The organism is Actinomadura sp. NTSP31 (assembly GCF_041951385.1).
In the GTDB taxonomy this organism is placed as follows: domain Bacteria; phylum Actinomycetota; class Actinomycetes; order Streptosporangiales; family Streptosporangiaceae; genus Spirillospora; species Spirillospora napierensis.
The window spans coordinates 53609-108515 of record NZ_JBGNUT010000036.1; the positions used below are offsets into that span (position 1 = coordinate 53609).

Annotated in this window: 60 protein-coding genes (2 of these 60 cut by a window edge); 37 read left to right on the forward strand and 23 right to left on the reverse strand. The window is 72.9% G+C overall.

Features of this window, described 5'->3' with window-relative positions:
* Together ACA514_RS41015 and ACA514_RS41020 are read right to left on the reverse strand one after the other, a co-directional pair.
* Positions 1-931, reverse strand: the 5' portion of a protein-coding gene (locus tag ACA514_RS41015; RefSeq protein WP_375046714.1) for an alpha/beta fold hydrolase. Its footprint begins 44 nt before the window's first position; only the first 931 of its 975 coding nucleotides appear in the window; the start codon lies at positions 929-931; its stop codon lies beyond the left edge, outside the window.
* Between the two features lie 109 nt (positions 932-1040).
* Positions 1041-1487 carry a hypothetical protein gene (locus ACA514_RS41020; protein ID WP_375046715.1) on the reverse strand — a complete coding sequence of 149 codons (447 nt, stop codon included), beginning with the start codon at positions 1485-1487 and terminating at the stop codon, positions 1041-1043.
* Positions 1488-1640: 153 nt separating this feature from the next.
* On the opposite strand from ACA514_RS41020, the gene ACA514_RS41025 reads away from it, so the two are divergent.
* Entirely contained in the window at positions 1641-2372 is a 732-nt protein-coding gene (locus tag ACA514_RS41025) for an HD domain-containing protein (protein ID WP_375046716.1), read from the forward strand.
* A 6-nt stretch (positions 2373-2378) separates the two neighbouring features.
* On the opposite strand, the gene ACA514_RS41030 is transcribed toward ACA514_RS41025, so the two are convergent.
* The 3 genes from ACA514_RS41030 to ACA514_RS41040 all read right to left on the reverse strand — a co-directional run bounded on the left by ACA514_RS41030 (position 2379) and on the right by ACA514_RS41040 (position 4926).
* Complete coding sequence (locus ACA514_RS41030; protein ID WP_375046717.1) at positions 2379-2699, reverse strand: nuclear transport factor 2 family protein; 321 nt, start codon at positions 2697-2699, stop codon at positions 2379-2381.
* Positions 2700-2815: 116 nt separating this feature from the next.
* Entirely contained in the window at positions 2816-4339 is a 1524-nt protein-coding gene (locus ACA514_RS41035) for a class I adenylate-forming enzyme family protein (protein ID WP_375046718.1), read from the reverse strand.
* 5 nt (positions 4340-4344) lie between these two features.
* The gene (locus ACA514_RS41040) at positions 4345-4926 is read right to left on the reverse strand and encodes a VOC family protein (RefSeq protein WP_375046719.1); all 582 of its coding nucleotides are present in this window, start codon (positions 4924-4926) and stop codon (positions 4345-4347) included.
* A gap of 144 nt (positions 4927-5070) precedes the next feature.
* On the opposite strand from ACA514_RS41040, the gene ACA514_RS41045 reads away from it, so the two are divergent.
* The 4 genes from ACA514_RS41045 to ACA514_RS41060 all read left to right on the forward strand — a co-directional run bounded on the left by ACA514_RS41045 (position 5071) and on the right by ACA514_RS41060 (position 9223).
* Complete coding sequence (locus ACA514_RS41045) at positions 5071-5691, forward strand: TetR/AcrR family transcriptional regulator (RefSeq protein WP_375046720.1); 621 nt, start codon at positions 5071-5073, stop codon at positions 5689-5691.
* 93 nt (positions 5692-5784) lie between these two features.
* Entirely contained in the window at positions 5785-7332 is a 1548-nt protein-coding gene (locus ACA514_RS41050; protein WP_375046721.1) for an AMP-binding protein, read from the forward strand.
* On the forward strand, positions 7329-8111 hold the full coding sequence (locus ACA514_RS41055) for an HpcH/HpaI aldolase/citrate lyase family protein (protein ID WP_375046722.1): 783 nt from the start codon (positions 7329-7331) through the stop codon (positions 8109-8111). The genes ACA514_RS41050 and ACA514_RS41055 overlap by 4 nt, the downstream gene beginning before the upstream one ends.
* Positions 8108-9223 (forward strand): alpha/beta hydrolase family protein, encoded by a 1116-nt coding sequence (locus ACA514_RS41060; protein WP_375046723.1) that lies wholly within the window; start codon positions 8108-8110, stop codon positions 9221-9223. The genes ACA514_RS41055 and ACA514_RS41060 overlap by 4 nt, the downstream gene beginning before the upstream one ends.
* A gap of 54 nt (positions 9224-9277) precedes the next feature.
* On the opposite strand, the gene ACA514_RS41065 is transcribed toward ACA514_RS41060, so the two are convergent.
* A complete protein-coding gene (locus ACA514_RS41065) occupies positions 9278-9673 on the reverse strand; it encodes a nuclear transport factor 2 family protein (protein WP_375046724.1) in 396 nt (131 codons plus the stop codon).
* A gap of 4 nt (positions 9674-9677) precedes the next feature.
* Positions 9678-10823, reverse strand: coding sequence for an MBL fold metallo-hydrolase (locus ACA514_RS41070; RefSeq protein ID WP_375046725.1), 1146 nt, complete (start codon positions 10821-10823; stop codon positions 9678-9680).
* Between the two features lie 148 nt (positions 10824-10971).
* On the opposite strand from ACA514_RS41070, the gene ACA514_RS41075 reads away from it, so the two are divergent.
* Entirely contained in the window at positions 10972-12447 is a 1476-nt protein-coding gene (locus ACA514_RS41075) for an aldehyde dehydrogenase (RefSeq protein ID WP_375046726.1), read from the forward strand.
* Between the two features lie 65 nt (positions 12448-12512).
* On the opposite strand, the gene ACA514_RS41080 is transcribed toward ACA514_RS41075, so the two are convergent.
* Positions 12513-13076 carry a MarR family winged helix-turn-helix transcriptional regulator gene (locus ACA514_RS41080; RefSeq protein WP_375046727.1) on the reverse strand — a complete coding sequence of 188 codons (564 nt, stop codon included), beginning with the start codon at positions 13074-13076 and terminating at the stop codon, positions 12513-12515.
* A gap of 155 nt (positions 13077-13231) precedes the next feature.
* Between ACA514_RS41080 and ACA514_RS41085 the strand changes: the two genes are divergently transcribed.
* The 4 genes from ACA514_RS41085 to ACA514_RS41100 are packed head-to-tail and all read left to right on the forward strand — an operon-like array spanning position 13232 to position 17108.
* Positions 13232-14317, forward strand: coding sequence for an ABC transporter substrate-binding protein (locus ACA514_RS41085; RefSeq protein ID WP_375046728.1), 1086 nt, complete (start codon positions 13232-13234; stop codon positions 14315-14317).
* A 3-nt stretch (positions 14318-14320) separates the two neighbouring features.
* Entirely contained in the window at positions 14321-15103 is a 783-nt protein-coding gene (locus ACA514_RS41090) for an ABC transporter ATP-binding protein (RefSeq protein WP_375046729.1), read from the forward strand.
* On the forward strand, positions 15100-15900 hold the full coding sequence (locus ACA514_RS41095) for an ABC transporter permease (RefSeq protein ID WP_375046730.1): 801 nt from the start codon (positions 15100-15102) through the stop codon (positions 15898-15900). The genes ACA514_RS41090 and ACA514_RS41095 overlap by 4 nt, the downstream gene beginning before the upstream one ends.
* Positions 15897-17108 carry an alcohol dehydrogenase catalytic domain-containing protein gene (locus ACA514_RS41100; protein WP_375046731.1) on the forward strand — a complete coding sequence of 404 codons (1212 nt, stop codon included), beginning with the start codon at positions 15897-15899 and terminating at the stop codon, positions 17106-17108. Before ACA514_RS41095 ends, ACA514_RS41100 begins: the two co-directional genes overlap by 4 nt.
* Before the next feature lie 132 nt (positions 17109-17240).
* On the opposite strand, the gene ACA514_RS41105 is transcribed toward ACA514_RS41100, so the two are convergent.
* From ACA514_RS41105 to ACA514_RS41115, 3 genes are read right to left on the reverse strand one after another with little or no spacing between them, the layout of a single operon-like run.
* A complete protein-coding gene (locus ACA514_RS41105) occupies positions 17241-17753 on the reverse strand; it encodes a cupin domain-containing protein (protein ID WP_375046732.1) in 513 nt (170 codons plus the stop codon).
* Positions 17750-18559 carry an alpha/beta fold hydrolase gene (locus ACA514_RS41110; RefSeq protein WP_375046733.1) on the reverse strand — a complete coding sequence of 270 codons (810 nt, stop codon included), beginning with the start codon at positions 18557-18559 and terminating at the stop codon, positions 17750-17752. The genes ACA514_RS41105 and ACA514_RS41110 overlap by 4 nt, the downstream gene beginning before the upstream one ends.
* Positions 18556-19380, reverse strand: coding sequence for an aspartate dehydrogenase domain-containing protein (locus tag ACA514_RS41115; protein ID WP_375046734.1), 825 nt, complete (start codon positions 19378-19380; stop codon positions 18556-18558). Before ACA514_RS41115 ends, ACA514_RS41110 begins: the two co-directional genes overlap by 4 nt.
* Before the next feature lie 188 nt (positions 19381-19568).
* Between ACA514_RS41115 and sigJ the strand changes: the two genes are divergently transcribed.
* Positions 19569-20522, forward strand: coding sequence for an RNA polymerase sigma factor SigJ (sigJ, locus tag ACA514_RS41120; RefSeq protein ID WP_375046735.1), 954 nt, complete (start codon positions 19569-19571; stop codon positions 20520-20522).
* Positions 20523-20664: 142 nt separating this feature from the next.
* Here sigJ and ACA514_RS41125 read toward each other — a convergent pair whose 3' ends face one another.
* A complete protein-coding gene (locus ACA514_RS41125) occupies positions 20665-21921 on the reverse strand; it encodes an oxygenase MpaB family protein (protein ID WP_375046736.1) in 1257 nt (418 codons plus the stop codon).
* 234 nt (positions 21922-22155) lie between these two features.
* On the reverse strand, positions 22156-22788 hold the full coding sequence (locus ACA514_RS41130) for a hypothetical protein (RefSeq protein WP_375046737.1): 633 nt from the start codon (positions 22786-22788) through the stop codon (positions 22156-22158).
* 665 nt (positions 22789-23453) lie between these two features.
* On the opposite strand from ACA514_RS41130, the gene ACA514_RS41135 reads away from it, so the two are divergent.
* The gene (locus ACA514_RS41135; RefSeq protein ID WP_375046738.1) at positions 23454-24449 is read left to right on the forward strand and encodes a helix-turn-helix transcriptional regulator; all 996 of its coding nucleotides are present in this window, start codon (positions 23454-23456) and stop codon (positions 24447-24449) included.
* Here the strand turns inward: ACA514_RS41135 and ACA514_RS41140 are convergent.
* A complete protein-coding gene (locus ACA514_RS41140) occupies positions 24406-25266 on the reverse strand; it encodes an alpha/beta hydrolase (protein WP_375046739.1) in 861 nt (286 codons plus the stop codon). The genes ACA514_RS41135 and ACA514_RS41140 overlap by 44 nt on opposite strands.
* A 138-nt stretch (positions 25267-25404) precedes the next feature.
* Between ACA514_RS41140 and ACA514_RS41145 the strand changes: the two genes are divergently transcribed.
* Positions 25405-25764, forward strand: coding sequence for a hypothetical protein (locus ACA514_RS41145; protein WP_375046740.1), 360 nt, complete (start codon positions 25405-25407; stop codon positions 25762-25764).
* A 7-nt stretch (positions 25765-25771) separates the two neighbouring features.
* Here ACA514_RS41145 and ACA514_RS41150 read toward each other — a convergent pair whose 3' ends face one another.
* Positions 25772-27031 carry a hypothetical protein gene (locus ACA514_RS41150; RefSeq protein ID WP_375046741.1) on the reverse strand — a complete coding sequence of 420 codons (1260 nt, stop codon included), beginning with the start codon at positions 27029-27031 and terminating at the stop codon, positions 25772-25774.
* A 62-nt stretch (positions 27032-27093) separates the two neighbouring features.
* Positions 27094-27945, reverse strand: coding sequence for an LLM class F420-dependent oxidoreductase (locus ACA514_RS41155; RefSeq protein ID WP_375046742.1), 852 nt, complete (start codon positions 27943-27945; stop codon positions 27094-27096).
* A 166-nt stretch (positions 27946-28111) separates the two neighbouring features.
* On the opposite strand from ACA514_RS41155, the gene ACA514_RS41160 reads away from it, so the two are divergent.
* From ACA514_RS41160 to ACA514_RS41245, 18 genes are all read left to right on the forward strand, one after another.
* On the forward strand, positions 28112-28711 hold the full coding sequence (locus ACA514_RS41160; protein ID WP_375046743.1) for a TetR/AcrR family transcriptional regulator: 600 nt from the start codon (positions 28112-28114) through the stop codon (positions 28709-28711).
* Complete coding sequence (locus ACA514_RS41165) at positions 28708-29964, forward strand: cytochrome P450 (RefSeq protein WP_375046744.1); 1257 nt, start codon at positions 28708-28710, stop codon at positions 29962-29964. Before ACA514_RS41160 ends, ACA514_RS41165 begins: the two co-directional genes overlap by 4 nt.
* A gap of 2 nt (positions 29965-29966) precedes the next feature.
* Positions 29967-30749, forward strand: coding sequence for an SDR family oxidoreductase (locus tag ACA514_RS41170; RefSeq protein ID WP_375046745.1), 783 nt, complete (start codon positions 29967-29969; stop codon positions 30747-30749).
* On the forward strand, positions 30746-32131 hold the full coding sequence (locus ACA514_RS41175) for a cytochrome P450 (RefSeq protein WP_375046747.1): 1386 nt from the start codon (positions 30746-30748) through the stop codon (positions 32129-32131). Before ACA514_RS41170 ends, ACA514_RS41175 begins: the two co-directional genes overlap by 4 nt.
* Positions 32132-32133: 2 nt before the next feature.
* Entirely contained in the window at positions 32134-32331 is a 198-nt protein-coding gene (locus ACA514_RS41180) for a ferredoxin (RefSeq protein WP_375046749.1), read from the forward strand.
* Between the two features lie 9 nt (positions 32332-32340).
* Complete coding sequence (locus tag ACA514_RS41185; protein WP_375046751.1) at positions 32341-32988, forward strand: hypothetical protein; 648 nt, start codon at positions 32341-32343, stop codon at positions 32986-32988.
* On the forward strand, positions 32985-34469 hold the full coding sequence (locus tag ACA514_RS41190) for an aldehyde dehydrogenase (protein ID WP_375046753.1): 1485 nt from the start codon (positions 32985-32987) through the stop codon (positions 34467-34469). Before ACA514_RS41185 ends, ACA514_RS41190 begins: the two co-directional genes overlap by 4 nt.
* A 36-nt stretch (positions 34470-34505) precedes the next feature.
* Complete coding sequence (locus tag ACA514_RS41195; RefSeq protein ID WP_375046755.1) at positions 34506-35255, forward strand: SDR family oxidoreductase; 750 nt, start codon at positions 34506-34508, stop codon at positions 35253-35255.
* A 22-nt stretch (positions 35256-35277) separates the two neighbouring features.
* The gene (locus ACA514_RS41200; RefSeq protein WP_375046757.1) at positions 35278-36150 is read left to right on the forward strand and encodes an NAD(P)-dependent oxidoreductase; all 873 of its coding nucleotides are present in this window, start codon (positions 35278-35280) and stop codon (positions 36148-36150) included.
* On the forward strand, positions 36147-36572 hold the full coding sequence (locus ACA514_RS41205) for a carboxymuconolactone decarboxylase family protein (protein WP_375046759.1): 426 nt from the start codon (positions 36147-36149) through the stop codon (positions 36570-36572). The genes ACA514_RS41200 and ACA514_RS41205 overlap by 4 nt, the downstream gene beginning before the upstream one ends.
* 53 nt (positions 36573-36625) lie before the next feature.
* A complete protein-coding gene (locus ACA514_RS41210; protein WP_375046761.1) occupies positions 36626-37711 on the forward strand; it encodes a dihydrodipicolinate reductase in 1086 nt (361 codons plus the stop codon).
* Between the two features lie 34 nt (positions 37712-37745).
* Complete coding sequence (locus ACA514_RS41215) at positions 37746-38480, forward strand: glucose 1-dehydrogenase (protein ID WP_375046763.1); 735 nt, start codon at positions 37746-37748, stop codon at positions 38478-38480.
* Between the two features lie 52 nt (positions 38481-38532).
* On the forward strand, positions 38533-40020 hold the full coding sequence (locus ACA514_RS41220) for an FAD-binding protein (protein WP_375046765.1): 1488 nt from the start codon (positions 38533-38535) through the stop codon (positions 40018-40020).
* 76 nt (positions 40021-40096) lie between these two features.
* The gene (locus tag ACA514_RS41225; RefSeq protein ID WP_375046767.1) at positions 40097-40537 is read left to right on the forward strand and encodes an SRPBCC family protein; all 441 of its coding nucleotides are present in this window, start codon (positions 40097-40099) and stop codon (positions 40535-40537) included.
* A gap of 310 nt (positions 40538-40847) precedes the next feature.
* Positions 40848-42095 (forward strand): hypothetical protein, encoded by a 1248-nt coding sequence (locus ACA514_RS41230; protein ID WP_375046769.1) that lies wholly within the window; start codon positions 40848-40850, stop codon positions 42093-42095.
* A gap of 118 nt (positions 42096-42213) precedes the next feature.
* Positions 42214-43071, forward strand: a complete 858-nt coding sequence (locus tag ACA514_RS41235) for a peptidoglycan-binding protein (protein ID WP_375046771.1) — start codon at positions 42214-42216, stop codon at positions 43069-43071.
* Positions 43072-43130: 59 nt separating this feature from the next.
* On the forward strand, positions 43131-43934 hold the full coding sequence (locus tag ACA514_RS41240; protein WP_375046772.1) for a CHAP domain-containing protein: 804 nt from the start codon (positions 43131-43133) through the stop codon (positions 43932-43934).
* Positions 43935-43947: 13 nt separating this feature from the next.
* Entirely contained in the window at positions 43948-44877 is a 930-nt protein-coding gene (locus ACA514_RS41245; protein WP_375046774.1) for a SpoIID/LytB domain-containing protein, read from the forward strand.
* A gap of 33 nt (positions 44878-44910) precedes the next feature.
* Here ACA514_RS41245 and ACA514_RS41250 read toward each other — a convergent pair whose 3' ends face one another.
* Entirely contained in the window at positions 44911-45330 is a 420-nt protein-coding gene (locus ACA514_RS41250) for a winged helix-turn-helix transcriptional regulator (protein WP_375046776.1), read from the reverse strand.
* A 101-nt stretch (positions 45331-45431) separates the two neighbouring features.
* On the opposite strand from ACA514_RS41250, the gene ACA514_RS41255 reads away from it, so the two are divergent.
* The 4 genes from ACA514_RS41255 (at position 45432) to ACA514_RS41270 (ending at position 48364) form a co-directional block, all read left to right on the forward strand.
* A complete protein-coding gene (locus ACA514_RS41255) occupies positions 45432-46307 on the forward strand; it encodes an alpha/beta fold hydrolase (RefSeq protein ID WP_375046778.1) in 876 nt (291 codons plus the stop codon).
* A gap of 137 nt (positions 46308-46444) precedes the next feature.
* Positions 46445-47200, forward strand: a complete 756-nt coding sequence (locus ACA514_RS41260; RefSeq protein ID WP_375046780.1) for an SDR family NAD(P)-dependent oxidoreductase — start codon at positions 46445-46447, stop codon at positions 47198-47200.
* 27 nt (positions 47201-47227) lie between these two features.
* Positions 47228-47890: a transcriptional repressor LexA gene (lexA, locus tag ACA514_RS41265; protein WP_375046782.1), complete on the forward strand. Its 663-nt coding sequence runs from the start codon at positions 47228-47230 to the stop codon at positions 47888-47890.
* A 99-nt stretch (positions 47891-47989) separates the two neighbouring features.
* Positions 47990-48364, forward strand: coding sequence for a VOC family protein (locus ACA514_RS41270; protein ID WP_375046784.1), 375 nt, complete (start codon positions 47990-47992; stop codon positions 48362-48364).
* Positions 48365-48387: 23 nt separating this feature from the next.
* Here ACA514_RS41270 and ACA514_RS41275 read toward each other — a convergent pair whose 3' ends face one another.
* On the reverse strand, positions 48388-49299 hold the full coding sequence (locus tag ACA514_RS41275) for an SDR family oxidoreductase (protein WP_375046786.1): 912 nt from the start codon (positions 49297-49299) through the stop codon (positions 48388-48390).
* 121 nt (positions 49300-49420) lie between these two features.
* Between ACA514_RS41275 and ACA514_RS41280 the strand changes: the two genes are divergently transcribed.
* Positions 49421-49984: a TetR family transcriptional regulator gene (locus ACA514_RS41280; protein ID WP_375046788.1), complete on the forward strand. Its 564-nt coding sequence runs from the start codon at positions 49421-49423 to the stop codon at positions 49982-49984.
* A gap of 82 nt (positions 49985-50066) precedes the next feature.
* A complete protein-coding gene (locus ACA514_RS41285; RefSeq protein ID WP_375046790.1) occupies positions 50067-51479 on the forward strand; it encodes an RtcB family protein in 1413 nt (470 codons plus the stop codon).
* Between the two features lie 19 nt (positions 51480-51498).
* Here the strand turns inward: ACA514_RS41285 and ACA514_RS41290 are convergent, their stop codons facing one another.
* From ACA514_RS41290 to ACA514_RS41310, 5 genes are all read right to left on the reverse strand, one after another.
* A complete protein-coding gene (locus ACA514_RS41290) occupies positions 51499-51927 on the reverse strand; it encodes an archease (RefSeq protein ID WP_375046792.1) in 429 nt (142 codons plus the stop codon).
* Positions 51928-51978: 51 nt separating this feature from the next.
* Complete coding sequence (locus ACA514_RS41295) at positions 51979-53214, reverse strand: RNA polymerase sigma factor (protein WP_375046794.1); 1236 nt, start codon at positions 53212-53214, stop codon at positions 51979-51981.
* A 5-nt stretch (positions 53215-53219) separates the two neighbouring features.
* Entirely contained in the window at positions 53220-53558 is a 339-nt protein-coding gene (locus ACA514_RS41300; RefSeq protein ID WP_375046796.1) for a YciI family protein, read from the reverse strand.
* An 88-nt stretch (positions 53559-53646) separates the two neighbouring features.
* Entirely contained in the window at positions 53647-54729 is a 1083-nt protein-coding gene (locus ACA514_RS41305; protein ID WP_375046798.1) for a DUF6461 domain-containing protein, read from the reverse strand.
* Between the two features lie 105 nt (positions 54730-54834).
* On the reverse strand, positions 54835-54907 hold the 3' portion of the coding sequence (locus tag ACA514_RS41310; RefSeq protein ID WP_375046800.1) for a hypothetical protein. It continues 53 nt past the right edge of the window; the window shows 73 of its 126 coding nt (coding positions 54-126); its start codon lies beyond the right edge, outside the window; the stop codon is at positions 54835-54837.

A 54907-nucleotide genomic window follows, 5' to 3' on the forward strand; every position in this document is an offset into this window, starting at 1 on the left:
CGGTGGTCTCCTCGGGTTTCTCCATCTGCATCATGTGCCCGGCGTTCTTGAGCATCCGGACGTCGCGGACGTCGTCGTAGTGCTCGTGCAGCCTGTTCAGCGGGTCGTCGCCGTGCCAGCCCTCCAGGTCGGCGTCCTGCTCGCTGCCGATGAAGAAGTACGGCACGGGGTTCTTCCTGCCCCGGTACGACTTGCGGTGCTCCCAGGACAGGTCCATGGCGCGGTACCAGTTCAGCCCGCCGGTGAATCCGCTGCGGCTGTAGTCGGCGACGTAGAACTCCAGTTCCGCGTCGGTCAGCCACGTCCACGGAAGGGGCGGGGTCTCCGGCAGGGCGTCGATGTACGTCGTCCCCGGCGGCTGCCGCCAGACGTCGAGGTAGTGGTAGTCGCTGGACAGCGCGTAGAACACCTTGCGCAGGAACTCGCGCGGCGCCGCTGCGAGGTCGCGGTCGGCGACGCCCGGTTCGGCGAAGTAGTGGATGTGGTTGAAGTGCCGCCGGGCCTGCCGGGCGGCGAGCGTCAGGGGCGATTCGTCGCTCGGTGTGAAGAACGGGTTCTCCAGCCCGATGATCGCCGCGACGCGCTCCGGATGGTGGTAGGCGAGGTCGTAGGCGGCGAACAGCCCGAAGTCGAGGCCGCTGAACACCGCCCGCTCCTCGCCGAGGTGGTCGAGGAGGCCGGTGAGGTCCCCGACGATCCGCTCGACGCCGTACTCGCGGTGGTCGTCCGGGCCGCTCGTCCGCCCCATCCCGCGCATGTCGGGCGCGACGACCCGGAAGCCCGCGTCCGCGATCGGCCCGATCTGGTGCCGCCAGCTGAACCAGAGGTGCGGGAATCCGTGCAGGAGGACCACGAGCGGTCCTCGCCCCTGCTCCACGTAGTGGACGTCGAGGCCGTTGATGTGCGCGTACCGATGACTCCAGCCGGCCATGCTGCGGTTCCTTCGGGCCGAGGGACCTGACCTTCGGACTGTGCAGGACGGCGGCCCCGATGACAGCACCATGTCTCGCTCAGTGGGAACCCGCTCGCTCCCGGGCGGCTCAGGACGCGTCGCCGCGCGGGAAGAAGGTGATCCAGTCGGCGATCATCGCGGGGGAATCGGTGCCCTCGACCTCCAGCTCGTTGCGGGTCAGCACGCGCGTCCCGCCGTCCTTCTGCCGGAGGTCGAGCAGCGTCGCCCGCACCCGGACGCGGCAACCGGTCCGCACGGGCCGCAGGAACCGCACCTTGTCGATGCCGTAGTTCAGGCCGCCGGAGCCGAGGTCCAGCTCCCGCTTGTGGAACGCCACCAGCATCGACAGCATCAGGAACCCCGAGACGGACCGCTCGCCGGGCCCGCCATTGGACGTCGGCCGGCCCAGGAACTCCTCGCGCAGGAACGTCGCGTCCCTGAACGTCTCCTCGTCCGTGCTTTCGAGGGGCACCCAGTCCGAGCGGAACAGTTCCTTGCCGACCAGGCCGGGGAGGTCGGCGAGGGAGTGGGTCATCGGATCGTCCTTCCGGTGTCCGGGGCCGGGACATGCCGGACCGATCCTGCCCTATCGGCGGGAACCGGATGATCACCGGCCGCGTCCCATCCGTACGCGGGACGGACCGCACACTCCGGACCCGGGGACTCCCTCCCGCGAGAGGGGAGCACGGTGCCCGGCTTTCTGGAGACCCTTCCGCTCCACACGATCACCGCGGTGTACGGCGAGGCCGGCCTCCGCGACCGGTTCGCGCGCGAGATCCTGCGCTTCCCGGAACCGGACTGGCGGCGCCTCAGCACCGCCCTGGCCCTGGCGAGCGACCTGCACCGGCAGGACCGCCGGGTCAGCGAGCCCACGATCAACCACCTGCTCCGCGTGACCCTGCGCGTCATGTGCCACTACCGGGTGGACGACGTGGACGTGCTCGTCGCCGCGCTGCTGCACGACTCCGTCGAGGACCACCCCGCCGACCTGGCCGGGGACGGCCACGACGCGCCGGCCGAGGCGGCCCTGGCCGTGCTGGAGGCCGAGTTCGGGCCGCGCGTGGCGGGCCTCGTCCGCGCGGTGACGAACCCGGACTACGACCGGAGCCGCGACGTCCACGCCCAGTACCGCGCGCACGTCGCCGCGAGCCTGGAGCGCCACCCCGCCGCGCGGATCATCAAGGTCTCGGACTTCACCGACAACGGCGTCGGGCTGATGCACACCACCGGGCCGAAGGTCCGCAAGCTCGCCCGCAAGTACCGGCCGCTGGTCCCCGGGCTGAAGGAGCTGATCGCCCGCCCGGACACCCCGCTGGACGACCCCGTCAAGCGGCACATCACCGGCCAGCTCGACCGCGCCGAGGAACGCTTCGACGCGATCCTGCAAGGCCACACCCTGCAGGCCCGCGCGGCCTCCTAGCCGGGGTCAGGCCTGGCCGGTCTCGAAGCGGCGCACCTTGCCGTCGCTGACGTCGAAGTGCCACCGGGTGCGCATCTCGCCCCATTTCTCGTTGCGGTACCGGGCGACGAGCGAGCGCCCGCCCTCGGCCTCGGACTCGACGTCCAGGTGGCCGCTGGCGCCGAAGATCTCGCTGTCGGCCCATTGGCCCAGGTCGCGGTCGGTCCCGTCGTCGCTCATCGTGGCGTCGTCGGTCAGCGCGGCGCGGAACGCCGCCACGTCGTTGGCGTTGATCGCGTTCACCAGGGCGCGGACGGCGGGCTCGCTCAGCTCGTCGGCAGGGATCACGGACCGCTCCTTCGCGGGAGGACGCCGGCCGCGGGCGGAGGCCGCGGGGCGTCACGGACAGTGACGATGATCTACCCCGGGAGCCGCGGCTCTACGCGGCGCGGCCGGCGGGCGGGTCAGCGGTGGGCGTTCCGCAGGTCCGTCTTGACGACCTTGCCGGTGGCGTTGCGGGGGAGGGCGGCGGCGAACTCGACGCTGCGCGGGCACTTGAAGTGCGCGATCCGCTCCCTGATCCAGGCGATCAGCTCGCGCTCGCCGGGCGCGGCGCCCGGGACCGCGACGACGACGGCGTGGACGGCCTCGCCCCAGCGCTCGTCCGGGACGCCGATCACCGCGACCTCCGCCACGTCCGGGTGCTCGGCGAGCGCGGCCTCGACCTCGGCGGGGAAGACGTTCTCCCCGCCGCTGATGATCATGTCCTTGGCGCGGTCCACGACGAACAGGTAGCCGTCCGCGTCGATGCGGACGACGTCGCCGGTGCGGTACCAGCCGTCCGGGGTGAACGCGGCGGCGGTGGCGTCGGGGTCGCGCCAGTAGCCGGTGGTGAGGGAGTCGCCGCGGATGAGCAGCTCGCCGGGCTCGCCGGGCGGCACGTCCGCGCCGTCCGGTCCGGCGACCCGTACCTCCCAGCCGAGCGTGACGTTCCCGGCGCTGGCCAGGTGCGGACCGTCCGGGACGTGGTCGTCCGGGTGCAGCAGGCTGATGAACGACTGGCACTCGGTGTTGCCGTAGATCTGGCGGAACCGGCAGCCGAGGGTGTCGAGGGCCGCGCGCAGCGACGCCGGCGTGATCGGGGCGGAGCCGTACTGGATCTCGCGCAGCGACGACAGGCCGGGCCGGACGGGGCGGCTCCGCACCTCGGCGACCAGCATGTCGATCAGCGTGGGGCCGGCGGTGAAGAACTCGACGCGGTCGGTCTCGATCGCGTCCACGACGGCACCCGGATCGAACGCGCCGTGCACGATCAGCTCCCCGGCCGTCAGCACGCACTGCATCGCCTGCGCGAACCCGGCGAGGTGGAACAGCGGCATCAACTGAAGGTGCCGGGACCCGGGGACCTGGTCGCCGATCTCGATCGCGAAGCCGGACAGGCTGCGGATGAGGGAGGCGTTGTCCAGCGGGATCGCCTTGGGCCGTCCGGTGGTGCCGCTGGTGTGCATCAGCCCGAACACGCCCGTGGCGGAGAGCCGTTCGGCCGGGCGCGGCGGTGGCGGTGCGTCGAGCCCGGCGTCGGGGAGCCAGCCGCCGTCCGCCGTCCCGATCGCGACCCTGGCGCGCAGGCCGGGGGCGGCGGCGTCGACCGTGCCGGTGAACGCGGGGTCGGCGACGGCGGCGACCGGGGTGAGCAGCGCGCAGAGCCGCTCCAGTTCGGGCGCGGCGAGCCGCCAGTTGACGAACGCGGGGATCGCGCCCGCCCGCATCAGCGCCAGCGCGTGGACGAGGAAGTCGGCGCTGTTGCGCGCCATGACCGCGACGACGTCGCCGTCCCCGATCCCGAGCGCGGCCCAGCCGCCCGCGCGCCGCTCCACCGCGTCCAGCAGCTGCCCGTAGGTGAGGCGGGCGCCGCGGTCGTCGCGGACGGCGGTCCGGTCGCGGTGCGCCGACGCACGCCATTCGAGGACGTGGATCCAGCTCTGCACGGCCGTCAGCCGGTGACGGGAGCGTGGCGGTCGGCGGCGGTGCGCGGTTCGTGCGCGACGTCGTCGGGCGTGAAGTCGCGCAGCCAGCACGCGAATTCCAGCAGGATGCCGTCGGGGTCCTGGAAGTAGAAGGACCGCACGTAGACGCCGGGGTGCATCTCCCGCGCGACCTGGGTCTCGCTGTCGTCGTGGTTGACGATCGGCGCGACCTTCACGCCCTTGGCCTTCAGCCGGGCCCGGTACTCCTCGAACATGTCGGGCGGGACGTCGAAGGCCACGTGGTTCAGGGACCCGATCGCGCTGATCCACTCGCCGAAGCCCGGCACGGTCACCGGCGCGGCGACGCCGGGAGCGGCGTCCGGCGAGTTCGGGAACCAGAAGAACGCGAGCGAGTTGCCGTTGCCCGCGTCGAAGAAGAAGTGCTGGCCCATCCCGCCCGGCAGGTCCAGCGTCTTGATCAGCTTCATGCCGAGGACGCCGCCGTAGAAGTCCACGGTGCGCCGCATGTCCGAGCAGACCAGCGCGACGTGGTTGAAGCCGCGGATGCGGAAGGCCGGCTCCGCGCCGCCCGTGTTCGCTGCGCTCACGTGTCACTCCTCCGGGGTCGATAAACTAATACTAACGTCAGATTTATATGCTTCCCTGCCTCGGCGCCGCTGTAAAGGCCCCGGACGGGCGGCGGGGGCGCCGAGGCGTCCCGGCGGGAGGAGAAACCGGTGTTAGGTTCAGGTGTGGAGAAGGATCAGACCACGCGTCCGACCGTGCGCGGGCGCAGGACGCTCGCCGCCATCGAGGCCGCCGCCCGCCGGATCATCGCCCGCAAGGGCTTCCTCGCGATGACGGTCGCCGACATCGCGCAGGAGGCCGGCCGCTCGCCCGCCTCCTTCTACAACTACTACGACTCCAAGGAAGACCTGCTCGCCCACTGGGCGGACGACTTCCGCGCCGAGGCCAAGGCCCGCGCGGTGGTCGCCTACAAGCACGGCGTGCCGCCCCGCGAGCGCGTCATGGAGTCGGCGCGCGCGCACTGGCTGACCTACCGCGAGCGGCTCGCCGAGATGGTCGGCGTCTTCCAGCTCGCCATGATCAACGAGGAGTTCGCCGGGCACTGGCGGGAGCTGTGCGACGACGCGGTGGACAGCATCGCCGAGAGCGTCCGGCGCGCCCAGCGGGAGGGCTACTGCCCCGGCGCCGACCCCGGCCTCACGGCCGCGGCGATCGTCGCGATGCTCAACCAGTTCTGCTACGACCGCCTCGCCGGTGCCGGCGAGGACGCCGACATCGACGACGAGGCGGCGATCCGCACCCTCGGCGAGATCTGGTACCGCGCCATCTACTGGCGGGCCGACTAGCAGGGCCGACGCGGGACGAGGTGGGGCTTGTCAAACCTCGTGCGGCTCTAACATGATTCCAACGTCAGATTTGCTTTTCATCGAGGAGGCCGCATGGCGTTGGACGGATCCCCGGCCGGGATGGTCCGGCGCTGGGCGCGGGAGCGCCCGGACGCCGCGGCGGTGTCGACGGGCGGCGGCCGCTCGCTCACCTTCGGCGAACTGGACGGGCTGAGCTCGCGCCTCGCGCGGGCGCTGATCGCCGCCGGGGCCGCGCCCGGCGACCGCGTCGCCTTCCTCGGCCGCGACGCCACCACGTGGGCGGTGACCCTCGTCGGGGCCTCCAAGGCCAGGGCCATGGGGGTCCCGCTGAACTGGCGGCTGTCCCGGCCCGAGACGGCCGAGGTGATCGCCGACGCCGGGCCGGTCGCGGTGGTGTGCGAGCCGGAGTTCCTGCCGCTGCTCGGGCTCCCGGCGGAGGACGGCGCCGACCCGCAGGTGGTGGTCGGCGGGACGGCCGCCCCGCTCGGCGCGTGGCTCGCCGGTCACGACGCCGACGATCCGGAGCTGCCCGCCGAGCCCGACGACGTGGCGTTCCTCTTCTACACGTCCGGGACGACCGGCCGCCCGAAGGGCGTGCAGCTCGCCAACCGCAACGTGGCCGCGAACCTCGCCAAGCCCGCGCCGTGGACGATCGGCCCCGGCGACACCGTCTTCGTGCCCGCGCCCACCTTCCACGTCTCCGGCAGCGGCTGGCTGTTCCTGTGCCTCGGCGTCGGCGCGCACGCGCTGTACGTTCGCGACATCGTCCCCGCCGATGTGCTGCGGCTACTGGAGTCGGAGCGGGTGACGCACGCGCTGGTCGTTCCGGCGCTGCTCCAGATGCTCGTCCGCGACCCGGTCGCGCGGGAGACCGACTTCTCGCGGCTCCGGACGCTGATCTACGGCGGCTCGCCGGTCGCGCCGGCCGTCCTGGTCGAGGCGCGGGAGCTACTCGGCTGCGACCTCGTCCAGGGCTACGGCCTCACCGAGACGTGCGGGCCGATCACGTTCCTCGGCCCCGCAGACCACGCGCCCGGCGCGCCCGAGCACCGGCTGGCGTCCGCGGGGCGCGCGGTCGAGGGTGTCGAGCTGTCCGTCCGCGACCCGGCGACCGGCGAGCCGCTGCCCGCCGGGGACGTCGGCGAGATCTGGACGCGCAGCGACATGGTGATGGTCGGGTACCGCGACCGGCCCGCCGAGCAGGCCGCCGCGATGACCCCGGACGGCTGGTTCCGCACCGGCGACGCGGGCCGCCTGGACGCCGGCGGCTACCTGTTCGTCACCGACCGGGTGAAGGACATGATCGTGTCCGGTGGCGAGAACGTGTACCCGGTCGAGGTCGAGAACGTGCTGATGGCGCACCCCGCCATCGCCGACGCGGCGGTCATCGGGGTGCCGCACGAGCGCTGGGGCGAGACGGTGAAGGCCCTCGTCGTCGCGCGGGGAACGCCGCCCGCGCCGGAGGACGTCATCGGGTACTGCCGCGAGCGGCTCGCGCACTACAAGTGCCCGACCTCGGTCGACGTGGTGGACGACCTGCCCCGCAACCCCAGCGGCAAGATCCTCAAGCGCGAACTCCGGGCCGCCTACTGGCCCGCCGGCGGACGGAGCGTCGGATGACCGGGCCGGCGCGCGGCAACCGGGTGAAGCGGGCGCTGGCGGACGGGCGGGTCGCGGTCGTCGTGGCCGGGCACTCCGCGACGTCCGACACCGCAGACTTCGTCGGGCGGCTCGGCTTCGACGGGCTGTGGCTGGAGGGCGAGCACGGCGCGGTGACGTGGGACCGCATCGGCGACCTCAGCCGGGCCTGCGAGCTGTGGGACATGGCCGCCATGTACCGGGTCCGCACGCTGGAGCCGTCGCTGGTGGCGCGTGCGCTGACCCTCGGTGTGCACGGCATCGTCGTCCCGCAGGTGAGCACGGCCGACGAGGCGCGGCGGCTGGTCGCCGCCGCCAAGTTCGCGCCGCAGGGCGCGCGCGGGGTGTCGCGGGGGCGCCGCTCCTACGGCCGTCCGGGCTTCCTGGACGAGGAGAACGACCAGACCGTCCTCGTCGTCCAGCTCGAAGACCCGGGCGCGCTGCGCAACGCGGAGGAGATCGCCGCCGTGCCCGGCATCGATGTCGTGTTCGTCGCGCCGAACGACCTCGCGCAGGCGATGGGGCACCAGGGCCGCCCCGACCACCCCGAGGTCGCGGGTGCCATCGACGAGACGCTCGCCCGGATCGCCGCCGTCGGAACCGCGCCCGGCACGCTGTGCCCCGCCGACCAGATCGACCGGTTCGTCGGGCTCGGCGCCCGCTTCCTCTACACCTCCTACGACGCCTGGATCACCGCCGGGGCGCGCGGCTTCCGGAGCGCCCTCGACGCCGCCACCGCACGACAGGACGGAGCAGCATGACGATCGAACGCACCTTCGTGGGCCTCCCCTCCCCGACGATCGGACGGGCCGGCGCGGGCGGCCACCCCTGCCAGGGCCTCTACCACCGGCGCGCGGGCACGAAGCCGAAGGTCGCCTTCATCGCGACGCACTACCAGATCGATTTCTCCGAGCACTACCTCGCCGAGTACATGGCCGAGCGCGGCTTCGGGTTCCTCGGCTGGAACACCCGGTTCCGCGGCGACGAGAGCCACTTCCTGCTGGACCACGCGCTCGTCGACATCGGCGTTGGCGTGCGGTGGCTGCGTGAGGTCGCGGGCGCCGAGACCGTCGTCCTGCTCGGCAACTCCGGTGGCGGCTCGCTGATGGCCGCCTACCAGTCGCAGGCCGTCGAGCCGAACGTGACGACGCTGCCGGGCCTGCGCCTCGCCGCCGGGGTGGACGACCTGCCCGCCGCCGACGCCTACATCTCCGTCGCCGCGCACCTCGGCCGTCCCGACGTGCTCACGTCCTGGATGGACGCCTCGGTCACCGACGAGTCCGACCCGGTCGCGACCGACCCGTCCCTCGACCTGTTCAACCCGGAGAACGGCCCGCCCTACAGCGCCGAGTTCCTCGCCCGGTACCGCGCCGCGCAGGAGGCCCGGAACCGGCGCATCACCGCCTGGGTGAAGGACGAGCTGGCGCGGCTGTCCGCCGCCGGGTACCACGACCGCCCGTTCAGCGTGTTCCGCACGTGGGCCGACCCGCGCATGGTCGACCCGTCGATCGAGCCGACGAACCGGCGCCCGAACAGCTGTTACCCGGGCAAGCCGGAGCGTGCGAACCGGTCGGTGTTCGGGATCGCCGCCGCCTGCACGCTGCGCACCTGGCTGAACCTGTGGAGCCTGGACGACTCGCAGACCCGCGCCCACCCGCACCTGGCCCGCATCACCGTGCCGTCGCTGGTCGTCAACGCCGACGCCGACACCGGCGTGTTCCCCAGCGACGCCGCCGCGATGTACGACGCGCTCGCCGCGCAGGACAAGGAGCGCCACGACCTGTCCGGCGACCACTACTTCCTCACCCCGGAGGGCGCGCGCGGCGAACTCGCCGACCTGATCGCCTCCTGGCTCGGCAAGCGCTTCCGGTAACGGCGGACGTTCCTGAACCGTGCCCGGCCTCGGCGGGCCGGGCACGGTTCCCGCTCAGCGCTTCGCCGGACGCCACGGATCCAGGCAGCGGCTCTGCGCCGGATCCAGGTACTCGTCCAGGCGGGTGATGCGGCCGTCCTTCACCGTGACGATGAAGCAGGCCCGCAGCGCCAGCTCCGTGCCGTCCGGGACGACGCCCCGCAGCACGTGCTGCTGGACGTAGCCGTCCGGCGTGGGACGCCGCCGGATCTCGGTGTAGCGCATGTCGCGCAGCGTCCCGGTGAGCCAGCCCAGCACCCGCAGGTTCTCCTCCGGGCCGATCACCCGGTCGTCGGTGTTGTGCCAGATCTCCGCGTCCGGGGCGTACAGGGACGTGCGGACGGCGTCCAGGTCGCCGGTCTCCACGGCCGCGACGAACTCGTCCGCGAGCCGCTCGATGGATCGTTCCACGCCGTCAGCCCCGCTTCCCGCGCAGCGGCACCGTGACGAGGTCGTTCCCGACCACCACCGGCCCGCGGTAGGACTTGCGGGCGCCCTGGTACCAGGTCCGGTCGGGGACCATGCTCGGCTTCGCCGGGCCGAGATGGCTGAGCACGAGCTTCCCGGCGTCCGCCCGCCGCGCCACGTCGCCGACCTGCGTGACGTCGGTGTGCGCCTCCTTCAGGTGCTCGATGAACGCCTCGTTCTGGTTCTTGTCCTTGTAGTAGTCCACGCTGACCGCCTCGTGGACGAGCACGTCGCTGCGGTGCGCCAGCTCGATGATGTTCTCGTGGTACGCCGTGTCGCCGGAGAAGGTGATCACGCCGTCCGGCGTCTCGCAGCGGAACCCGAACGCGGGGAACACCAGCCCGTGCGCGCCCAGCGTGGCCTGCACCCGGATGCGGTCGTCCTCGAACACCGTGAACGGCCGGATCCGCGGCGCGCGGTTCTTCAGCGCGTCGGCGCCGGTCCGGGACACGTCGATCTCGGTGAGCTTCAGGATCGACTCCGGATGGATCGGCGTCGCGCCCTCCCGCCCGTAGATGTTGAACGTGTAGGCGTTCGCGTTCAGGCTGCCGTTGATCAGGTCCTTCAGGCCGGGCGTCGGGTTGTCCGGGTTCACGTCCGGCACCGGGCGCGGACCCGCGAACGGCGGCCCCATCGCGCCCGCCGGCCCCGGCCCGAACACCTCCACCGGCGGGACCAGCGCGTCCCCGTCCGGGCTGGCCTGCGCCAGCATCAGGTAGTTGAACAGGTCGGCGGTGTGGTCGGCGTGCAGATGCGTCACGAACACGGCCCGCAGCGACTTCAGCGGCAGCCCCGCCCGCACGTACTGGCCGGTCGAGCCGCGCCCGGCGTCGAACAGGTACGTCCGGTCGCCGACCACGACGGCACTGGAGATCCCGGACCGCTCCGCGATCGGCACCGGGCCGCCCGCGGTGCCGAGCAGCACCAGCCGCGTCCGCGCGCCGTCCGCCCGCCCGCGCTCCGGCGCCGCCAGCGCCCGCCCCGGCACCCCCACCGCGCCGAGGGCCGCGGCCCCCACCACGGCCGCCGACCCGATCACGGCCCGCCGCGACGGCCGCCCCGCCGCCGTCCCGCCCGCTTGCCCGTCACACATGCCCAGCTCCGATCCGTGCGAGAATGAAGCTGACATTAGATTCAGAAACTGCCCCGGCGCAATACCCTCGCCCGCCGCGCTCCGCGGCTCCTGGAAGAATGCTGGGTTCTTGATATCTTCAACCCAAGCTATCTGAGGGGTGTGGGCGATGAGCGCGGGCGAGGCGGACGAGATCCTGGTCGGCGGGGTCTGGCGGCGCGGGTCGGGAGCGGTCATCGAGTCGCTCAGCCCGGTGGACGGCTCGGTGATCGCCCGCCTGCACGGCGCGGACGCCGCCGACGTGGACGAGGCGGTACGGGCGGGCGCCGCGGCGGCGGCCGACCCCGCCTGGCGCGACCTGCTCCCGCACGACCGCGCCCGCTTCCTGGTCCGGATCGCCGACGCGATCGCCCGGTCGTCCGAGCGGCTGGCCGCGCTCCAGACCCGCGACACCGGAAAGTCGATCAACGAGACGCGGGCGCTGGTGAGCAGCGCGCAGGCCACGTTCCGCTACTTCGCGGCGGCGCTGGAGACGGTGGAGGAGAGCCTCACGCCCCCGCGCGGCCCGTACCTGACCATGAGCGTGCACGAGCCGATCGGCGTGGTCGGCGCGATCACCCCGTGGAACTCGCCGATCGCCAGCGACGCGCAGAAGATCGCGCCCGCGCTGGCGGCGGGCAACGCGGTGGTGCTGAAGCCGGCCGAGTGGACGCCGCTGGTGGCGCTCGCCCTCGGCCGGCTGATCGACGAGTCCGGGCTGCCGGCCGGCCTGCTGTCGGTGCTGCCCGGCCCGGGGGACGTCACCGGGGACGCGCTCGTCCGGCATCCCGGCGTCGGCAAGGTGTCGTTCACCGGCGGCACCGCCACCGGACGGGCCATCGGCGCGGCGGCCGCGCAGAAGATCATGCCGGTCTCGCTCGAACTGGGCGGCAAGTCCCCGACGATCGTGTTCCCCGACGCCGACATGGAGCGGACCATCGCGGGCCTGCTGTTCGGCGTCTTCTCCTCGTCCGGGCAGAGCTGCATCGCCGGCTCGCGCGTCTTCGTCCACGCCTCGGTGTACGAGCAGGTGCTGGGCGAACTCGTGGCGCGCGCCGGCGGGCTGCGCGTCGGGCCGGGGACGGATCCGGCGACGCAGGTCGCGCCGCTGGTGACGCACGCCCACCGGGACCGGGTGGCCGGGATGGTCCGGCGGGCCCGGCAGGAGGGGGCGCGGGTGCTCTGCGGCGGGCGGGCGCCCGAAGGCCCGCGATGGTCCGACGGCGCCTACTACCTCCCGACGATCCTGGACGGGCTCCCGAACGGCTCGGCCACCTGCCAGGAGGAGATCTTCGGCCCGGTGCTCGTGGCGCTGCCGTTCGAGGACGAGGACGACCTCGTCGCGCAGGCCAACGACTCGGTCTACGGGCTCGCCTGCGGCATCTGGACCCGCGACTACCGGCGGGCCTGGCGCGTCGCCCGGCGGATCGACGCGGGCACGGTCTGGATCAACACCTACAAGCAGTTCAGCATCTCCACGCCGTTCGGCGGCATGAAGGAGAGCGGCATCGGCCGCGAGAAGGGCCGCGAGGGGATCTTCGCCTACATGCGGCAGAAGAGCGTCTACTGGGACCTGGCGGAGGGACCGCTTCCCTGGGCATCGTGACGGACGGCCCGTGGTCGACGGCCCGTGACGGGCAACCCGTGACGGGCGGTCCCCCCGGCCCGCCGTCAGGAGGGGCTGCGGGTCGTCCGGCGCGGACGGCGGGGCGGGGCGACCGCGCGCCCCGCGACGGCGGCCTCGATGGACCGCTGGAGCAGGATCAGGCTGTCGGCGATCTGCGCGCGCTGCTCCCGGGACAGGCCGGCGAGCAGGGTCTCCTCGTTCGCCAGGTGCCGGGCGAACACGTCGTCGATGAGGCCGAGGCCGACCTGGGTCAGCTCGGCGAACATCACCCGCCGGTCGTTCGGGTGGGGGCTGCGCCGGATGAGGCCCTGGCGTTCGAGCGCGTCCAGCCGGCCGGTCATGGCGCCGCTGGACAGCAGCGAGGACTCGGCGAGCTCGGACGGCGTCTTGCGGTAGGGCGGGCCGCCCCGGCGCAGGTTGGCCAGCACGTCGAAGGACTTCGGCGTCAGGTCGTAGGGGGCGAGGAACGCCTCCAGCTCCTGGCGCGAGAGTTCGGCCACGTGGCGCAGGCGGCCGAACACCCCGATCGGAGAGGCGTCCAGGTCCGGACGCTCCCGGCGCCAGTCGTCCAATGCCTTCCCGACCGTGTCCATTGCACCGTCGTCCATTGCACCGTCCGTGTGATGAGAGTGGGGCGGGTCCGTGCGAGCCGTCCGAAAGAATAGCGGAACCAAGATATCTTGACACAAGTAATTTAGGTCCCAGATACTTCGGTGCGAACCACCGCCCGCGTCCCCCGAGCCAGCTTTCACACGAGGTCACGATGCAGATACCTTTCGCCGCGGTCCGCAAGGCCCGCCGGAGCCGCTGGGGCCGCCGGGCCCTTCCCGGCGCCGCACTGGCGCTGACGGCGGCACTCGCCCTCTCGGCCTGCGGGGACTCCGGGCCCGAGAAGGACGCCTCCGGACGCACGAAGGTCACCGTCCGCACCGACGTCTTCTACACCGGCGCCGTCCTGCCCCTCGTCGCCGGCGTCGAGCAGGGCATCTACGCCAAGCACGGCCTGAACGTCACGCTCAACCCCGGCAAGGGGTCGGCGACCACCCTGCAGACGGTGGCGAACGGCTCGGACGACATCGGCTACGCCGACGCCGGCGCGCTGGTGCAGGCCGTCGGCAAGCACATGCCGGTCCGGATGGTCGCCGGGATGGTGCAGCGGTCGCCGCTGGCGATCTTCGCGAAGAAGGACTCCGGCATCACCGGCGCCAAGGACCTGGCGGGCAGGACCGCCGGGTTCACCGCCGGGTCGGCGCCCGAGACGGTCTTCCCCGCGTTCGCCAAGGCCACCGGCCTCGACCCGGATTCGGTCAAGCTCAACAAGGTCGACGTGCCGACCCGCGACAGCCTGTTCGTCCAGGGCAAGACGCAGTTCACCTTCGGGCTCCTGAACGTCACCGAGCCGAACATGAAGGCCAAGTGCGGCTGCGACCTGACGGTCCTCGGCTACGCCGCGTCCGGCCTCGACGTGCTCAGCTCCGGCCTCGTGACCTCCAAGAAGTTCGCCGACCACGACGGCGGCGTACTGCGCAAGTTCCTCGCCGCGACGGCCGAGGCGGTCCAGGCGACCAACGCCGCCCCGGACGCCGCCGTCGACTCCTTCTTCAAGTTCGTCAAGACGACGACGCTGTCCAGGGACGTCGTCAAGCAGCAGTGGCTCGCGTCCGCGAAGCTGCTCACGACGGACCGGACCAAGGGCCAGCCGTTCGGCTGCACGGCCGCCGACGACTGGAAGAGCACCATCCGGGTCATGGAGCAGTACGGCGGCGTCGGCGCCGGGAAGGTCGCGCCGGCGGACGCCGCGAGCAACGCCTTCCTGTCCGGATGCTCCGACACGCTCGGAGGGAAGTAGCGGATGGCCGGCGCGACCGCCCCCTTCATCGAGTTCGACCGGTTCACCAAGTCCTTCGACGCCGTCACCGCGGTCAGCGAGATGTCCTTCGAGCTCGAGCGCGGCGAGTTCCTCGCCATCGTCGGGCCGAGCGGCTGCGGCAAGAGCACCCTGCTGATGGCCCTCGCCGGGCTGACCCAGCCGTCCACCGGCCAGGTGCGGGTGCAGGGCGAGCCGGTGCTCAAGCCCTACACCGACCTCGGCTTCGTCTTCCAGAGCGCGGAACTGCTGCCGTGGCGGACGTCGCTGCAGAACGTCCTGCTGCAGAGCGAGGTCCGCCGCGCCCCCAAGCAGGAGGCCGAGCGGCGCGCCCGGGAGCTGCTCGGGCAGGTGGGCCTCGACGGGTTCGAGGACAGTTACCCCGACGAGCTGTCCGGCGGCATGCAGCAGCGCGTGGCGCTGTGCCGCGCCCTGCTGCACGACCCGGAGATCCTCGTCATGGACGAGCCCTTCGGCGCGCTGGACGCGCTCACCCGGGACCAGATCCAGATCGACCTGCAGCGGATGTGGATGGAGCGCCGCAAGACGGTCGTCTTCGTCACCCACAGCATCGACGAGGCCGTCTTCCTCGCCGACCGGGTCCTGGTGTTCTCGCCCCGCCCGGCCCGCATCGCGGCCGAGTTCCGGGTGCCGCTGGAGCGCCCGCGGCACCTGAGCGCGCGGACCGGCCCGGAGTTCACCGACCTCGTCGGGCGGATCCGCGGCGTCTTCGAGAACCTCGGCGTCCTGAAGGAGGAGTCCAAGTGAGCCGGAGGCGGTTCCTGGAGTCGCGGATCGCCGACTGGGTGCTGCCGCTCATCCTGGTGGCGGTCATCGTCGCGGCCTGGCAGATCGTCTGCTCGTCCGGCGCGGTGGAGGAGTACGTGCTCCCCGCCCCCGGCGACGTCCTGCAGAAGATGTTCGGCGACTTCGGCACCTTCGCCGACCAGTCCGTCCCGACCATGGTGGCGATCTTCGCCGGCTTCGCGCTGGCCGTGGTCGTCGCGCTGCCCATCGCGGTGGCCATGGTCTACAGCGGCGTCGTGCGGCGCGCGATCTACCCGCTGCTGATCATCGCCCAGGTGGTGCCCAAGGTCGCGATCGCGCCGCTGTTCATCATCTGGTTCGGGTTCGGCCAGCTGCCCAAGGTGCTGATGGTCGCGCTGATCTGCTTCTTCCCCGTGGTGATCGACTCGCTCGTCGGGTTCAAGGCGGCCCGGCCGGAGAGCCTGATGCTGGTGCGCTCGATGGGCGCGAGCCGCTGGCAGGCGTTCTGGAAGGTCCGCTGGCCGTGGGCCCTGCCGAGCATCTTCGCCGGCGTCAAGGTCGGCATCACCCTCGCCGTCGTCGGCGCGGTGGTGGCCGAGTTCGTCGGCGCGGACAAGGGCCTCGGCGTCATGCTGATCACCGCGCGCGGCGACATGGACAGCCTGACGGTGTTCGCCTCGATCGCCTGGCTGACCGTGATCGGGTTCGTCCTGTTCGTCCTCGTGGAGGTCCTGGAGCGGGTCCTGGTGCCGGGCAAGCGCGGCGGACGCTCCCACGAAGCGTCCGGTTCGCTGTGACCGCGCCCGGCCGGCCCGGCGGGGTGCCGTCGAACGGGACCCAGCGCGCCGTCATGTACGCCGGGCCCGGGCGCGTGGCGGTGGGCGAGGCGCCGATGCCCGCCCTGGAGACCCGCGCCGCGCCCGGCGTGCTGCCGCGCCGCTGCGACCACGGCGTGATCGTCCAGGCGCTCGCGACCTGCGTCTGCGGGTCCGACCAGCACACGCTGCACGGCCCGGGCGCCGTCGAGGGCATGGTGCTCGGCCACGAGCTCACCGGCGTCGTCGTCGAGACGGGCCGGGACGTGGAGCGCGTCAGGGTCGGAGACGTGTGCTCGGTGCCGTTCAACGTCGCCTGCGGGCGGTGCGCGAACTGCCGGGCCGGCCTGACCGGGCACTGCCTGACCGCGAACCCGGCCAGGCCCGGCGCCACCTACGGGATGGGCGAGGGCTTCGGCGGCTGGGCCGGTCTGCAGGCGCGGTACGCGCTCGTCCCGTACGCGGACTTCAACCTGTACGTCTTCCCCGATCCCGACCACGCCCGCGAGCGGTTGCTGGACGTCGCCATGATCGGCGACATCCTGCCCACCGGCTACCACGCCGCCCGCTCCGCCGGCGTCGGCCCCGGCTCGACCGTGTACGTCGCCGGGGCCGGGCCGGTCGGCCTCGCCTCGGCGGTCGCCTGCCGGATGCTCGGGGCCGCCGCCGTGGTCGTCGGCGACTTCAACCGCGAGCGGCTCGAGCACGTCCGCTCCGTCGGATTCGCCGCGGCGGACCTCGCGGACGGCGACCTGGCCGGGACGGTCGCCGAGACCGTCGGCGTCCCGCACGTGGACGTCGGCATCGACTGCGTCGGCATGTCCGACGCCGCGGTCGCGAACGCCGGGGCGGACGGGAGCACACCGGCCGCGGGCGCGTTCAACGACATCGTGGCGATCGTGCGGCACGGCGGCGCCGTCTCGGTTCCCGGCGTGTACCCGGCGGGAGCGCCCGGCACGCGGCCCCGGCTCGGGGTCTGGCTCGGCGGCGTCTGGTCCAAGGCCATCACGGTCACCTCCGGCGCCACCCCCGTCCGGCGCTACCAGGACGAGCTCGCCACCGCCGTGCTCCGCGGGGACGTCGGCATCGCGGACGCCGTCGGCGCCACCCCGGTTCCGCTGGAGCAGGGCGCCGACGCGTACGAGCGCTCAGGGGCGGGCGCCGGGCGCAAGTTCGTCCTCATCCCGTAAGACCCCGCGAACTGTAAGACCCCCGCGAACGCGACGGCGCCGGGACCGCATCGGTCCCGGCGCCGTTTCGCCTTCCAGCGGAGAGGTCCCCGTCCCGGAGCCTTCGCTCGGGGACGGGGACCTCCGCGGATGTCAGCCGCGCGTGACGCCGTGCATCGGGGAGGTCGGCGGGTAGGTGGGCAGCTGCGGCTTCTGCGTGCCGATGATCACGCAGAACAGCGCCTCGCCGTCGCCCACGTTCCGCAGGCTCCGCGGCACGCCGGCCGGGACCCGGATGAGGTCACGGTAGCCGAGCACGCGGCCGGCCGTCCGCGTGCCGTCCTCGACGTCGTGGACGGTGACCTCCAGCTCGCCCTCCAGCACGAAGAAGACCTCCTCCACGTCGTGGTGGGTGTGCTCCGGCCCGACACCGCCGACCGGAAGCCGCATGTTGGAGAACGTGAAGTGCTCGGACGGCAGGATCCGCGAGTCGGTCTCGTGGTTCCCCGTGGCGCCGGAGCCGATGTAGCGGATCTGGGCGCGGCGGAACTCGTCGCCGGCCTTGGCCTGGAAGGCGAGCGTGTCCCAGTCCTCGAAGCGGCTCTCGCGGCTCGCGATGCAGGAGTCGATCAGCTCGTCCAGGTCGGTCGCGGTCTTCTCCGTCATGATGGGTTCTCCTCTGGTTCGGAACGGGGGACAAGGAAGTCGCGTACGGCCGCGGCGAACGCCTCGGGGCGTTCCTGGTGGGCCAGGTGGCCGGCCCCGGGGATCTCGGCGTACCGGGCTCCGGGCACGGCGCCCGCGATGAGCCGGCTCTCCGCCGGGGGGCAGACCGCGTCGTGCTCTCCCACGAGCACGAGCGTGGGGGCGGTGACGGCGGCGAAGGCGTCCCCGTGGTCGGTGGCGGCCATCGACTCGGCCGCGTGGCCGTAGCCGGGCAGGCGGATCGCGGCCGCCATCGCCTCGGCGACGCGGGTGACGTCCGCGGGCGGGGCGCCCGGCGAGAGCAGCCGCGGCGCGCGGGCGCGGGCGAAGCCGGCCGCTCCGCGCTCCGCCAGCTCGGCGGCGCGCGCTCGCATGGCCGCGGCCTTCTCCGGCGTGGTCCCGGAACCGCGGGTGGAGTCGGCGAGGACGAGGGCGTCCAGCCGCCCGGGATGGCGCAGCGCGAACCGGGTGGCGATCACGCCGCCCCAGGAGGTGCCGAGGACGCTCGCACGGCGGATCCCGAGGCCGTCCATGACATCCGCGACGGCGTCGGCGTATCCGTCCATGCCGGGGGCCGTGCGCGGGTCGGCCGAGGCCGCGTAGCCCGGCGCGTCCCACGCGATGACGCGCAGCCGGCCGGCGAGCAGCCGTCCGAGGGCGTCGAAGCCGGCCCCGCTGGACCCGATGCCGTGCAGGCACAGGACGGGCGGCGCGTCGCCCCCGCGGTCGCGCACCGCGATCCCGCCGATCATCTCGACCCGGCTCACGCGACCCGCCAGGCGACGCCGGGCACCAGGTCGGCCAGGGAGCGCAGCACCGCGGGGCCGACGAGCCCGCTGGTCGCCGGGTTCGCCGGATCCGGAAGGTTTCCGAGCTCGAACCGGTACTCGCCGACCTGGCCGGTGAACTCGACGACGTGCCTGGTCAACGTGGTGTCCGGGGCGGCCACGAGGCGGACGCGCACGGCCGACCAGTCGCCGGCCGCCAGGGCCAGCGTCGCCGCCACGTTGGCGTTGCGGGGGAACCGCACGGCGGCCTCGCGGGCGTCCCCGTCGAACACGGTCACGGGGGCGTCGCCCGGACGCAGCGATCTCAGCCGGTCCGCCGTCCGGTCGTCCATCCATGGCTGGACCAGCGAGGCGGGCGCCTTGGACGAGGTGAGCCGCACGCTCGCCAGCGGCCCGCCGAGCGCCGCGGCGCGGACGACGTCGAGGCCGCCCAGCGCGCCGGTGCAGATCAGGAGCCGGCCGGAGCGCGCGGTGGCCGGCCGGGTGAGCTCGTGGAACAGGTCCTGGTCGGCCAGCGCGCCCACCGACACCGCGAGCAGGTCGCGTCCGGCGGCGAGCACCGCCGGGCCGTGCTCGCGCAGCGCCGGCTGGCCCGCGGCCTCGACCACCACGTCGGAGGACGCGAGCAGCGCGCGCAGGTCGCGCACGGACGCCGGGGCCGGGGTGCCCCCACGCGTCAGGACCCCGCCGAGCACCGCGCCGGGCACCGTGCCGCGGCGCAGCGCCGCGGCCACGTTCGCCCCGATCGCACCGTGCCCGAGGACGCCCACCCGCAACACGGCACCGTGCCCAGCCGCCACACCGACTCCAGATAGCTTGGTCTCGAAATACTTGTTCTGAAGATATCTAGAGCCGGAGTTGCCGCGCAAGCGGCCGGCGGCGCCCTTCCCGGCGCGAACGGGCCGGATCTGCGGCGGCGGCCTGACGTTTCGGGTGGCTGTCTCGTCAGATGGGTGTGCGGGAGGATGACGAGCGAGGGGGCGGCAGCATGAGCGCGGAATCCGAGGCGGCCGGCGCTGGGGCCGATCCGGGCCTGAGCGCGGTCGTGAGCGAGCGGCGCCGGCTGATCAGCCTCGCGTACCGGCTCCTCGGCTCCATGGCGGACGCCGAGGACGTCGTCCAGGAGACCTACGCGCGCTGGTACGCCATGTCCCGCGAGCAGCAGGACGCCATCGTCTCGCCCGGCGCGTGGCTGACGAAGGTCGCCGGCCGGGTCTGCCTCGACCTGCTCGGCTCGGCGCGGGCCCGGCGGGAGCGCTACGTCGGCGAGTGGCTGCCCGAGCCGGTGCCCGGAACGGCGGAGTGGGGCGACGGCCGGACCGGCGGCACCGCCGCCGAGCCCGCCGACCCGGCCGACCGGGTCACGCTCGACGAGTCGGTCAGCATGGCCTTCCTGGTGCTGCTCGATTCGATGACCCCGGCCGAGCGCGTCGCGTTCGTCCTGCACGACGTCTTCCGCTTCCCCTTCGCCGAGGTGGCCGAGATCGTCGGCCGCTCGCCGGTGGCCTGCCGGCAGCTGGCGTCCTCGGCCCGGCGCCGCGTCCGCGGCGCGCGGGGGCCCGCGGCGCCCGCGACGACGGCGGCGCAGCGCGCCCGCGTCGTCCGCGCGTTCCGGAAGGCGTGGGAGGCCAAGGACCTCGACGCCCTCATCGGCCTCCTCGACCCGGCGGCCGTCGCGGTCGGCGACGGCGGCGGCCTCGCCAGCGCCATGCCCCGCCCGGTCGAGGGCGCCGAGCCGATCGCGCGGCTCATCGTCGACCTCGCCCGCCAGGGACCGGACATGACGATCACCGAGCGCACCGTCAACGGCCGGCCGGGCCTGGTGGCGAGCGCGGACGGGGCCGGCCTCGCGGTCATCTCCTTCGAGGTCACCGGTGACCGGATCACGCACATCTGGGCGGTGCGCAACCCCGAGAAGCTCCGCCCCTGGACGGCCCCCTGAAACGGCCGTGTTCGGGACCGGCCACGCGCTCACTCCCTTTCCGCTTCACCTCCACTTGGTCCGGCGGCGCGAACGCGTCACCGCCGGGCCGGCGAGGGCCGGCCCGGCGGCGGGCGGTTCCGGTCGGTGGCGCGGTGACCGGTCAGTAGTTGGGGTTGTTGGTCGTCGGGATCTGGATGCTGATCGGGTAGTCGGCCCCCGACAGGACGAGCAGGACGCCCTGCCGGATGATCTCGTCGAACACCCAGTAGAAGTCGCGCAGCTCCTTGGGCGCCTTGGTGATGTCGAGGATGCCCTCGCGGACGGCGACGAACGGCGGCCAGAGGTTCTCGAAGACCGGGTCCCACACCGGCTCCCGCGGGATCTTCAGCCAGCCGGCGATCTCGTCGCCGAGCACGTAGCGGGTGAGCGCGCCGAGGATGTGCTTGGTGAGGATGCCGCCGTCGATGAACGCCGCGAGGTTGAGCAGCATGTCGGCGAGCTTGATGCCCTCCGCGGTGGGCGCCAGGATCGGGTCGAGGACCTGGGCGGCCTGGGAGTTCGCCTCGTCCCACGACTTCGGGATGTACTCGTCCCTGATGCCGAGCATGTGCGCGGCCAGCTGCCAGGAGTGCAGGAACGCCGCCGACTCGTCGTCGGGGATCTGCACCTTCCACTTGGTGAGCTGCTTCATGACCGTCGTGGGCAGGCTGTGCCAGGTGACCATCATGTCGGCCTGGCTGATCGGGATCTTCTCGTCGGCCACCTTGGTCCAGTACGCGGACTTGGGCAGCAGGTGCCGCACGCCCGCGTGGGCCAGCCGGGTCTTGACGCAGGTCACGATCATCTCGCCGTCGGGCTGGAAGGCCTTCTCGGTGCCGATGTCGTAGCCCAGCTTGGCGGTCTTGGTGATGCGGTCGCGCATGTCCGCGCCGCCCTTGGAGTAGTAGACGGCGCGCGCCTCGTGCGGGATGGCCGTGCTCATCATCCCGCTGGCGAAGCCGTAGGTGACGCCGAGGTAGAGCCCGCGCTTCTGGTTGAACTCGAACGCCTTGGCGAGCTTGTCCTGGTCGGTCCACGACGGCAGCTGCCGGGCACGTTCCATGAAGTCGCGCAGATCGGCGGGCAGCCCCGCCGGCAGCGCCTGGCCGTTCTTCGTCCACGTCTTCAGCAGCTCGTTGACCTTGGGCGCGTCGCCGCGGTCGATCAGCGCGGCCACCAGCGGGTCGGCCTCGGCGTCCCACACCCACTTGGGGTCGGCGCCTTCGCCGCGGCCGACGACCGAGCCCTCGGGCGACCAGGTCCACAGCGAGTTCGCTCGCGCGGGCGTCGCGACGGTCAGCGCGCCGAGCGCCCCGATCGTCCCGCCCGCCATCAGCACGCTGCGCCTGCTGGGTCTGTCCCTGCCGGATCTGTCCATGCCTTCGCTCCTCCTCGGGGCCGAGAGCACCTTCCTGACACGCGGTGACGCATCGTCGCGGCCCGCCGCCGGCACGCGGGAAGCCGGGGGCCCGCCGCGCGGACGCACGAAGTACGGCCCGGTCGGCCGTCGCGGCAAGGGACACACCCTGGTTTCCGGTGAGCCACCCGGAACACTAGACCGTTATTGGCGTTCCGCCAATAGTTGTCGGCGACATGATGAACATCCGCGGTCTCACCGCTCGCGGCGCGGCGCGCCGGCGAGCACGCGCAGCGCCTCGGGAGTCAGCTCCCCGCCCGGGCGGCGCTCGCGCCCCTCGGTCAGGTAGCCGCGCCTGCGCGCGAGCCGGACCCAGTTCGCCGCCGCCCGCCAGGTGGACCCGCAGGATTGGGCGATCTGCTGGACGGGATTCGAGAACCGGTTGTCGACATTCCATATATAGAGCGCGGCCACCAGTGCGAAGAATTCTTCCGGACGGCCCTTTCTTCCGGGGATCGGGTCCTGTTCGGCGATGGCGCTGATGCGGCCCGCGACAACGTCGACGGGCTCGCCGGTTCCCGGCACGATGTTCTCGCGCCCATGCTGCGACGTCCTTCTCACGTTCTGTGTGAGCTTGCCGAGCGGAATGGAACGCAGCACCGTCGAAGTGATGCCCTCGGCCGTCTGGACCGGGTCGGCGCCCGGCCTGGGCCTGACCGTCACCTCGGTCGGCCCACCGCGTCCCGACCTGGGCCAGCGCAGCGTCACCCGCCAGGCCCCGAGCTCGAAGGCGGTGGTCAGCTCGGCCGGGCGCCCGCCGCCGGCGGACCTCGCTCCCGCGCCCGGCCGCTGCTGCGCGGGACGGCCGGGCGACTGATGCTCGCGCATGTCGACTTCGCTTTTCTGAGGGGGTCAGGTTCGTTGTCGGGCCGACGCTAACGCAAGTTGATCAAGATGCAAGGCCGGGCCGGTGCGTCGCGTTCCGTGACGGATCGGCCGCACTATTGGACGGCCGGGTAATTGCAGGCCGGGGCGTCACCCGAACGCGGTTTACCGTGCTGCGGCAAAGGTTCCTTTACCTTGCGTTCGAACCTTTGTTTTCGCGGCCGGACGGGCGTCAGCGCCCGCCGCCGTGCGAGCAGCGTCCCGTGCCGCCGCACGTCCGGCAGGTGCGGCCGCCGGGGAGCGTGCCACTGCCCCCACAGGTCGGGCATCCCGGGCAATCGCACGCCCAGGCGGTGCAGCCGACGGTGACGGGAGCAGCGGTGATCGCGATGTCGTCCATGATGGTGTGGCCTCCTGGCGGCGCGCGGTGCGGGGCGGGGTGGTCGGGGTGGCGGACCTGCCGGCGGCGCGGTCGCCCGCCGGTCGGCGGCAGCGGGCGACCCCGCGAGGCAGGGCGGTACGCCCCTCCGACGTGGTGACTCTGCGTCGATGACGCGCGACCGTCCGTTTATCACCGGCCCGTCACAGAACCTGCTCCCGCAAGACGTGAGAATCTCCGCCCGAGGCGGTTGACAAGGCCGTTCCGTCCGCTGTGGAACCATGAGCGGGTGACCGCGGAGGGGACGACCGAGCGGGTGCTGCGGTTGCTGGCGCTGCTGCAGCGCCGGCCGTCCTGGACGGCCGGCGAGCTCGCCGCCGAGCTGAGGGTCACCGACCGGTCGGTGCGCCGCGACGTGGAGCGGCTGCGGACGCTCGGCTACCCGGTGCACGCGGCGGCGGGCGTCGGCGGCGGTTACCGGCTCGGCGCGGGCACCCGGCTGCCGCCGCTGCTGCTGGACGACGAGGAGGCCATCGCGACGGCGGTCTCCCTGCGCCTGGCGGCGGGCGAGACGGTCGCCGGGGCGGGCGAGGCGGCGCTGCGGGCGCTGGCGAAGCTCGACCAGGTGATGCCGCCGCGGCTGCGGGCCGAGGTGCGGGCGGTGCACGGCGCCACCGAGACGCTCGTCGGCCCCGGCGTCCAGATCGACGCGGAGCTGCTGGTCACCCTCGCGCGGGCCTGCCGCGACGCCGTCCGGGTCCGGTTCCGCTACGCCCGCCGCGACGGCGCCGAACGCGAGCGGACGGCCGAGCCGGTGCGGATGGTCGCCACCGGACGCCGCTGGTACCTGATGGCCCGCGACGTCGACCGCGACGACTGGCGCACCTTCCGGCTCGACCGGATGCGCGACGTGACGGCGACGACCTGGCACTTCCGGTCGCGGGAGCACCCGGACCCGGTCGCCTACGTGCAGCGGTCCGTGGCCGAGGCGCCGTACCGGTACTTCGCGCGGGTGCGGGTGCACGCGCCGCCCGAGCGGGTGCGGGAGCTGGTGCCGCCCCAGGTGGGGCGGGTCGAGGACGATCGCGACGGGTGGTGCGTCCTCGCCGTCGGCGCCGACGACCTGGACGGGATCGCCGTCCACGTGGCCCGGCTCGGCTTCGAGACGCAGGTGCTGGAGCCACCGGAGCTGCGCGACGCCGCCGCCCGGCTCGCCCGCCGCCTTGCGGCGATGGCCGCGGTCACCCCTGGTCGGTCCGGTACAGGTGCAGAAGGCCACGGGTGACGGCGCCCGGCCACACCGTCGCGTGCTGCTCGTCCGGGATGACCTCGCTCCGCACGGCGACCTTCTCCGCCTCGCGCAGCCGGTCGGTGAACGCGGCGAGGTCGGCGACCATGTCGAGCCCGGCCAGCGACCGCAGCATCGCGGCGGGCATGACGGGCCAGCTCCGCTCCGGCCGGTCCTCGCGCTCGCCCACCGCCAGGTAGACGTCGCTCGCCTCCCGGACGGCGAACGGGGCGCGCCGCCGGTCGAGCAGCAGATGGTCGTCCCACCACAGCGACGGGCTCACCGCCAGGAACCTGCGGAACCCCTCCGGACGGCACGCCAGCGTCCAGCAGGTGAACAGCCCGCTCAGGGAGAACCCCGCGAGCCCCCGGTCGGACGGGTCGAGCCCGTGCGCCGCCTCCACATGCGGCGCGATCACGTGCCGGATCAGATCGAGCATCGCACCCGCGCCGCCGGTCCCGTAGGGCGTTTCGCCGAGGTGGTAGCCGGGCGCCGCGCTGGTGGGCGTCAGGTCGCGCGGGCGCCGGGCGGTCAGCCGGCCGCGGTCGCCGGTGGCCGGTGAGATCCCGACCACGGCCACGGGACGCAGCTGCCGCAGCGAGAACGCCAGCAGGTTCCGCGCGATCTGCGCCGTGATGAGGAACGTCAGGAAGCCGTCGAGCAGGTACAGCACCGGGAGCGGCTCCGCCCGCGCCCCGGCCGGCGGCACGGCCACCGCGACGTCCCACCGGTCGCTCGCGCCGTCCCCGGTGACCAGCGTGTACCGCACCGCGCCCGGCAGCTCCACGGGCCCCGCCGACCAGTGCGCAGCCACGCCGCCCCCTCGGGATCCGTGACGGAAGACCGGCGGACGCGCCGCAAGGAGCCCCGCGGCCTGGAGCCCTCGACGATATGTCCGCGAAGACGACCCTGCCAAGGGATAGTGAGGACGGAGCCGGGACATGGAGGACACGTGGCAGCGACACGAGTACTGGTGATCGGAGTCGATCCCGCCAAGCTCGAAGGCTGGGACCCGGAACCGGTCCAGGCGGCGCTGGCGCGCGGCCGGGCCCGTTTCGAGGACCGGGGCATCGAGGCCGACTGGTGCCTGGTGGACCTCGACGACGACCCCGAAGGCGCGATCACGGCCGCGCTCACCGCCGCCGACCACGCCTGCGTCGTGATCGGCGGCGGCATCCGCACGCACGAGCCCCTTCTCGGACTATTCGAGAAGGTGGTCAACCTCGTCCGGCGCCACGCGCCCGACGCGGCCATCGCCTTCAACAGCACCCCCGAAGACTGCGCCGACGCCGCCCAACGCTGGCTCCCCTGACGGACGGTCAGACGGGAGTGATGGGGAGGGGGCGGCGGGGTTGGAAGGTGAAGGTGGCGCCGGTGCTGAAGCGGACGACGGCGACCTCGTCGGACTCGGGCACCGGTGCGTCGCGGCGGACGACCGTCAGCCGCCATCCGTCGGCGAGGCCGGTGGCCTCGACGTCGAGGCACGGGTCGACGGCGCGGACGGCGGCCTGGAGCGGCGCCGTCCAATCGGGGCCGCACAGCGAGATCCAGGCGCCGTCGTCGTGGGCGGCTGACGGGCGGACGGTGATGTCCGCGCCGTCGACGGAGGCGTCGACGTAGGCGGACGGGTTGAGGAGCGGGTGGACGGCCAGGAGGCGGGCCGCGCCCTCGGGGGTGGCCGGCAGGTCCAGGGCGCGGGCGAGCCGTTCCGCGGCGATGCCGGCGATGCCCACGAGCTGCTTGCGGCGGATGCGGAGCAGCGCGTCGGGGCCGTCGGCCCGCTCGGCGACGGCGAGCGCGAACCCGTGGTCGAGCAGGTGCATCTGCAGGCACACCTCGTCGGCGATCCGGACCAGCGCGGAGCGGGAGAAGGCGGCGAAGTCCAGGTCGGACAGCAGCGGGCCGGAGTAGTCGGCGAGGCCCTCGTCGGACGGGTCGATCGGCGCCAGTTCGAGGGTCGCGGCGCGGGAGCGCTCGTTGACGGCGAGCAGGGGGATGCCCTGCGCCTCCGGGTGGGAGTCGTCGATGGTCACCGTCCAGGCGCAGTGGGGGTGCCGGTCGGCCGGCTTGCGCGGCGGACGGTGGATCGGGCGCACCTGCGCCTTCGGGTTGGTGGCGACCGCGGTGGCGTCGAACGTCGGGTCCTCGATGTCGTGGCACATGGAGCGGACGTAGGCGTCGCCCATCGGCTCGACGTCCATCAGGGCGCCGCAGTGGTCGAGGTGGAACTCGCCGTGCCACCGGTCGTGGACGGTGTAGCGGAAGTCCATGAACTGGGGCGGGGCGCCGATGTCGAGCTGGAGGCCCTTGAAGATGGTGGGGATGTCGCCCCTGCCGGGGATCTCGGGGGCGTAGCCGAGCGCCCGCTGCATCCGCCGGGTGTAGATCGGGCTGGCGGCCGCCCACTCCTCGATCGCGATCCGCGCCATCTCCTCGCGGCCGAACGCGGAGATGCACCACGCCATTCCGGAGCGGTCGATGAGCTGCCCGACGAGGAGCAACTCGGGAACGATGGCCGCGAGTTCCTCCCGGGACAGGCCGGCGTAGCGGCTCGGCGGTATCGCTGACGGCTGGGTCATCTGCCGGTCTCCTTGGTGGGCCGCCGTGAACGGCGAAAGTGAAATGGGTTCTCGCGGCGAGGTCAGGGCGCGGTGAGGCCGAGCCGGGCGGCCGTCCTGTCCAGGTACTTCAGCACGGTCGCCGCGTCGGCGTCCGGCACGCCCCAGATCAGCTCGGACGCGCCGGCGGCGGACCACTCGTCGAGGTCCTCGGGGCTCGGCTTCCTGGCGACGAGGATCCGGACGTCGGGCTCGCCCGCGCGGCCGGCCTCGTCCCACTCCTTGCGCAGCAGCGCGGCCTTCGCGCCGATGCCGGTCTCGATGGGGGTGGTCATCCAGCCGTCGGCGTGGCGGGCGATCCAGTTCATGGTCTTCGGGCCGCCGCCCGCGCCGACGATCACCGGGATCCGGCCCTGCGGGGGCTTGGGGTAGGCCCAGCTCGGCCCGAACGACACGAACTCGCCGTCGTAGGAGGCCTCCTCCTGCGTCCACAGGGCGCGCATCGCCTCCAGGTACTCCTTGAGGACGGTGCGGCGCTTCGCGGCGGGGACGTGGTGGTCGGCCAGCTCGTCGGTGTTCCAGCCGAAGCCGGCGCCGACCGTCAGCCGGCCGCCGGACAGGTGGTCGAGGGTCGCGAGGGTCTTGGCGAGGGTGATCGGGTCGGACTCGACCGGCAGCGCGACGGCGGTCGCGAGGCCGATCCGCTCCGTCACCGCGGCGGCGGTCGCCAGCGACACCCACGGGTCGAGGGTGCGCGTGTAGCGGTCGTCGGGCAGGTCCTCGCCGCCGGTGGGGTGCAGCGCGTCGCGGCGCACCGGGATGTGGGTGTGCTCGGGGACGTAGAAGGTGTCGAAGCCGCGCTCCTCCGCGGCCTGGGCGAGTGCCGCCGGCGTGATGCCGCGGTCCGAGGTGAAGAGCACGATTCCGTTGCGCATGGCGTCATGCTAGAACGTGTTCTAGCGATCCTGGAATAGTGACTGGACACATGTCCGCCCGACCGGAGGGAGAACCGTGGTGGCGGTGCGCCCTTCCGCCGGAGAACGGGAACCCGATCCGGACGCGGCTATTGCCGGAATGTCCGCCCGCGGTTACGGTGGACACATGTCCAGTCAGGTGACCAGTCCCGCCCTGCGGCAGGGTCTCAACGCCCGGCAGGCCGAAACGGTGCAGAACCTGATGGCCGCCGGCCTCGCCGAGCTGCGCGCCGTCGGGCACGAGGCGCTGACGATCCGGACCGTGGCCCAGCGCGCGGGCGTCTCCCCGGCGACCGCCTACACCTACCTTTCGTCCAAGAACCACCTCTTCGCGGAGCTGTTCTGGCGGCATCTCAACGAGGGCGGCGACGGAGCGCCGGAGGCGGCCGGCGCGACCGGGCGCCTGCAGGCGACGGTCCGGGAGCTGACGGCCCGGATCGTCGCGGAACCGGAGCTGGCGGCGGCGGTGACGCCGGCGCTGCTCGGCGGCGACCCGGACGTCGCGCGGCTGCGGCTGCGGATCGGCGGGGAGTTCTACGCGCGCTTCGAGGCCGCCCTCGCGGGGCCCCGGCCCGCCGGGGGGCCCGCCGACCCGGCCGTGCTCGAGGTGCTCGTCCTCACCTTCACCGGCGCGCTGCTCCAGGCGGGCATGGGCCTGCTGACCTATGACCAGATCGCCGACCGGCTCGTCTCCGCCGTGGACGTGATCATGAGAGGCAACGAATGAGCGCTTCGAGCGACGCCGCGGTCGAGCCCCTGGTCTTCGACCCCTACGACTACGACTTCCACGAGGACCCGTACCCGCTCTACCGGCGGTTGCGCGACGAGGCGCCGGTCTTCCACGCCGAGCGGGACGACCTGTGGGTGGTCTCGCGGCACGCCGACGTGTTCGAGGTCCTCCGCGACGACGCGGCGTTCTCCAACCGGATGGGCGTCTCCCTCGACGCGAGCGCGTGGAGTCCCGAAGCGCACCGGGTGATGAGCTTCCTCGCCCTCGACGGGCAGCGGCAGACCCGGCTGCGCCGGCTGGTCTCCGCCGCGTTCACGCCGCGCCGGGTCAAGGAGCTCCAGCCGCAGATCCAGCGGCTCACCGACCAGTACCTGGAGCGTGCCTTCGCCGCCAACGCCGAGAACGGCGAGGCCGACTGGATCACCGACTTCGCCGGCAAGCTCCCCATGGACGTCATCTCGGAGATGATGGGCGTGCCGCGGGCCGACCGCGACGAGGTCCGCCGCCTGGCCGACCTCGTCGTGCACCGCGAGGACGGCGTCCGCGACGTCCCCCCGGCCGGCATGGAGGCGGCCGGGGAGCTGCTCACCTACTACGCGGCGATGGTGAAGGAGCGCCGGGCCGCGAGCGAGCCGGCGGGCGACCTCACCGCCGCGCTCACCGTCGCCGAGATCGACGGCGACCGGCTCACCGACGGCGAGATCATCGCGTTCCTGTTCCTCATGGTGGTCGCCGGCAACGAGACGACCACCAAGCTGCTCGGCAACGCGCTGTTCCACCTGTCGGCGCACCCTGAGCAGAAGGCCGAGGTGCTCGCCGCGTCCGACGACCCGGCGCCCATGGTAACGGTGTGGATCGAGGAGACGCTGCGGCACGACACCTCCAGCCAGATGCTCGCCCGCTACGTCGTCGACGACGTCGAGATGCACGGCGTGACGATCCCCGCCGGGTCCAAGGCGCTGATCCTGCTCGGCTCGGCGAACCGCGACGAGCGGGTCTTCGCCGACCCGACCGTGTACGACATCCACCGCCCCAAGGACGAGCTCGGGCAGATCCTCAGCTTCGGGTCCGGCAAGCATTTCTGCCTCGGCGCCAACCTGGCCCGGCTGGAGGCGCGCGTCGTGCTCAACGAGCTGGTCCGGCGGGTGGCGGACTTCCACGTGCACGCCGGCCGCGCCGTCCGCGTGCACTCCACCAGCGTGCGCGGCTTCGCCCGGCTCCCTGTGAGCTTCACCCAGCGGAAGGGCTGACGGTGGCCAAGAAGTACCAGCATCCCGAGCGCCGCCCCGCGGTGATCACCGGCGCGTCGTCCGGCATCGGCGCGGAGACGGCCAGGGCCCTCGCGGCGGCGGGGCACCCGGTCGCGCTCGGAGCGCGCCGGGTGGACGCCCTGGAGGAGATCGCGGCGGCCATCCGCGCCGAGGGCGGCGAGGCGGTCGCGCACGCGCTCGACGTCACCGACGACGAGTCGGTGGCCGAGTTCGCCGCGAAGGCCGCCGCGGGCCTCGGCGACATCGAGGTCGTGGTCAGCAACGCCGGCCTCGTCGCGCCGGGCGCGACCATCGAGGTCAGCTCCGAGCGCTTCGGACGGGAGATCGACCTCAACCTCGTCGGCGCGCACCGGATCGCGCGGATGTTCGTGCCCCCGATGGTCGGGCGGCGGCGCGGCGACATCGTGTTCGTCTCGTCCGACGTCGCGGTCAAGCCCCGGCCCTTCATGTCCGCCTACTCCGCCGGCAAGTGGGGCCTGGAGGGAATGGTCACCGCGCTGCAGATGGAGCTGGAGGGGACCGGCGTGCGGGCCTCGATCGTCCGGCCGGGCCCGACGTGGAGCGGCATGGGCACCGACTGGGACACCGACGAGGCCGCGTTCGTGCTCAACCAGTGGGTCCGCTTCGGACTCGCGCGGCACCCCCACTTCCTCAAGGCCAAGGCGCACGCGGACGCGATCGCGACGATCGTCGGCGCCCCGCGCGGCGTGCACCTGAGCCTGCTCGACGTCAATCCGGAAGCGCCCGTGGAGGAGAAGCCATGACCGCCGCCGAGAGTCATCGGCTCGCCGGGATCCCCGAGGTGAGCACGGTCCTCGACGATCAGAGCCCGGAGGTGCCCGAGATCATCCGCGGCACCGGGCACCTGCCGGAGATGCGGGTCGACCCGGTCGGCCTGTTCCACCGCGTCCGAGAGGAGTGCGGCGACGTCGGCCGGTTCCGGCTCGCCGGCAAGGACGTCGTGCTGGTCAGCGGCGCCGCGGCGAACGAGATGTTCTTCCGCGCGCCGGACGAGCAGCTCGACCAGGCGGCCGCGTACCCGTTCATGACGCCGATCTTCGGCAAGGGCGTCGTCTTCGACGCCTCGCCGGAGGAGCGCCAGCAGATGCTGAAGAACCAGGCGCTGCGCGGCGACATGATGCGCGGGCACGCGCGGACGATCGAGGCGGAGATCCGCCGGATGGTCGCCGGCTGGGGCGAGGAGGGGGAGATCGACCTCCTCGACTTCTTCGCCGAGCTGACCATCTACACCACGTCCGCGTGCCTGGTCGGCAAGCCGTTCCGCGACGAACTGGACGGCTCGTTCGCGCAGCACTACCACGAGCTGGAGCGCGGCACCGACGCGATCGCCTACGTCGACCCGTACGCCGACATCGACAGCTTCCGGATGCGGGACGCGGCGCGCGGGAAGCTGGTCGCGCTGGTGCAGGGCATCATCGAGCGCCGCAAGGAGCGCGGGAAGGTCCCGCGCGAGGAGCGCGACCTGCTCGACGTCCTGATCTCGCTGGACATGAGCGCCGACCACATCACCGGCATCTTCATCTCGATGATGTTCGCCGGGCACCACACCTCCAGCGGCACCGCGTCCTGGGCGATGATCGAGCTGCTGCGCAACCCGGCGGTGCTCGCGGACGTGGTCGCCGAGCTGGACGCGCTCTACGCCGACGGCACGGAGGTGTCGTTCCAGGCGCTGCGGTCGATCCCGGTGCTGGAGTCGGCGCTGAAGGAGACGCTGCGGCTGCACCCGCCGCTGATCATCCTGATGCGGCTCGTCCGCGAGGACTTCGAGCTGCTCGGCAGGACGATCCCCGCCGGCACGATGCTCGCGGCGTCGCCGCGGGTCTCGAACCGGATCGAGGAGGACTTCCCGAAGGCCGGCGACTTCGACCCGGGGCGCTACATCGACCCCCGGCAGGAGGACCTGCAGAACCGCTGGACCTGGATCCCGTTCGGCGCCGGCCGGCACCGCTGCGTCGGCAACGCGTTCGCGATGATGCAGATGAAGGCGATCTTCTCCGTCGTCCTGCGCGACTTCACGTTCGAGGCCGTCGAGCCCCTGGACTCCTACCAGGACGACTTCACCAAGATGGTGATCCAGCTCAAGCAGCCCTGCCGCGTCAGGTACCGCCGCCGGGCGGGGAGGTGAGCATGCGGGTCGTCGCCGACACGACCATCTGCCAGGGGCACCAGCTCTGCCAGGGCGAGGCGCCCGACGTGTTCGGGTTCGACGAGGAGAACGACGTGGTCGAGATCCTCGACGAGCGTCCGGACGAGTCCCGCCGCAAGGACGTGGCCACGGCCGTGAAGTACTGCCCGGCCTTCGCGCTTTCGATCGAAGAGGACTGAGGGGACGACGTGAGTGATGACGGCGGGCTGACCCGCGCCGAGATCGAGGGGTTCTGGGACTCCTGGCTGGAGATCAACCGCGAGGCCGAGCGGACCGGCGACTGGCGGGTGATGGCCGAGTGGTACGCCGAGGACGCGACCTACGGCTGGATGTACAGCCCCGACGAGCACTTCATGGCCGTCGGCCGCGACCAGATCCGGGACTGGGCGATCGGCATCGAGATGGACGGCCTCGACGGCTGGCACTACGACTACCAGGTCACGGTCGTCGACGAGAAGAAGTCGATGATCGTCGGGTTCTGGAAGCAGAAGTCCGGCATCACCGACGACGCGACGGGCGGGGAGTACGAGATCCTCGGCATCGGCGGCTCGTGGTTCGGCGTCGAGCGGCAGACGGCCGGCGCGGACGCCGGCCAGATCAAGATCGCGTGGCAGCGGGACTGGTTCGACATGCCGTCGACCGTCCACACGTTCATGGAGATCATCAACTCCGGCAAGGCGCCCGAGACGCTGCTGAAGCGGATGAAGGTCGCGGGCCACGGCGTCCCGGGCCACTACCACTACGACGAGATGCCCTCGACGCTGTGGCCGCCGCCCGTGGAGCGCGGCGACTACATCACGCAGGCGCCGAAGGACGCACCGGAGGCGGCACAGTGACCGAGCGCGTTCCGACGAATCCGCCCGCGCAGCAGTACGTCGACGGCAAGCTCGGCGGCGCCGGCGGCGGGGCGTCCTACCCGATCCTCAACCCGGCCACCGGGCAGGAGATCGGCCGCGCGCCCGACGGCACGGCCGCCGACGTGGACGCCGCGATCGGCGCCGCCCGCCGGGCGTTCGACGAGTCCGGCTGGGCGACCGACCGGGCGCTGCGGCTGCGGGTGCTGCGGCAGTTCCACCAGGCGCTGCTCGACAACGCGGACGCGCTCCGCGCGCTCACCATCGCCGAGGCCGGGGCGCCGGCGTTCTTCGTCGCCGGCCCGCAGTTCGACACCCCGGTCGAGAGCCTGAAGTGGACGATCGACCTCGCCGAGGGCTACGAGTGGGAGACCGATCTCGGCGTCGGCGTGACGATGGGCATCCGGTCGCACCGCACCGTCCACCGCGAGGCGGTCGGCGTGGTCGCCGCGATCACGCCGTGGAACTTCCCCAACCAGATCAACCTCGCCAAGATCGGTCCGGCGCTCGCCGCCGGGAACACCGTGGTGCTCAAGCCGGCGCCCGACACCCCGTGGCTGGCGGCCGAGCTGGGCCGGCTGTTCGCCGAGCGCACCGACATCCCGGCCGGCGTCTTCAACGTGGTGACGCCGCGCGACAACGCGGTGGCGGCGCTGCTGACGTCCGACCCGCGCGTGGACCTGGTCTCGTTCACCGGCTCGACCGACACGGGGCGGGCGATCGCCGCGGCCGCGGCGCCGACCCTCAAGAGGGTCTTCCTCGAACTCGGCGGCAAGTCCGCCGCGATCGTGCTGGACGACGCGAACCTGAAGGCGGTCGTCGGCAGCACCGCGTTCGCGGCGTCCGTGCACGCCGGTCAGGGCTGCGCCATCACCACCCGGCTGGTGGTTCCCCGGGCGCGCTACGACGAGGCGGTGGAGATCGCCGCGTCCACGATGGCCTCGCTCGGCGCGAAGGACCCCGCCGACCCCGGCACCATCTGCGGCCCGGTCATCTCGGCGGCGCAGCGCGACCGGGTGACGTCCTACCTGGACCTGGCCGCCGAGGAGGGCGGACGGTTCGCGACCGGCGGCGGGCCCGCCGAGCAGGACGGCGAGCTGGCCGGCGGGTTCTGGATCCAGCCGACCGTCATCGCCGGCCTGGACAACACCGCCCGGGTCGCCCAGGAGGAGATCTTCGGCCCGGTGCTGACCGTCATCGCGCACGACGGCGACGACGACGCCGTCCGGATCGCCAACGAGTCGCCGTACGGCCTGTCCGGCTCGGTCGACTCCGGCGACCTGGAGCGGGCGAAGGCCGTCGCCGCCCGCATCCGCACCGGGACGATCGGCGTCAACGGCGGGCTGTGGTTCGGCGCGGACGCGCCGTTCGGCGGCTACAAGCAGTCCGGAATCGGCCGCGAGATGGGCGTGGCCGGGTTCGAGGAGTACCTCGAGACCAAGACCACGGCCGTGCCGGCCTGACCGCCGGCCCACCCCCCACGGATACGGAGAGCAGCAGTGAGCAGGTTCCAGGACAAGGTCGTCATCGTCACCGGTGCGGCCCAGGGGATCGGCGAGGCCTACGCCAAGGGGCTGGCCGCGGAGGGCGCCTCGGTGGTCGTCGCCGACCTCAACGCGGAGGCCGGCGACCAGGTCGCCAAGCAGATCCGGTCCGACGGCGGCAAGGCGGTCTTCGTGCCCGTGGACGTGTCGTCGCCGGAGTCGGCGAAGGCCCTCGCGGACGCGACCGTCGCCGAGTTCGGCGGCATCGACGCGCTGGTCAACAACGCCGCGATCTACGGCGCGATGAAGTTCGACCTGCTGATCAGCGTCGACTGGGACTACTACCGCAAGTTCCTCGACGTGAACCTCAACGGCGCGCTCGTCATGACCCGCGCGGTGTACCGGGAGATGCGCAAGCGCGGCGGCGGCTCGATCGTCAACCAGTCCAGCACCGCCGCCTACCTCTACTCCGGCTTCTACGGGCTGGCGAAGGTCGGCGTGAACGGGCTGACCCAGCAGCTCGCGCACGAGCTCGGCGGGATGAACATCCGGGTCAACGCGGTCGCGCCCGGCCCGACCGACACCGAGGCGACCCGGGTGCAGGCCGGCGACGCGGCCAAGGACCTGGTGAAGAACATGGCGCTCAAGCGGTTCGGGCAGCCCGAGGACATGCTCGGCGCGGTGAAGTTCCTGCTCTCCGACGACGCCTCGTGGGTGACCGGCCAGATCATCGCCGTCGACGGCGGCCAGACCTTCCGGCTCTAGGGGCGGACGGAGAGGGAGCGAGATGAGCGACATCGTCCGCGTCGGATTCGTCGGGCTCGGCGACATCGGCAAGCCGATGGCGACCCGGCTCGCCGGGCGGCAGGCCGAGGCGGGGCTCGCGCTCAGCGTGTTCGACCTGGCCCCGGCGCCGGTCGAGGAGCTGGTCGCGGCCGGCGCGAAGGCGGCCGGCGGCGTCGGCGCCCTCGCGGCCGGCAGCGACGTGCTGTGCGTGATGGTCAACAACGACCGGCAGGTCCGCTCGGTGCTCGACGAGGTGCTCGCCGCCGCCGGCGCGGGCGCGGGGCTCACCGTCGCCGTCCACTCGACCGTGGCGCCCGAGACGCCCGCCGAGCTGGAAGAACGCGCCGCGCGGAAGGGCGTCCGGCTGGTCGACGCGCCCGTCTCCGGCGGCGCGATGGGCGCGGGCACCGGCGAGCTGGCCGTCATGGTCGGCGGGGCGGAGGAGGCGTTCGCGGCGGTCCGCCCGGTCCTGGACGTGCTGGCGAAGAAGGTCGTCCACGCCGGGCCGATCGGCGCGGGCACCCGGTTCAAGCTCGCCCGCAACCTGATGCACTACGCCGCGTTCACCGCGGCGACCGAGGCGCAGCGGCTCGCCGAGGCGGCCGGCCTCGACATCACCGCCCTCGGCGAGGTCGTCCGGCACACCGACGCGCTCACCGGCGGACCGGGAGCGATCATGTACCGCGACACGACCGCCGAGCTGGCGCCGGGCTCGTTCTGGTTCACCACCTTCGACCACGTCCGGCAGCTCGCCGAGAAGGACCTCGACTTCGCCATCGCGCTGGCCGACGAGCTCGGCGTCGACGTCCCGATGGCGAGGATCGCGCGCGAGCGGCTCGCGCCCGGGCTGGGTTTCCCCGAGGAGCAGGCATGAGCGACGACACGACCGGGAAGTTCGACGACCTCCCCGAGCCGCGGGCCCGCGGCCTGCGCAAGATGGAGCAGGTCTACGGCTTCGACATGGCCGACGGGACCGGCGACTTCTTCCGCTACACCGCCGACCACCTGTTCGGCGACGTGTGGCAGCGGCCCGGCCTGTCCGACCGGGACCGCCGCCTGCTGCTCATCGGCATGCTCGCCGGGCAGGGCGCCGCCGACGTGCTCGGCATCCAGGTGCCCGCCGCGTACGCCGCCGGCGAGTTCGACGACGACGCGCTGCGCGAGATCGTGGTGTTCCTCAGCCACTACGCGGGCTGGCCGAACGGCGCGCGGCTCAACTCGATCGTCGAGGAGACGATCGCCAAGGCGGCGCGCGCCGCCGCCCGCGCCGCCCGCGCCGCCGAGAAGAGCGACTGACAGCGCCCGCCCGCGCCGGATGACCGGCATCGTCCACCCCTTCCAGGAGTCTCATGGCCCTCCGCGTCCTGCACGTCGCGACCGGCAACGTCGGCCGCATCGCGCTGTCCCAGCTGATCGAGGACCCCCGCTTCGAACTGGCCGGCCTGGTCGTGTCCAACCCGAAGAAGATCGGGCGGGACGCCGGCGAGCTCGCCGGCCTCGACGTCGTCACGGGCGTCGCGGCCACCGGCGACCTGGACGCGGCGCTGGCCGCGCGGCCGGACTGCACCGTCTACTGCGCGCTCGGCGAGACCCGGCTGTTCGAGGCGCTCGCCGACGTCCAGAAGATCCTCGCGTCGGGCAGCAACGTCGTCGCGTCCTCGCCGGTGCCGCTGATCTACCCGTGGGGGCTGCTGCCGGACCGGATGATCGACCCCGTCGAGGACGCCTGCCGCACCGGCGGGACGAGCCTGTTCACCACCGGAGTGGACCCCGGCTGGGTCAACGACCTGCTGCCCTTCGCGATCGCCAGCACCTGCCAGCGGGTCGAGAAGGTGGTCTGCTCGGAGATCGCCGACTACGCGACCTACGACGGCGGCCCGGTTATGTTCGACTTCATGGGCTTCGGACGTCCCCTGGACGACCTGCCGCGGATGTTCAAGCCGGGGATCCTCGCGGCGTCGTGGGGCGTCAGCCTCCGGATGATGGCGCGCGGGTTCGGCTTCGACCTCGACGACATCACCGAGTGGTACGAGCGGGAGCCGGCGCCGGAGGCGTTCGACGTCGCCGCCGGGCACATCCCCGCCGGCGGCGTGGCGGCGATGCGGCTGAAGATCTGCGGCGTCGCCGGCGGCAGGGAGGTGCTGGTCATCGACCACACCACCCGGCTGCGCGGCGACCTGCGCCCCGACTGGCCGCAGCCCGCGCAGGACGGCGGCTCCTACCGGCTGGAGATCACCGGCGAGCCGTCCTACCGCGTCGACGTCTGCCCGACCAGCGCGAAGGGCGACCACAACTACGCCGCGATCGCCGCGGGCGCCGGCCGTATCGTCAACGCGATCCCCGACGTCGTCGCGGCACCGCCGGGCCTGCGGACCCCGCTCGACCTGCCGTTCAACACCGCCCGCGGCGTCTTCGCCACGGCACTGACCCGTTAACGCATTCGGACCGGACGCCAGGGAGGACATCGACATGGGACGTGTGGACGGGAAGATCGCCCTGATCAGCGGGGGCGCGCGCGGGATCGGGGCGGCGAGCGCGCGGGCGCTGGTGGCCGAGGGCGCGAAGGTCGTGCTCGGCGACATCCTCGACGAGGAGGGCAAGGCCGTCGCCGACGAGCTGGGCGACGCGGCCCGCTACGTGCACCTCGACGTGACGAGCCCCGAGGACTGGACGGCCGCCGTCGAGACCACCCTCCGCGAGTTCGGCGGCCTGAACGTGCTGTTCAACAACGCGGGGATCGCCAACGGCGCGTCGATCAACCGGTTCTCCCTGGAGAAGTGGCAGAAGATCATCGACATCAACCTGACCGGCCCGTTCCTCGGCATCCGCGCGGCCACCGACGCGCTGATCGCGGCCGGCGGCGGATCGATCATCAACACCTCGTCCATCGAGGGCCTGCGCGGCACCTCCTGGGCGCACGGCTACGTGGCCTCGAAGTGGGGCCTGCGCGGCCTCACCAAGTCGGTCGCCATGGAGCTCGCGCCGCACGGCGTCCGGGTCAACTCGCTGCACCCGGGCCTGATCCGGACGCCGCTCACCGACGGCATCCCCGACGACATGATCCCGGTCCCGCTCGGACGGCCCGGCCTGCCCGAGGACGTCGCCTCCTTCGTGCTCTTCCTCGCCAGCGAGGAGTCCTCCTACGCCACGGGGACGGAGTTCGTCATCGACGGCGGCACCGTCAACCAGATCCCGCACAAGTGACCCGCGACGTACGACCGGTTCGAGGCGTACGACTGATTCGAGACAGGGACCGATGAACGCACAACCCTCCCCTGGAATGGCCGTCCCGCAGGTGGTCCCGGCCGCTGAAGCGCCGGACGACGCCGAGCGGTTCGACGTCGTCGTGGTGGGCTTCGGCATCGCCGGCGGCTGCGCCGCGCTGGAGGCGGCGCGCTCCGGGGCCCGGGTCCTTCTGCTGGAGCGGGCCGCCGTGCACGGCGGCACGTCGAGCATGTCGGGCGGGCACTTCTACCTCGGCGGCGGCACCGCCGTCCAGCAGGCCACCGGCCACGAGGACACGGCCGAGGCGATGGCCCGCTACCTCATGGCCAGCACGAAGGACCCGGACGAGGAGAAGATCCGGGCGTACTGCGCGGGGTCGGTCGAGCATTTCGACTGGCTGGAGGCGCTGGGCTTCGCGTTCGAGCGGTCGTATTTCCCCGGGAAGGCGGTGATCCAGCCCGGCACCGAGGGGCTGATGTTCACCGGCAACGAGAAGGTGTGGCCGTACCGCGACGGGATCCCCCCGGCGCCGCGCGGCCACAAGGTGCCGGTGCCGGGCGATACCGAGGGCACCAAGATCGTGATGGACCTGCTGCGCGACCGGGTCGAGGAGGCCGGGGTCGAGGTCCGCTACGAGACCGGCGCGACCAACCTGGTGGTCACCGGGGACGGCGCGGTCGCCGGCGTCGCCTGGCGGAACTTCGACCGGACGGGCGTGGTCCGCGCCGCCGGAGTCGTGATCGCGGCCGGCGGGTTCGTGATGAACGCGGACATGGTCGCGGCCTACACGCCGGCGCTCGGCGAGAAGCTGTTCACGCTCGGCAGCACCTACGACGACGGGCTCGGCATCCGGCTCGGCGAGTCCGTCGGCGCGGCGCTGGAGCACATGGGCGAGCCGTTCATCACCGCGCCGTTCTACCCGCCGTCGTCGCTGGTCAAGGGCCTGATCGTCAACAAGCGCGGCGAGCGGTTCGTGGCCGAGGACAGCTACCACGCGCGCACGTCCTACTACGTGCTCCAGCAGCCGGACGCGGCGGCGTACCTGATCGCCGACAGCGACCACATGGAGGAGCAGCGGATGCCCCTCGTCCCGCTGAAGGACGGCTACGAGACGGTCGAGGAGATGGAGACCGGCCTCGGCCTGCCCGCCGGCTCGCTCGTCGCGACGATGGCGCGCTACAACGAGCACGCGGCGCGTGGCGAGGACCCCGACTTCCACAAGCACCCCGACTGGCTGGCGCCGCAGGCCAACGGCCCCTGGGGCGTCTACGACCTCACCCTCGGCACCGCCCTGTACGCCGGCTTCACCCTCGGCGGCATGGCCACCACGGTCGACGGCGAGGTGCGGCGGCCCGACGGGTCGGTCATCTCCGGGCTCTACGCGGCCGGAGCCTGCGCGTCCAACATCGCCCAGGACGGCGCCGGATACTGCTCGGGCACGCAGCTCGGCGAGGGCTCCTTCTTCGGCCGCCGGGCCGGTGTCGCCGCCGCGACGCGCGCCCGCGCCATCTCCCGCTAGGCGTGCCGCGGGGCCGGCGGCGCGCAGGCGGGGTGGCGCGCCGCGGCCCGCAGGGGAGTGCGGCAAGATGAACGGCATGGCACAGGTTGTGGCGACTGCGGAGACGATCCTGAACGCGAGCCCGGAGCGGGTGCTCGGCGCACTCGCGGACTACACGGGCGTGCGCTCCAGGATGCTGACCGAGCACTTCAGCGAGTACGACGTGCGGGAAGGCGGCCAGGGAGAGGGCACGGTGGTGCACTGGAAGCTCGCCGCCACCAGCAAGCGGGTGCGCGACTGCCTGTTCTCGGTGAGCGCACCCGACGCGAACACGCTGGTGGAGAAGGACGCCAACTCCTCCATGGTCACCACCTGGACCGTGTCGCCCGCGGGCGAGGGAGCGCGCGTCCAGGTCAGGACGGCCTGGGACGGGGCCGGCGGCGTGGGCGGGTTCTTCGAGCGCACCTTCGCCCCGAAGGGGCTGCGGAGCATCTACGACGCGCAGCTGGCCAAGCTGGGCGGCGAGCTGGGCGACTGACGGGCGCGCCCCGCGTGCACCGCGCGGGCCGCCGGCCGCGGCCTGATCATCGGTCTGGACAAACAGCGCCGCCGGTTCTAGCTTTATGGCGAATCGCTCTGCGTGACCGGTGATGGAGCGGAGGTTCACGGTGTGCTGACGTCATGCCGCCACTTGGTCGGCGGAAGTTGCCGGTCCATGAAAGCACCCTGACCTCGGGCTCCCACAATGGCTGATGAATCGGCGAATGAACGGCGCTCATCCGTTATCGCTCCCGGGCGTGAACGCGCGAGGGCAATACCTGCCAGGATGAGAGCGGCCGGGTGGTTGCATGGCGCGTCGTGAACGCCCGCTGGACCCGGCCGCCGGCCCGCTGGAGGCGTTCGCGCACGATCTGCGCGCCGTGCGGGCGGCCGCGGGCGAGCCGACGTACCGGCGGCTCGCGCAACTGGCGGGGTACAGCGCGTCCACGCTGTCGGAGGCCGCCAGCGGCGCCAGGCTCCCCACACTGGCGGTCACGCTGGCCTTCGTGGGCGCCTGCTCCGGCGACACCGAGGCGTGGGAGCACCGGTGGAAAGAGGTTCACGACGCGCTGCAGGTCTCGGACGGCGCGCCGCCGTCCTGCGCGCCGGAAGAGGACGCCGGCGCCGGCGGCGATGCCGGCGGCACGGCCGGGGCGGAGCTCATCCGGGCGGACGCGCCGGACGGGAGCCCGGCCGCTCCTCGCGACGTCCGTCCGATCATCTTCGGCCCGGTCGCGACCGGACGGGCCAAGCGGAATATCGCCGCGGTCGCGGCGGGCTGCCTTCTCGCGGCCGGATTACTCGTCGTCGGGCTGAACGGCCCCTGGCGCGGAGGTGAAAGCAAGGAATCGCCCGGCTGCCCGTCAATGCCGAGGAATCCCAAGTTCACCGCCACCGCGTACGGTGATGGCGCGCCCGTTCGGTCCGGCGCCGCTCTCGCCCGTCCCTCTTCGACCACTTATGCGGCCGGATGCGTGCTCGGGTTCACGGGTTTCTGCATAGGCGAGAAGGTCACCGACCGGACCGCGGGAATTCCCGACAGCCGCTGGTTCATCCTGCCCGACGGCCACGTCGTCCCCTCGGCCCTGGTGCACGGCAACCCGCCCGCGCACCTCGCCCCCGCCGCCTGCACCGACGCCCGGCCCGCGCCGAAGCGGATCTCGCTGAAGGCCACCGGCCCGCCGTCCCCCGACCCGCGCGTGATCCTCACCGCGACGGGACCGCAGGTGCAGATGGCCGGGTTCGCCGCGTACTACGCCGCCGACCCCGCCCACCCCGAACTCCGCCTGTGGCACCAGATCGGGCTGACCGGGGACGCCGACCCCGCCCTGTCGGTCGCCTGGCGGCCCGACAAGCTCCCCGCCCCCGTCCACGCCGGCGACCGCGTCCTCGTCGCGGCCGTGGCCTGCCTCGGCGGCGGCGACTCGGGCTACGCGGCGTCCCTCGCCTCGCTGAAACTGCCCGGCCCGCGCACGGGCGCCTCGCTGGCGCCGCAGTCCGCCACGGTCGACCAGGTGGCCCGCCGCGCCGCCTGCCAGTACCCCAGCGCCTCCTGACCCGAGTGCCGGACGGCCCGCGTGTACGGGCCTGATTGATCCGCGTCCGCGGGTGTGTCGATCAATCAATGCGGCCGGTAGCAAGGCGGTGAGCCGACCGACGGAAGGAAGCACAGGGATGAAGATGACGAGGACCCGGGCCGCCGTCACGGGGCTGCTCGCGGCCTTCACGGTCTCCGGCGGCCTGGCGTCGGGCGCGGTGCAGGCGTCCGCGGCGACGACCGCCGCGGCGCTGCCCGCCGTCGACATGGAGGCCACCGTCCTGGCCGCCCAGATCGACCCCCGGCGCGCCGACGACACGCTGACCCCCGGCGCGAAGGACTCCGTCCTGGCCGTCGAACGGGCGCTCCAGGCGCGCGACCTCCTGGACGCCCGCTGGGTCGACGGCTACTTCGGCACCGAGACCGTCTCGGCCTACGCGGCCTACCAGCGCTCGCTCGGATACACCGGGCTGGCCGCGAACGGGCTGCCGGGCGCGACGTCGCTCGCCAAGCTCGGAGAGAACCGCTACACCGTCACCCGCAAGATCAGCCCGGGCGCGAAGGTCCAGCGCAACGGCTACACGGTCGACGCCCGCACCCAGGCGATGCTCGCCGAGGCCGAACGCCTGCTCGGCTTCAAGCTCGTCCTGTCGCAGGGCTCGTACAACCCCGGCGGCGACTCCTCGTCCGCCGGCACGCACGACGGCGGCGGCGTCGTCGACATCAGCGTCACCGGGATGTCCGCCGCGACCCGCACCTCCGTGGCCCGCGCGCTGCGCCAGGTCGGGTTCGCCGCCTGGGTCCGCAACCCGGACCAGGGCGACTGGCCGTGGCACATCCACGCGGCGGCGATCAGCGACACCGACCTGTCCGTCCAGGCCCAGCACCAGACCGGCGACTACTACCTCGGCCTGAACGGCCTCGCGAACCGGGGCCCGGACGACGGCCCCCGCATCACGATCCACACCTGGGAGGAGTACCAGCGCACGCACTGACCGGACGCCCGCAGGACGTCCACCCCCTCGATCAGTGACCACTCCCCGAAAGAGAGACCATGCAGCTACGCAGGACGCTCACCCTCGCCGGCGCCGCGCTGGCCCTCACCGCGCCCTTCCTCGCCACCGGTTCGCCCGCGTCCGCGGCGTCCCGGGACGGAGTCTGCGACAGCGGCGAGTTCTGTTACTACTACAACAGCAACGAGGCCGGGTCGATCTCCGACTTCACCACCTCGGTCGGCGACTACGGCACCACCCAGCCCTCCTGCTACGACTTCAAGGGCGCGGGCAGCGGCAAGGGCGTGTGCGTGAAGAACAACGCCGCGTCGGTGTGGAACCGCACCAGTCACACGGTGCGGGTGTACTTCAACAGCAACTACGGCGGCGCCCATCAGGACTTCGCGGCCGGCGCGAAGGGCAATCTCAACTCCACGCTGAAGAACAACAACGCCTCGCACCAGATCCTCGACGGGTCGGGGCAGACGCCGCGCAACGACTACGACGGCAACGCGCGCGGCTTCGCGCAGAACAACTGCACGGCCTTCGCGGCCTGGCGGATCGCGAGCCGGCTCGGCGTCCCGAGCTTCAGCAACTCGTGGAAGACGACCTGGGGCAACGCCGGGACCTGGGACGACGCCGCCCGCCGGGTCGGCGTGACGGTCAACACGACGCCGTCCGTCGGCGCGATCGCCGTCAACGACGTCCACAAGGTCGGCCACGTCGCCTACGTGAACAAGGTCTACTCCGACGGCTCGTTCGACGTCGAGGAATACAACTGGAACAACCCCCTCGCGTACGGCACGCGCTCCCACGTGCACGTCAGCAGCGCCCAGGCCGACTTCCAGTGGATGCTCCACTTCTGAAAGGCGTCCGGACATGACCATCCGCAGAAGGGCGATCGGCATTCTGGCCGCCGCCGTGACGGTGCTCGGGGGAGCCGTGGCGGTGGCGGGCCCGGCGTCCGCCGCCGGCCGTGACGGAGTGTGCGACAGCGGCGAGTTCTGTTACTACTTCAACAGCAACGAGGCCGGGTCGATCTCCGACTTCACCTCCTCCATGGACGACTACGGGACGACCCAGCCGACGTGCTACGAGTTCAAGGGCGCGGGCAGCGGCAAGGGCGTGTGCGTGAAGAACAACGCGGCGTCGGTGTGGAACCGCACCAGTCACACGGTGCGGGTCTACTTCAACAGCAATTACGCCGGCTCCTACCAGGACTTCGCTGCCGGCGCGAAGGGCAACCTCAATTCCACCCTGAAGAACAACAACGCCTCCCACCAGCTCCTGGTGTCGCAGCCCAGCGGATGCAAGACCGACGGGTCCAACACCACGCTGCCGTCCTCGATCCTGGTGTACCGCGTCAGCCTCGGACGGGTCGACCGGGTCGACTTCAAGACCTACGTCAAGAACGTCCTGCCGAACGAGTGGGTGTCGAGCTGGCCGGGCGCCTCGCTGGACGCCGGCGCGATGGCCGTCAAGAGCTACGCCTGGTACTGGGCGCTGCACTCGACCCGCAAGACCTCGGGCGGCGCGTGCTACGACGTCCGGGACGACACGGGCGACCAGGTGTACCGGCCGTCCTCGGCGGTGTCGTCGACGTCCGCGGCCGTCGACCGCACCTGGTCGACGCGGATGACCCGCAGCGGCAACATCCTGATCGCGCACTACTGCTCCACCACGACCGCCTGCGGCGCGTGGGTGGACGGGAACTGGATGTCGCAGTACGGCTCGCGTGACCTCGCGAACGCCGGCCAGGACTTCCGGACGATCCTGCGCCACTACTACACGGACATCGCCCTCTCCTGAGGCCGCCCGTCCCGCCAGGGGTGCCGGTACGACCTACCGGCACCCCTCCGGCGTTTCCTCCCCGTCCGACGCGGCCGCGTTGGCGCGGTCGACCTCGACCATGTGCTCCTCCGCCCAGGCGCGCACGACGGCGAGCGCGCCTTCGAGGGACAGGCCCAGGTCGGTGAGGCGGTAGTGGACGCGCGGCGGCACGGCCGGCTCCACCCGCCGGGCGACCAGCCCGTCGCGCGCCAGGCTCTGCAGGGTCGCCGACAGCATCTTCTGCGAGACGCCGGGCATCCGCCGCCGGAGCTCGGCGAAGCGCACCTCGCCCGGCGCGGCGTCGGCGAGGACCTTGACCGCCATGGACGTCCATTTGGTGCCGATCCGGTCGAGCAGCCGCCGGGTGGGGCAGCCGGCGTCGAACAGGTCGCCGCGCGTCCCCTTCCCGGTACCGGCGAGTGACGTGGTCACCTGCGGCTCACCACCTGTCGTCGAAGTGCCGTCTTCCGGCGCGAATCTGAGTCACCTACGCTCCCCAGGTAACCAATGGTAACCACTATGGGGGAGAAGTCATGCCGCTCATGTCCGCCATCTCGCAGCGACGGGTCGCCGTCAACGGCACCGAGGTCAACGTGGCCGTCGGCGGGAGCGGGCCCGCCGTCCTGCTGCTGCACGGCTTCCCGCACACCTGGCGGGTGTGGTCCGAGGTCGTCCCCGAACTCCTGCGGCGCCACCGGGTCATCGCCCCTGACCTGCGGGGCCTCGGCGCCAGCGAGCGGGCGGACGGCGGGTACGACGCCGCGAACCTCGCCGCCGACGCCGAAGGGATCCTGGACGCCCTCGGCGAGCCGTCCGCGGCGGTGGTCGCCATCGACGCCGGTGTCCCGCCCGCCTTCCTGCTCGCCCTGCGGCGGCCCGGCCGCGTCCGGCGCCTCGTCCTCATGGAGGCGACGCTGGGACCGCTGCCCGGTGCCGAGGACTTCTTCGCTGACGGCCCGCCGTGGTGGTTCGGGTTCCACCGCGTCCCCGGCCTCGCCGAAACCGTCCTGGTCGGGAACGAGGCCGCCTACATCGGCTGGTTCCTTGAGAACGGGACCCGCGGCCGCGGCGTACCGCGCGACGTCCACGACGAGTTCGTCCGCGCCTACACCGGGCGCGACGCGCTGCGCTGCGCGTTCTCCCACTACCGCGCCGCGCCCGACAGCGCGCGGCAGTTCCAGGAGGCCGCCGCCGCGAGCCGGCTCGCGATGCCGGTGATGGCCGTCGGCGCGCACCCCGTCGGGGACGCCCTGGAACGGCAGCTGCGCCCCGTCGCCGACGACCTGACCGGGCATCACATCGAGGACTGCGGCCACATCATCCCGCTCGACCGCCCCCGCGAACTGCTCGCCCTGCTGACGCCGTTCCTCGCCGCCGACGCCCCCGCGACGGCGGCCGGGCCTGCCTAGGCGCCGTGCGGTCTCCGCCCTGGGAGCGCCGCACCCAGGGTGCGACCCACCCTGGTTCGTCCCGCTCTGACCTGCGCAGACTTGGAGCGGAACCGCTTGGAGTGAGCGGGAGGCACCAACGATCGGGGGATGGACCCATGGCAGGACGGCTCGCCGGCAAGGTCGCGCTGATCACCGGCGCGACCGGCGGCATCGGCACCGCGACCGCCGAACTGTTCGCCCGCGAGGGCGCCCGGCTGGTGATCACCGACGTCGCCGAAGGACCCCTGCACGACCTGGCGCGGCGGATCGAGGAGCGCGGCGCCGAGGTCGTCGCCGCCGGGCTCGACGTGTCGTCCGCGCGGCGGTGGGACGAGGTGATCGCCATCGTCCGCGACCGCTTCGGCACGCTGGACGTCCTGGTCAACATCGCCGGCGTCGTCGACTGGCCGGGCGTCGAGGACACCCGGGAGGACGACTGGGACCGCGTCATCGACGTCAACCAGAAGGGCACCTGGCTCGGCATGAAGGCGGCGATGCCGCTGCTGCGCGCGAGCGGCGACGCGTCCGTCGTCAACACCTCGTCGGTGCTCGGGCTCGTCGGAAGCGGCGCCGCCGCGGCCTACCAGGCGTCCAAGGGGGCGGTGCGCCTGCTGACCAAGACCGCCGCGGTCGAGTACGCGCGGCAGGGCGTGCGGGTCAACTCCGTGCACCCGGGCGTCATCGCGACGCCGATGATCCAGGACATCCTGGACGAGGAGGGCGACGAGCAGCCCGACGTCCGCCGGACCCCGATGCGCCGCGCCGGGCGCGCCGCCGAGATCGCGCCCGCGTTCCTCTTCCTGGCCTGCGACGAATCGTCGTTCGTCACCGGCTCGGAACTCGTGGTCGACGGCGGGCTCACCGCGCACTGACGGCCCCGTCCCCCTACAATTCCGTGGGTGCCCGCCTATGACGATCATGACGTGTTCGAGGGCCTGGACGTCGCCGCCCTGCCCGCCCGCCAGCAGCGGATCCTGGCCACCATCCGGGACTGGGCCGTCCGGTACGGGTACCCGCCGAGCACGCGGCAGATCGGCGACGCCGTCGGCCTGCGGTCGGCGTCGTCGGTGTCCCGGCACTTGGCGAGCCTGGAGGAGAAGGGCTTCCTGCGCCGGGGCGCCGCCGTGGCCCGCCCGATCGACGTGCGGTCGTTCCTGCGGGAGGGCTCCGGACCCGAGCCCGCCGCCGACGCGGTGACCGTACCTGTGGTGGGCGACATCGCCGCCGGCACGCCCATCATGGCCGAGCAGCATGTCGACGACACCCTCGCGCTGCCCCGCGAGCTCGTCGGCCGCGGCACCGTCTTCGCGCTGCGGGTCCGCGGCGACTCGATGATCGACGCCGCGATCTGCGACGGCGACACGGTCGTGGTCCGGCAGCAGCCCGAGGCGCACTCGGGCCAGATCGTCGCCGCGATGCTCGACGGCGAGGCCACCGTCAAGGTCTACCGCCGCCGCGACGGCCACGTCCTCCTCGAACCGCGCAACCCCGCCTACGAGCCGATCGACGGAGACGACGCCACCGTCCTCGGCATCGTCGTCTCCGTCCTCCGCAGCATCTGACCCCGCGCGGCCGATCCGCGGCCGCCCGACCGGTTCCTTCCGCGGGATCGCCGGGTCGGTAGGAGTGATGGAACTCCGACGACCGAAAAGCGGGCGATCATGACGGACACGATGAACGCGGCGGACATCCGGCTGGGCGGCCTGGTGCTGGGCAGCGACGACCCCGAGCGGCTCAGCGCCTGGTACCGCGAGGCGTTCGCGCCGCGGGCCGAGCCGGGCACCGTCCTGATGGTGGGCGGCGGGCGGCTGGTCTTCGACGGCCGCGACGACCTCGGGCCGGCGGCGCGGGAGCCCGGCCGGATCCTGATCAACTTCTATGTCGAGGACATCGACGCGGTCGCGGCGCACCTCGCGTCGCTGGGCACCGCGCGGTGGATCCGGCCGGTCGAGGACTTCGGGCCCGGCCGCATCGCCACGGTCGAGGACCCGGTCGGCAACTACGTGCAGATCGTCGAACTCGCCGACGGACGCTGACGGGCATCCGGCGGGCCGGCGGGTCAGGAGGCCGGCGCGGTGAGGTAGTCGCCGTGCTCGATGTCGTCGAGCAGCGCCGGGTGGACGGGGGACCAGCCGAGCAGTTCCCGGGTGCGGGCACTGGAGACGGGCGCGTCGAAGCCGTAGACGGTGGCCATGAACGGGCTCGGGAAGTGCCCGGCGGCCTCCTCGGGGGACAGCGGGACCGCGGGCAGGCCGAGGCCGCGGGCGATCGTCTCGGCGATGCTCTTCATCGTGACGCCGCTTTCGGCCGCTCCGTGCAGCACGCTGCCCGCGGGGGCCTTCTCCAGGGCCAGCCGGAACAGGACGGCGGCGTCGAGCCGGTGCACCGCGGGCCACCGGTTGGCGCCGTCGCCGACGTAGGCCGACATGCCCGTCTTGCGGGCGGTGGCGACGAGCATGCCGATGAAGCCGTAGTCCCCGGGGCCGTGGACGGTGGGCGCGAGCCGGACCACGCTCGCGCGCACCCCCCGGCCGGCGAAGTCCAGGCAGGCCCGCTCGCCCGGGATCCGGAAGCCGGCGAGCCCGTCCGCGTCGGGCTCGTCGGCCTCGGTGCCCTCCCGGCCGGCGGGCATGACCAGCGTTCCCGAGGTGCTGACGAACGGCCTGCCCGAGCCTTCCAGGACCCGGCCGAGCGTCTCGATCGCGTTCCGGTCGCGCCGCATCATGTCGTCGGGGTCGGCGAAGTCGCCGCCGAAGGCCATGTGCAGGACGCCTTCGGCGGCTTCGGCGCCGGCGCGCAGGCTGCCGAGGTCGTCCAGGGAGCCGCGGTGCGGCGCGGCGCCGAGCGACTCCAGGCGGGCGGCGGCGGCGTCCGAGCGCGCCAGGCCGGTGACGGTGTGGCCGGCCGCGATGAGCTCGGCGACGACGGCGGGGCCGGTCAGGCCGGAGCCGCCGGTGACGAAGACCTGCATGGAGGACCTCTCATAACGTCAGTGACTGGCACTAAGTAGCGCCAGTCGCTGACTCTACACGTAAGGCCAGTCACTGGCGCAACGTAGTGCCAGTGACTGGCGCGTGCGGTAGCCTCAAGGGGTGCCACGGAGCGGAGCGGAAGCGCGCCGCCGCCTTCAGCAGGCGGCCCTCGAGCTGTACCGGGAACGCGGGTTCGACCAGACCACGACGGCCGAGATCGCCGCCCGCGCCGGCGTCAACGAGCGCACGTTCTTCCGGCACTTCCCGAACAAGCGCGAGGTGCTCTTCCACGGCGAGGCCGACCTGCGCGCCGCGCTCATGGAGGCGGTGGCCGAGGTGCCCGACGGCCCGCGACCTCTGGAGGTGCTGCTGCGCGCCTTCCAGAAGGCCGGGCGGATCCTCGAGGAGAACCGGCCGTTCTCCGAACCCCGGCTGGAGGTCATCGCCGCGACGCCGGCGCTCCGCGAACGCGAGCTGGCCAAGGCGGCCTCGCTCACCGAGGCCGTGGCGGAGGCGCTGCGGCGGCGCGGCGTCACCGGCCGGCTGGCCGACCTGGCCGCTCACACCGGCTGGGCCGCCTTCCACCAGGCGGCGCAGGCCTGGATCGACGACCCCTCGCAGAGCCTGGACGCGCACCTCCGCCAGACCTTCGACGATCTGCGCACCCTCTCCGGCGCGGGCTGACCGTCCCGGCGGCGGACGACCGCGCCGGAACGGATCATCGGGCGGTCGCATGGGCGGGGTGGCCGGGGGTAGCCCCGGCGTTATGGACGTCGCGCAGGAAGGGCCGTACCGGTTCAGGATCGAGCCGACGGGGGCCATGCGCGTCCCGGGAGTGCTGTTCGCCTCGCCGGAGCTGCTGACGACGGCCGGCAACGCCATCGGCCAGGTCGCCAACGTGGCCGAACTGCCGGGAGTGGTGGACGCCTCGTACGCGATGCCGGACATCCACTGGGGATACGGCTTCGCCATCGGCGGTGTCGCCGCCACCGACCCCGCGCAGGGCGGGGTGGTCTCGCCCGGCGGCGTGGGGTTCGACATCTCCTGCGGTGTCCGGCTGATGGCGGCGGACATCGACGCGTCCGATCTGGAGCCCGTCCTCGAGAAGCTGATGGACGGGCTGGACCCGGTGATCCCGCGCGGCATGGGCAAGGGCGCGGTCTGGCGGCTGCCCGGACGCGGCGAGCTGGCCGGCATCCTCACCGGCGGGTCGCGGTACGCCGTCGAGCAGGGCTACGGGGACGAGCGGGACCTGCTGCGCTGCGAGGACGCGGGAGCGGTCGCCGACGCCGACCCGGGCCAGGTCGGCCGGCGGGCGATCGAGCGCGGCGCGCAGCAGGTGGGGAGCCTCGGGTCGGGCAACCATTTCCTGGAGGTGCAGCGGGTCGGCGAGGTCTACGACCCGGAGGCGGCGGAGGCGTTCGGGCTGCGGGCCGGCCAGGTCTGCGTCATGATCCACTGCGGTTCGCGGGGGCTCGGGCACCAGATCTGCACCGACCACGTCCGGGCGATGGAGCGGCAGATGGCGCGGTACGGGATCCGGGTGCCCGACCGGCAGCTGGCCTGCGCGCCGGTCGACTCCGCCGAGGGCCGCGCCTACCTCGGGGCGATGGCCGCGGCGGCCAACTACGGCCGCGCCAACCGGCAGCTGCTCGCCCAGGCGGCCCGGCAGGTCTTCCGGAGGGTCGCCGGGGCCCGGCTCGACCTCGTCTACGACGTCTCCCACAACCTGGCCAAGCTCGAAGAGCACCAGGTGGACGGCGAGCGGCGGAGGCTGTGCGTGCACCGCAAGGGCGCCACCCGCGCGCTGCCGCCCGGACACCCCGACCTCCCGCCCGACCTGCGCGACGCCGGGCAGCCGGTGCTGATCCCCGGGACGATGGGCACCTCGTCTTACGTCCTGGCCGGCATGCCGGGCGGGCCCGCGTTCGCCTCCACCTGCCACGGCGCGGGACGGGTGCAGAGCCGCCACCAGGCCGCCCGCGGGGTCGACGGCAGGCAGTTGCGCGCGACGATGGAGCGGCAGGGGATCGCGGTGCGGGCGTCGTCCTGGCGCGGGCTGGCCGAGGAGGCTCCGGACGCCTACAAGGACGTGTCCGCCGTCATCGAGGCCAGCGAAGGCGCGGGCCTGTGCCGCAAGGTCGCCCGGCTCCTCCCCATCGGCGTCGTCAAGGGATGACCCCGGCGCGCCTGAGCAGTCAAACGTCGATCGTCACCGCGCAGGACCAGCCGTCCTCGCCCCGCTCGAAGCGCAGGTCGTGCAGCGACACCGCCTTGGGCACCGCGCCCACCGCGGTCGCACGCACGGCGTCACCGGCCGCGAGTTCGGCGACGAGGCCCGCGTCCGGCGCGCGGGTGATCTCGGCGCCGAGGACCAGGTCCCCGTCCACTTCGAGACGGTAGATCACCTCGTCCAGGACGGCCACGAGCGCATCGGCGTCCGGCCCCGGCGGCACGGTCACCGAGATGCTGCGCGACGGCCGCACACCGGCGGTGTCGGCGAACGACTCCACGAGCCCGGCCACGGCCTCGGCGATGCACCGCTCCCGCGTCGGGGCCCACGCCTCGATGCGCAGGTCGGCGGTATGCGGGACGCCGCGATGCCCCGCCGCGCCACCGCCGGTCATGAAGGGGACCACGCTGCGCGACTACCCGTCCCGCCGCGGAGGTAACCCCGGTCAGGTGAGGGGGCGGTCGAGCCGGTGCTGGAGCAGGGTCTGCTGGGCGGGGTTGGCGGTCAGCTCCAAGGCGCGCCGGTCGGCGGCGCGGGCGTCCTCGGCGCGTCCGAGGGCGCGCAGCAGTTCGGCGCGGGTGGCGTGGTAGAGGGAGTAGCGCTCCAGGGTGCGCCGATCGGCCGGAGACAGGTCGTCGAGGGCGGCCAGCGCGTTGGCCGGGCCGCCGCGCGGCGCCGGGGCGTGGTGGACGGCGATGGCGCGGTGCAGGCGGTGGACCGGGGACGGGGCGAGCGCGATGAGGATGTCGTAGAGCACCACGATCTGCGGCCAGTCGGTGTCGTCCCAGGTGGGGGCTTCGGCATGGCAGGCCACGATGGCGGCCTGCACCTGGTAGGGGCCGGGGCGCTTGGCGGTGGCGGCGCGTTCCAGGAGACCGATGGCCTCGCCGATGGCGGCGTGGTCCCAGCGGGCGCGGTCCTGGTCGCGGAGCGGGACCAGCTCGCCGGCCGGGGTGAAGCGGGCGGCGGCGCGGGCCTGGTGCAGGCGGATGAGGGCGAGCAGGCCGAGGACCTCGGGCTGCTTGGGCATGAGCCAGGCGAGCTGGGCCGCGAGCCATTCGGCGTCGTCCGCCAGGTGCGCGGCCCGGGGGCGGTCGCCCGCGCTGCTCAGGTAGCCCTCGTTGAACAGCAGGTACACCACGGTCAGCACCTGGCCGAGCCGGTCGGGCAGTTCGGCGTCGCTCGGCACGCGGTAGGGGATGCCCGCCGCGGCGATCTTGCGTTTGGCGCGGGTGATGCGCTGGACGACCGCGGACTCGCCGACCACGAGCGCGGCGGCGATCTGGGCGGTGGTCAGCCCGCAGACCGTCCGCAGGGTGAGGGCGATCTGGGCCTGCCGGGGCAGCGCCGGATGGCAGCAGGTGAAGACCAGCTTCAGCCGGTCCTGGGGATCGGGCTGCGGCGGCCACCGCAGCTCGGCGAGCTTGTCGCGGTAGACGGCCTGGCGGCGCAGCACGTCGATGCCGCGGCGGCGGGCGACGGTCAGCAGCCAGGCGTCGGGATGGTCGGGGACGCCCTCGGCGGGCCAGCGGCGCAGCGCGGTCTCGACGGCGTCGGCGACGACGTCCTCGGCGGCGGCGAAGTCGCCCAGGACCCGCACCAGGCAGGCCGTGAGCCGGCCCGCGTGCTCGCGCACCACGCGGGCCAGCTCGCCGTGCACGTCGGAGCCGGGATCGGCCACGGCGATCAGGTGATGGGCCGGATCTCGACGACGGGGCAGGCCGGCCAGGCGCGGGCGATGGCGATGGCCTGGTCCAGATCGTCGACCTCTATCTCGGCGTAGCCGGAGACGACCTCCTTGCCCTCCACGAACGGCCCGTCCGTCACGAGCGCACCGCCGCCCTCGAGCCGCACCGTCGTCGCGGTCTCGGCGGGTTCCAGGTGGGCGTGGTGGACGATATGGGCGGCGTTCTCGGCGAACCACCGCCCGACCTGCTCGAACGCCGCCTGCCGCTCGCTCTCGCCCATGGCCTCCAGGTCGCGCGCGAACTGCTCGGTCTCGACGAACATCAACACGTACTTCACGGTACTGCTCCTTCCCGGTCACCCCAGAGACGAACGACGCCCCCGCCGATCCGACAATCCGCAGCTCAAAGAACGCGCGACGGCTGCGTTATGGCTGGTCGTCGCGGAGTGTTTGCAGGATGGCGGTCTCCTGGGCGGGGTCGCGCAGGAGCGGAGGGCCCTGCGTGAGCGGGTGGAGCGCGGCGCGGGCGGCGGCATGCGGATCGGGCCGCAACGCGCCCTTCAACGCGTTCGCGAACCAGACCCGCAGGTGTGCGGCGGTCCGCTCGTCGTCGCTCATCCTGGACCGGGCGGGCGAATCGTTGAGTGATCGCCCTGCCTGGCGCGAGCGGGTCAGCCAGGAGCGGACGTGCGCGCCGAGTTCGGAGGCGGGGGACACCGTGACCGGCTCGCCGCGCCCGGCGGCGGCGATCGCCTCGGCGAGGCCGGGAGTGGTGTCGACCCCGAGGACCGTGGCCAGGCGCGTCGTCTCCCGCGTGGCGACCTCGCGGAGCAGGTGCGGCGGGGCGGCCTGGAGGGCGGCGGTCATTTCGGGATCGGTGGGGCCGTCCGCGAGCGAGGGCGGGGCGATGCTGAACCAGGGTTCGATCTCGGCGGACAGGACCTGCCCGGCCAGGGCGTCTGGGTGCGGGAGGACGCCGGTGAGCAGGCCCGCCAAAAGGAGGGCCGGGATGTAAGGGGGCGACAGGGGGTCGTGGTCTTCCGGGTCGGCGTCGGGGTCGAGGCCCGCCGCGCGCATCTTGCCGAGCAGCCGGTCGGGTTCTTCGCCCCAGCGGTCCTGGGGCCAGGTGGGCTCGAACGCGGTGACCAGCGTGCCGTCGACGGCGTAGCAGAAGCCGTGGTCGGCGTACTCGTGGCGCTCCACCGAGACGGCCTCGGTGCCCCGGGACAATGCCGTGAGCGGTTCGGTGAGCGAGCCTTGGAATCCGTCGGGTTCGATCAGCACCGTCCACGTGCCGAGGTCCAGCACGAACACGAACTCCGGGTAGCCGGCCTCGTAGGAGTGGTAACCGTCCCCCGCCTCCTGCAAGGTGCGGGGGCGCAGCGTGTCCGGGAGGCCGCCGAAGCGCGACAGGGCCTCGGCCTCGTCGAGTTCTTTGACGAACGTGAGGCAGAAGACCTCACCGAGCGTTTCGACCCACTCGACGTCGGTGGGCGTCACCTCGAGCATGGTTCTCTCCGGGAAGGCCGGCGGCATGGCCTGTTCGATCATGGCAGCGGCCCCTGCGAAATTGGGCTCCGTCAGCCGGACCGGCCGGTGCAGGCCAATCTCGCCTCAGGCGCCGCTGCGCGACGGTGCGGACGTCAGGGTCTCCCAGGCGGCCATCGCGCAGGTGATGACGGCTTCC

Excerpts from the sequence above, each read along its gene's own strand:
- ACA514_RS41150 (WP_375046741.1), bottom strand. The coding sequence starts at position 27,031 with ATGACCCAGCCGTCAGCGATACCGCCGAGCCGCTACGCCGGCCTGTCC.
- ACA514_RS41220 (WP_375046765.1), top strand. The coding sequence starts at position 38,533 with ATGAACGCACAACCCTCCCCTGGAATGGCCGTCCCGCAGGTGGTCCCG.
- ACA514_RS41090 (WP_375046729.1), top strand. The coding sequence starts at position 14,321 with ATGGCCGGCGCGACCGCCCCCTTCATCGAGTTCGACCGGTTCACCAAG.
- ACA514_RS41290 (WP_375046792.1), bottom strand. The coding sequence starts at position 51,927 with ATGACCGGCGGTGGCGCGGCGGGGCATCGCGGCGTCCCGCATACCGCC.
- ACA514_RS41125 (WP_375046736.1), bottom strand. The coding sequence starts at position 21,921 with ATGGACAGATCCGGCAGGGACAGACCCAGCAGGCGCAGCGTGCTGATG.
- ACA514_RS41155 (WP_375046742.1), bottom strand. The coding sequence starts at position 27,945 with ATGCGCAACGGAATCGTGCTCTTCACCTCGGACCGCGGCATCACGCCG.
- ACA514_RS41285 (WP_375046790.1), top strand. The coding sequence starts at position 50,067 with ATGGACGTCGCGCAGGAAGGGCCGTACCGGTTCAGGATCGAGCCGACG.
- ACA514_RS41105 (WP_375046732.1), bottom strand. The coding sequence starts at position 17,753 with ATGACGGAGAAGACCGCGACCGACCTGGACGAGCTGATCGACTCCTGC.
- sigJ (WP_375046735.1), top strand. The coding sequence starts at position 19,569 with ATGAGCGCGGAATCCGAGGCGGCCGGCGCTGGGGCCGATCCGGGCCTG.
- ACA514_RS41215 (WP_375046763.1), top strand. The coding sequence starts at position 37,746 with ATGGGACGTGTGGACGGGAAGATCGCCCTGATCAGCGGGGGCGCGCGC.
- ACA514_RS41070 (WP_375046725.1), bottom strand. The coding sequence starts at position 10,823 with ATGTGTGACGGGCAAGCGGGCGGGACGGCGGCGGGGCGGCCGTCGCGG.
- ACA514_RS41075 (WP_375046726.1), top strand. The coding sequence starts at position 10,972 with ATGAGCGCGGGCGAGGCGGACGAGATCCTGGTCGGCGGGGTCTGGCGG.
- ACA514_RS41240 (WP_375046772.1), top strand. The coding sequence starts at position 43,131 with ATGCAGCTACGCAGGACGCTCACCCTCGCCGGCGCCGCGCTGGCCCTC.
- ACA514_RS41180 (WP_375046749.1), top strand. The coding sequence starts at position 32,134 with ATGCGGGTCGTCGCCGACACGACCATCTGCCAGGGGCACCAGCTCTGC.
- ACA514_RS41305 (WP_375046798.1), bottom strand. The coding sequence starts at position 54,729 with ATGCTCGAGGTGACGCCCACCGACGTCGAGTGGGTCGAAACGCTCGGT.
- ACA514_RS41165 (WP_375046744.1), top strand. The coding sequence starts at position 28,708 with ATGAGCGCTTCGAGCGACGCCGCGGTCGAGCCCCTGGTCTTCGACCCC.
- ACA514_RS41245 (WP_375046774.1), top strand. The coding sequence starts at position 43,948 with ATGACCATCCGCAGAAGGGCGATCGGCATTCTGGCCGCCGCCGTGACG.
- ACA514_RS41085 (WP_375046728.1), top strand. The coding sequence starts at position 13,232 with ATGCAGATACCTTTCGCCGCGGTCCGCAAGGCCCGCCGGAGCCGCTGG.
- ACA514_RS41060 (WP_375046723.1), top strand. The coding sequence starts at position 8,108 with ATGACGATCGAACGCACCTTCGTGGGCCTCCCCTCCCCGACGATCGGA.
- ACA514_RS41270 (WP_375046784.1), top strand. The coding sequence starts at position 47,990 with ATGACGGACACGATGAACGCGGCGGACATCCGGCTGGGCGGCCTGGTG.
- ACA514_RS41210 (WP_375046761.1), top strand. The coding sequence starts at position 36,626 with ATGGCCCTCCGCGTCCTGCACGTCGCGACCGGCAACGTCGGCCGCATC.
- ACA514_RS41130 (WP_375046737.1), bottom strand. The coding sequence starts at position 22,788 with ATGCGCGAGCATCAGTCGCCCGGCCGTCCCGCGCAGCAGCGGCCGGGC.
- ACA514_RS41020 (WP_375046715.1), bottom strand. The coding sequence starts at position 1,487 with ATGACCCACTCCCTCGCCGACCTCCCCGGCCTGGTCGGCAAGGAACTG.
- ACA514_RS41050 (WP_375046721.1), top strand. The coding sequence starts at position 5,785 with ATGGCGTTGGACGGATCCCCGGCCGGGATGGTCCGGCGCTGGGCGCGG.
- ACA514_RS41230 (WP_375046769.1), top strand. The coding sequence starts at position 40,848 with ATGGCGCGTCGTGAACGCCCGCTGGACCCGGCCGCCGGCCCGCTGGAG.
- ACA514_RS41055 (WP_375046722.1), top strand. The coding sequence starts at position 7,329 with ATGACCGGGCCGGCGCGCGGCAACCGGGTGAAGCGGGCGCTGGCGGAC.
- ACA514_RS41175 (WP_375046747.1), top strand. The coding sequence starts at position 30,746 with ATGACCGCCGCCGAGAGTCATCGGCTCGCCGGGATCCCCGAGGTGAGC.
- ACA514_RS41235 (WP_375046771.1), top strand. The coding sequence starts at position 42,214 with ATGAAGATGACGAGGACCCGGGCCGCCGTCACGGGGCTGCTCGCGGCC.
- ACA514_RS41275 (WP_375046786.1), bottom strand. The coding sequence starts at position 49,299 with ATGCAGGTCTTCGTCACCGGCGGCTCCGGCCTGACCGGCCCCGCCGTC.
- ACA514_RS41160 (WP_375046743.1), top strand. The coding sequence starts at position 28,112 with ATGTCCAGTCAGGTGACCAGTCCCGCCCTGCGGCAGGGTCTCAACGCC.
- ACA514_RS41225 (WP_375046767.1), top strand. The coding sequence starts at position 40,097 with ATGGCACAGGTTGTGGCGACTGCGGAGACGATCCTGAACGCGAGCCCG.
- ACA514_RS41260 (WP_375046780.1), top strand. The coding sequence starts at position 46,445 with ATGGCAGGACGGCTCGCCGGCAAGGTCGCGCTGATCACCGGCGCGACC.
- ACA514_RS41255 (WP_375046778.1), top strand. The coding sequence starts at position 45,432 with ATGCCGCTCATGTCCGCCATCTCGCAGCGACGGGTCGCCGTCAACGGC.
- ACA514_RS41205 (WP_375046759.1), top strand. The coding sequence starts at position 36,147 with ATGAGCGACGACACGACCGGGAAGTTCGACGACCTCCCCGAGCCGCGG.
- ACA514_RS41200 (WP_375046757.1), top strand. The coding sequence starts at position 35,278 with ATGAGCGACATCGTCCGCGTCGGATTCGTCGGGCTCGGCGACATCGGC.
- ACA514_RS41080 (WP_375046727.1), bottom strand. The coding sequence starts at position 13,076 with ATGGACGACGGTGCAATGGACACGGTCGGGAAGGCATTGGACGACTGG.